The organism is Rhodococcus sp. ARC_M6, from assembly GCF_022810305.1.
Classification (GTDB): domain Bacteria; phylum Actinomycetota; class Actinomycetes; order Mycobacteriales; family Mycobacteriaceae; genus Rhodococcus_F.
In genome coordinates this window covers 1-57,671 of sequence record NZ_JALGQH010000001.1, presented here as the reverse complement: position 1 = coordinate 57,671, position 57,671 = coordinate 1, and the positions used below count along the sequence as shown (strand labels likewise).

Genomic DNA, 57,671 nt, shown 5'->3' with positions numbered 1-57,671 from the left:
GCTGGCACTGGTCATTGTCGGAACCGTCATCTCGGAGCGCGCGAACATCGCGGACTACCTTCTCGACATCGGCATCGTTGCAGCTTTGTTCTGCGTACTGAGCCTCTCCATCGGATACGTCGTACCCAAGATCTTCGGCCTCGAGGATCGTCAAGCCATCGCCAGTTCCATGGAAATCGGTATCCACAACAGCACTTTGGCGATCACCATCGCAGTGAGCCTGATGGACAACGTTCAACTGGCAGTTCCGGCAGCGGTCTACGGCGTCGTAATGTTCCCTCTTGCAGCAGCATTCGGTGCGATTATCACCAACAAGTCGCGAAAGTTTGCTGAAGTCGACTAATTCCCGAGCGCTCCGGCCAACGTGCGCAAGCAGATCACCCGCAGCTCTTCCTGCGGAATTGCCGGGTGATCCAGCCAGTCCAGACAGACCGCCCGAACGAATGCGATCCATCCCCGAACAGCAACGGCAGCAAGCACTCGACGCTCACCCTCGAATCCCCACGCGTCGAGAATGCGCGTCTGCTGCTCCGCCAATTCGTGTTCGACGATCTCGCGGATCGCGGCTTCCGCTGACAACGTGCCGATGTTGATCGCACGGACACCATGACTGTGGGTTTTGACGTACTCGAAGTAGGCGTCCAATCCAGCGGCGATTTGCTCGTGGACCGGCAGCGACGCGTCGGGCGCGGTCACGTCGAGGAGATGCTTCGATTCGCGCTCGACGATCGCCGCAAAGAAATCCCGTTTGGTCGGGAAGTAGTGGTACATGAGTCCCCGAGACACCCCGGCGATCTCGGCGACCTCTTCGATCCAGACGTCCTCGTACGATCGGTCGGCAAAAAGTTGTATACCGATATCGAGCAACTGCGTGCGGCGCTGCTCGCGATCCAGACGTTTTCGTGGAGTGGCCATAGCAAAATCAGAGTACTACTTGACACCGATTCAGTAAGGCGTACTTTGCGTACTAGACACTAATTCAGTAAGCGAACTCTTCTCGGGGGACAACGATGAGCGTCGACGCAACGCCGATTAGCGGCGAAGCCACCATTCCGCACCCAGCGCGGCGACTCCCCATCGTCGGCGACGTCCTCGGCATCAACATCAGGACACCACTGCAGAACTCCGTGAGTATCGGCCGCGAACTGGGTCCGATCTTCGAAAGATATGTGCTCGGCAATCGATTCGTGTTCGTGTCCGGAGCAGACATGGTCGCGGAACTCTCCGACGAGTCACGATTTGTAAAACACCTGGCCCCGGGTGTGAAAGCTCTGCGCGGCATCGGCGGCGACGGCCTCTTCACCGCCTACAATCACGAGCCCAACTGGGGCAAAGCCCACAACCTCCTGGCCCCGGCGTTCAGCCAGGCCGCGATGCGCTCGTATCACCGCACGATGCTCGATGTGGCGAGCGAACTCGTCGGATACTGGGACAACCACGGCAGCAACTCCCCCGTCGACGTCTCCGCCGACATGACCAAATTGACGCTCGAAACTATCGGCCGAACCGGGTTCAGCTACTCCTTCGACTCGTTCGATCGTGAAGAACCGCATCCGTTTGTCAAAGCGATGATCGGTGCGCTCTCACATTCGCAGCAGACCACCTTCATCAAATCGACTGCGGTCGGCCGCCTTCTCGCGCGCCGAGCCGACCGACGCGACGAAGTCCGCAAGGCCTACATGGCCGAAGTGGTGGACGAGGTGATTCGCGTTCGCCGCGAGAATCCTGGCGGGGTGCACGAAGACCTTCTGGAACTCATGTTGCGCGCGGCCCGGGAGAACGATCCGAACCGAATCGACGAACTGAACATTCGCCACCAGGTAGTCACATTCCTGGTTGCCGGACATGAAACAACTTCCGGCGCTTTGTCATTCGCCTTGTATTACCTCGCAAAAAATCCGGATGTTCTCGCCAAAGCTCAGGCCGAGGTCGATCAGATTTGGGGCGAGGAAGAACCGCCGTTCGAGAAGATCGCCAAATTACGGCATGTACGACGCGTCCTCGACGAGTCTTTGCGACTGTGGCCGACAGCCCCGGCCTACGCCCGCGCAGCACGGCAGGACACCACCTTGGTTGGCAAGTATCCAATGAAGAAGGGCGATTGGATGCTGGTACTCATCCCGTCCCTGCATCGAGATCCCGTGTGGGGCAACGATCCTGAAGCCTTCGACCCGGACCGATTCTTGCCGGCCAACATCAAGGCCAGACCGGCGCACGCGTACAAGCCTTTCGGAACCGGTGAACGTGCTTGCATCGGTAGACAATTCGCGATTCACGAGGCAGTTCTTGTTCTCGGCACAATTTTGCAGAAGTACACCATCGAACCGGATCCCGAATATCAACTGAAGGTGGCCGAGCGACTGACACTGATGCCCGAAGGGTTCCAGCTGACGGTACGACGCCGCTGACCTCGAAGAACTCCAGAAAAAAATGGCGTGCCCGATGAGTCCGAAAAGGTGAATCTGGGTCTAATACCAGCGAGGACCTTCGGTCCGAGGCCTGCCCCGAAGGTCTCGACGCCGAGGTAGATGCAACCGTCACCTGCACACTGACGGATCAGGGCACCAAATACGACGTCACCGGAACCATGACCAGCGTCGACGGTGACAACGTGAAGTTCGACGTCCAGGTAGCGGATACTCCGCAGAGCTAACCCACTGTGCGCCTTTATTAACCGCGGGCGGTTAATAAAGGCGCACAGCAATTAGGTCAGAGACGCTCGATAATCGTCACGTTTGCGGTTCCGCCACCCTCACAGATGGTGAGCAATCCGTAGCGTCCGCCGGTGCGCTCGAGCTCGTTGAGGAGCGTTGCCATCAGCTTGGTGCCGGTAGCACCGAGCGGGTGGCCGAGTGCGATTGCGCCGCCGTTGACGTTGACCTTGGCCGGGTCTGCGCCGATTTCCTTGATCCAGGCGAGGACGACGGGGGCGAAAGCCTCGTTGATCTCGACCAGGTCGATGTCTTCGATGGTCAGGCCGGCCTTCTTCAAGGCGTGCTGCGTTGCCGGAATCGGCGCGCTGAGCATGAAGATGGGGTCGTCGCCGCGTGCACTGAGGTGATGGATGCGCGCGCGCGGCTTGAGGCCGTGCTTCTTGACTGCTTCTTCCGACGCCAGCAGCAGTGCACTGGCACCGTCCGAGATCTGGCTTGCGACAGCAGCGGTCATGCGGCCGTCTTCGACGAGGACCTTGAGGGTCGCCATCTTTTCGAGGCTGGTCTCACGCGGGCCTTCGTCGACTGTCGCGTCGCCCATGGTGACGATTTCGTTGTCGAAGCGTCCTGCTGCGATAGCGGCCTTGGCGCGCTCATGGCTCTGCAGAGCCCACTTCTCGAGCTCTTCGCGGCTGACGTCCCACTTCTCGGCGATCATTTCGGCGCCCTTGAACTGCGAGACTTCCTGGTTGCCGTAACGCTCGGTCCAACCCACGGAACCTGAAGTCGGGGTCTCGAATCCGTACTGCTGGCCGACGATCATGGCTGCCGAGATCGGGATCTGGCTCATGTTCTGAACGCCGCCGGCAACGATCAGATCTGCGGTGCCGGATAGGATGGCCTGCGCGCCGAAGTGCACAGCCTGCTGGCTGGAACCACACTGACGGTCAACCGTCACGCCGGGGACGTGCTGCGGGTATCCCGCTGCGAGCCAAGCCATACGGGCGATGTTGCCGGCCTGGCCGCCGATGGCGTCGACGCAACCGAAGATGACGTCGTCGACGTCTGCGGGATCAATGCCGGTGCGCTCGACAACGGCCTTGACTACGTGAGCACCCAAGTCAATGGGGTGCACAGCCGACAGTGCGCCGCCGCGCTTGCCGATCGGGGTGCGGATTGCATCGACGATGTATACCTCGGACATTATCTTCACTCCTAGTTTTGTTGTGCAGCAATAGTTTTAGATGACGCAACTGGATCCGAGAGCCCGTCGAGCACGATCGCCAGGTACTGAGCTGCCACGGTGTGCGCGGTCAACGAGCCACCCGGGCGGTACCAGCGCACGGCAACCCAGACGGTGTCGCGCATGAAACGGAAAACAAGTTCCACGTCGATGTCGGAGCGGAAGCTACCGTCGGCAACGCCCGCCTCGAGCACTCCCACCCACAGGTCCCGGAACTCTGTATTACGTTCCACCAGATACGAGAATCGCTCGTTCGCGACCAGATGCTTGACTTCGTCCTGGTAGATCGCGACGGCCGAGTGAGAGGCGTCGATCGCCTCGTACGAAGTGACGATCAACGCTTCGATCGTTGCGCGGCTGTCAAGGCCGGCGGCGACGATTTCGCGGTACTTGCCGAACAACTCGTCGAGGAACTGGTGCAGGATCTCGTCAACCATCGACTCCTTGGAATCAAAATGGTGGTAGAGACTGCCGGACAGAATTCCGGCAGCATCGGCGATATCTCGTACCGTCGTTGCACGTACTCCGCGGTCGGCGAACAGGCCGGCTGCGATCGCGAGCAGTTCGTCGCGGCGGCCGGATTTCCCTGTCGTTTCGTCGGGATTGCGGGGTGGCGTCATGAATTTCATCCTATCCAGGGCCTCGCTGTGCGCCTTTATTAACCCCGGGCGGGTAATAAAGGCGCACAGCAGGAGAACTACGCCCGCTGCGAAGAAACGGAAACGATCTCGCCGGTCATGTACGTCGTGTAATCGCTCGCGAGCATCGCGATCACCGAAGCGATTTCCCAGACCTCGGCTGCGCGGCCGTAAGCCTCACCGGAAGCCAGCTGATCCAGCAGTTCTTCGCTGGTGACCTTGGCCAGGAAGGCATGGCGCGCAATGGAAGGCGAGACGGCGTTGATGCGGACGCCGTATTCGGCGGCCTCGATTGCGCTGCAACGAGTCAAAGCCATGACGCCGGCCTTGGCGGCGGCGTAGTGAGCCTGCGAATGCTGCGCACGCCAGCCGAGAACCGACGCGTTGTTCACCAGAACGCCGCCGTGTTCGACACCCTTGAAGTAACGCAGAGCAGCACGCGTCGCACGGAACGTGCTGTTGAGAGTGATGTCGAGGACGCGATCCCACTGATCATCGGTCATATCGACGACGGGGGTTTCGCCGCCCAGGCCGGCGTTGTTGACCACGATGTCGATGCGGCCCATCTTCTCGACTGCGCCGTCGAACAGTGCGTCGACCTGCGCGGTGCTGGAAACGTCGCAGATGATCGATTCGACCTGCTGGCCGGGGAATTCAGCCTTCAGCTTCTCGACCGTCTCGCCGAGACGACGCTCGTGGAAGTCGGAGACCAGGACGTCGCCGCCTTCCAGGAGAACGCGTCGCGCGGTGGAGAAGCCGATGCCGGTGCCGGCTGCGGCGGTGATGATTGCCTTCTTGCCCTTGAGCAATCCGTGGCCCGGGGTTTCTTCCGGAACGACGGACAGGGGCGAAACTACTGTGGAGTCAGACATTTAACGAGCCTCTCGGGGAAGACCGAGCACACGCTCGGAAATGATGTTGCGTTGAATTTCGTTGGAGCCGCCGTAGATCGTGTCGGCGCGCGTGAAGAGGAAGAGTCGCTGCCACTCGTCCAGCTCGAGGTGCTCGGGATCGGTGATGTCCGACGGATTTCCCTCGGAATCGGCCCACGGAGCAACCAATGACGACGCACCCTGCACGTCCATCGACAGCTGGCCGAGGTCGCGATGCCAGTTGGCCCACAACAGTTTTGCGACCGATGCTTCGCCGCCGCCGGTTCCGGCATCGACTGCGTCGAGAGTTCGCATTGCGTGGGCGCGCATGACACGTAGGCCGACCCAGGCACGAGCGATCTTTTCGCGGATGTGCGGATCTTGGTCACTGCCATTGGCTTTCGCGAGATCAACGACGCCCTTGAGTTCGCGGGCGAAGCCGATCTGCTGGCCGAGGGTGGACACACCGCGCTCGAAGGTGAGCAGGCCCATGGCGATCTTCCAGCCTTCGCCCGGTTGGCCGACAACCAGTTCGGCTTCAGTGACGGCGTCGTCGAAGAAGACCTCGTTGAATTCGGAGGTGCCGGTGAGCTGCTGGATGGGACGCACGGTCACGCCGGGCTGGTCCAGCGGAACGAGCAGGAAGCTCAGACCCTGGTGACGCTTGGAGCCCACCTCGGTGCGGCAGACGACGAAGCACCACTGGGCAACGTGAGCCAGCGACGTCCAGACCTTCTGGCCGTTGATGATCCACTTGCCGTCTTCGAGACGAGCCGTCGTCGAGACGTTGGCGAGGTCGGAACCGGCTCCGGGTTCGGAGTATCCCTGCGACCAGAGTTCGCTGACGGTGTTGATGCCCGGCAGGAAGCGGCGCTTCTGTTCATCGGTTCCGTAGGCGATCAGCGTCGGGCCGAGTAGCTCTTCACCGATGTGGCTGACGCGTGCGGGCGCACCCGACTTGGCGTACTCCTGATGGAAGATGACCTGCTGGGCGATGGTGGCTCCGCGGCCGCCGAACTCCTTCGGCCACCCCAGGCACGTCCATCCGGCGGCAGCAAGGTGCTTGTCCCATTCGAGTCGCTGCTCAAAGAACTCGTGCTCGCTACCCGGGCCGCCCTTGCCCTTGAGCTGGGCAAATTTGCCCGTCAGGTTCTCTGCCAGCCACTGCGAAACTTCCGCTGCAAACTCGTCGTCCGTCATCTGCCCGTCCGGGCTCTCGCTCTGGTCCACATATGTAAGATAACCTACCAAGCACTTGCTAGGTAGCGTGTCAGGTAGGAGTCCAGTGACCGAACAACCGAGAACCATCCCATCAGCCCTCATCCGGGCCGCCGAGGAGTTCGGTGATCGCGCGGCAATCGCCGATGGCGACACCCGACTGACCTTTGCAGAGCTGCACCAGCGTGTCCGCGATTTCGCGGGCGCACTGATCACTCGTGGCGTGAAGGCCGGCGACCGCGTCGTGATCTGGGCACCCAACACCCACCATTGGGTGATCGCTCTGCTCGGCGCGCAGTACGTCGGAGCAGCGATTATCCCGATCAACACCCGGTACACCGGAACCGAGGCACTCGACATCATCGAGCGCGTCGACGCCGCTGCCCTGGTCATCGTCGGCAAGTTCCTCAAGGCCGATCGCTACCAGCAGCTACTCGACGCGAATCCTGAGCTGTCCATTCCCACCGTCATCCGGATCACCGTCGACGGGGACGACGCACGCGACGGCGTCATCGAGTTCGAGGACTTCGTTGCCCTCGCCACCGACGACGCTCGCACCGAAGCAGATGCTCGGGCAGTAGCAGTGCAGCCTGACGACATCAGCGACATCCTCTTCACCTCCGGCACGACGGGACGCAGCAAGGGCGCGATCAGCGCACATCGCCAGTCCATCGGCGTAGCGCAAGCCTGGGGAGAAAATGCCGAGGTGACGGAAAGAGACAACTTCCTCATCATCAGCCCGTTCTTCCACACCTTCGGCTACAAGGCCGGAATTCTGGTGTGCCTGCTCAACGGTGCGACCATCGTTCCGGTGTCCGTCTTCAACATCGACGAGACTCTTGCACTGATCAACAGTGAGCAGGTCAGCATCCTGCCGGGCGCTCCGACGATCTACCAGACCATCCTCGATCACCCCCGCCGCGGCGAATACGACTTGTCGTCACTGCGCATCGCGATCACGGGTGCCGCTCCGGTTCCGGTCGCGCTGGTCGAGCGTATGCAGAGCGAACTGTTCGACGCAGTTCTCACCGCCTACGGTCTGACCGAGGCAGTCGTCGCCACCATGTGCCGCACCGACGACGACCCGGTCACCGTCTCCACCTCTTCGGGCCGTGCGACAGCCGATTTCGAGGTCAAGCTGGGCGATCAGAACGAGATCCTGCTTCGTGGACCGAACGTGATGCTCGGATACCTCGACGATCCCGAATCAACCGCCAAGGCCATCGACGCCGACGGCTGGTTGCACACCGGTGACATCGGAACCCTGGACGAGCGTGGATATCTCGATATCACCGACCGTCTCAAGGACATGTACGTCAGCGGTGGATTCAACGTCTACCCCGCCGAAATCGAAGGAATGCTGGCTCGTCTGCCCGGCGTCCACGAATCGGCTGCCATCGGCATCCCCGATCATCGGATGGGCGAGGTGGGACGCGTCTACATCGCTCAACTCGACGGCGCCGGTCTCACCGAAGAGTCGGTCATCGCCTTCCTCAAGGAGAAGATCGCGGGCTTCAAGGTTCCCCGTGAGGTTCGCTTCGTCGATCATCTCCCGCGCAACCCTTCGGGCAAGATTCTCAAAACAGTTCTGCGCGAGGAACAGTCATGACCGTTCCTATCGAAGTTGATGTCGTAACCTACGAGGTTCGCGGACCCGTCGCGCTTGTGTCCTTGAACCGGCCCGACTACCGCAATGCCCAGAACTCGGTAGTGACCTACGCTCTCGACGCAGCATTCCAGCGCGCCGTCGAAGACGACGACGTCAAGGTCATCGTCTTGGCGGGCAACGGACCTCACTTCAGTGCCGGACACGACCTGGGAACTCCGGGCCGCGACCATCACGTCGAGTACGAAAACAAGGCCACCATGTGGTGGGACCATGTCGACAAGCCCGGTGGTGACCAACGTTTCGCTCGCGAGATGGAGGTGTACCTGGGAATGTGCCGCCGCTGGCGGGAGATCCCCAAGCCCACCATCGCCATGGTCCACGGCGCCTGCATCGCCGGCGGACTCATGCTCGCCTGGGTCTGCGACATGATCGTCGCCTCCGACGACGCATTCTTCTCCGATCCTGTTGTCCGCATGGGCATTCCCGGCGTGGAGTACTTTGCACACCCGTGGATGGTCGGATCGCGGTTCGCCAAGGAGATGCTGTTCACCGGTGACCGATTCACGGCGCAGCGCGCCTACGAAATCGGCATGGTCAACCGCGTCGTCGCTCGCGACGAACTCGAAACGGAGACGTTCGCACTCGCCGAACGTATCTCGGAGATGCCACGCTTCGGCTTGGCGCTCACCAAGAAAGCAGTCAACCAGTGTGAGGATCAGATGGGGATGCGCAACGGCATCGACTCCGTCTTCGGTCTCCATCATTTTGCTCACGCCCACAATGCCGAAGTAGGCAAAGATTCACTTGGCGGTCTCGATGCCAAGGCAATGGCTGCCAGCGCTCGCAAGCCGCAGGAAGGAACAAACTAGTGGATCTCGTATTCGACGACGCCACAACCGCATTCCGTGACGAGGTCCGCTCGTTCCTGGAGGCGAATGTGCCCGCCACACCTCTGAAATCGATGGATACCGCCGAGGGCTTCGAAGAGCACCGTCAGTGGGAGCACACTCTCGCCGACGCCGGCTACGCCGTCGTCTCGTGGCCCAAGGAACTCGGCGGACGCGACGCGTCGCTGCTCGAGTGGGTCATCTTCGAAGAGGAGTACTACCGCTCCGGCGCACCGGGACGTGTGAGCCAGAACGGCATCTTCCTCTTGGCGCCCACACTTTTCGAGCATGCCAATGCCGAGCAGCTCGCTCGCATCATGCCGCGCATGGCCCGTGCCGACGACATCTGGGCCCAAGCCTGGTCCGAGCCCGAGTCCGGCTCCGACCTCGCAAGCCTGCGTTCGAGCGCCACGAAGGTCGACGGCGGCTGGCTGCTCAACGGCCAGAAGACGTGGAGCTCGCGTGCCAGCTTCGCGGACTGGGGCTTCGGCCTGTTCCGCTCCGATCCGGATGCGCAGCGCCACAAGGGCATCACGTACTTCATGTTCGACATCCGGTCGAAGGGCGTCACCGTTCGCCCCATCGATCAGCTCGACGGAGAGCCTGGCTTTGCCGAGATCTTCCTCGAAGACGTCTTCGTTCCGGACGACCCGGCCAACCCCGGCGAGTCCGGTGTGATCGGTAGCGTCAACGAGGGCTGGCGCGTCGCAATGAGCACCGCCAGCAACGAGCGCGGACTGTCTCTGCGTAGCCCCGGCCGCTTCCTCGCCACCGTCGACCGCCTGCTTGAGCTGTACAAGGCCAGCGGCCGTACGGACGACAGCGCACTGCGCAACAAGGTCGCCGACGCCTGGATCGGCGCTCGGGCCTACCAGCTCAACACTTTCGGCACCGTGACACGTCTCGCCGACGGCGGACAGCTCGGCGCCGAGTCCTCGATCAACAAGGTCTTCTGGTCCGAGTGGGATATCGCTACCCACGAGACCGCTCTCGACCTGCAGGGTCCCGAAGCCGAGCTGGCCGACAACTGGATGGACGGATATCTGTTCTCCCTGTCGGGCCCGATCTACGCCGGCACCAACGAGATTCAGAAAAATGTCATCGCTGAGCGTCTGCTCGGCCTACCTAAGGCGGACCGATGAGATTCGCGCTCGACTCCTCCCACCAGGACTTCGCTGCGAGCATCGATGCGTTGCTCACCAAGTCCGACATGCCCGCCGTCATCCGCGCCTGGAACGACGGTGACACCGCACCCGGCAAGAAGGTGTGGCAGCGCCTCGCCGAGACCGGCGTCAACGGCCTCGTCATCGCCGAAGAGCACGACGGTCTGGGCGCCGACGCCATCGACCTCGTTGTCGCGATCGAACAGCTCGGCCGCCATGCCGTTCCCGGCCCGGTTGTCGAAACCATCGCAGTAGTACCGACGCTTCTGGCTTCGGTTGCACCGGAACGCCTCTCCGCCCTCGCCGAGGGTTCCCTCGCGACTGTTGCCGCTCCCCCGAACACGCCGTTCGCACTCGACGCCAACTCCGTGGACCTGGTTCTGCTCGCACAGGGTGGCGCAGTCAACCTGGGTGTCATCGGCGAAGCCAAGGCGTCGGTAGACCTCTCCCGCAAGCTCTTCGAGGTCACCGCCGGTGATTCGCTCGGCAACGCCGACTTCGCGGCAGCCTTCGACCTGGGCGCGCTGGCTACGGCAGCTCAGCTCCTGGGCCTCGGACAGACCCTGCTCGAGATCAGCACCGAATATGCGAAGCAGCGCAAGCAGTTCGGCAAGGTCATCGGACAGTTCCAGGCAATCAAGCATCACCTCGCCGAGGTTGCCGTTTCCCTCGAAATGGCTCGCCCGCTGCTTCACGGTGCCGCACTGTCGGTTCGTGACGGCTCCGCAGATGCTTCGCGTGACATCTCCGCCGCCAAGGTCGCCTGCGGCGATGCCGCCTACAAGGCTGCTCGCGTCGGTCTCCAGGTTCACGGTGCCATCGGTTACACGATGGAACATGATCTCTCGCTGTGGCTCACCAAGGTACGAGCACTGCTCACCGCCTGGGGTACTCCGGCAATGCACCGCGCACGCGTCGTCGAATCGCTAGTCTCGGCGTCATGAGCATCGACACCGAAGATCAGGCGGCGCTGCGCGCGTCGGTACGCGACCTCCTGAGCAAGCACTCCGACTCCGCTGCCGTCCGCGCAGCCATCACCACCGACATCGGCTACGACGCCGCTCTGTGGAACAAGCTGTGCGAACAGATCGGCATCGCCGCACTGGCGATCCCCGAGGAGTTCGACGGCGTCGGAGCAAGCTTGGCTGAAGTTCATGTGGTCCAGGAAGAACTGGGCCGCACACTGACGCCGTCGCCGATGCTGGGTTCCGCGATTCTCGCGGCGCAGGCACTGCTGCTCTCCGGTGACGCCGACGCGTGCTCGCGTCTGCTCCCCGGTGTCGCCGCCGGCGAAAGCATCCTCGCACTGTGCTGGGCCGGTGCTGCCGGCTGGAACACCTTCGGCGTCGAAGCCACCGAAGATGCACTGAACGGCACAGCGGCGTATGTCCTCGACGGGCATGTCGCCGACACTCTGCTGGTACTGACGGCCGACGGTTTCTACGAAGTGGATCCCGCCGCCGAAGGTGTCTCCCGGCGACGGGTTCCCACGATGGATCCGACGCGAACCCTGTCGGAGGTCACGTTCTCCGGTGTTCGCGGACGCCCGTTGCAGTGGTCTGAGGATCTGGTCGATCGCATCCGAACGGTTGTCTTGATCGCACTGTCCGCCGAACAGGTGGGCGCGGCTGCAGCAATCGTCGAACAGACTGTGGAATACACGAAGTCCCGCAAGCAGTTCGGTCGCGCGATCGGTTCCTTCCAGGCCCTCAAGCACCGGATGGCCGACATGTACACGCTGGTCGAGACCGCCCGGTCCATGACCTACGCGGCTGTGGCAACACAGTCTGCCGGTGATGCCGCCATCGCCAAGGTGTACTGCTCGGAAGCACTGCAGGAGATCACGTCCGAGGCCGTCCAGCTTCACGGCGGAATCGCCATCACGTGGGAGCACGACGCTCAGCTGTACTTCAAACGTGCACACAGCAGTGCACAGTTGTTCGGTCAGCCAAGTGACTATCTCCCCGAGTTGGCAACTGCCGCAGGGCTCTAGTACTTAAGTTGGATCTCTGAGCAAAACCGCCCGAATGCCCCCTCAGCCGAAATATGCTGAGGGGGCATTGGCGTCAAACTCACCCAGACCGTCTGACATTGCGGGAAGGGAATGCATGGCCGGCTAGCTGAGGAGGCCTTTCTTCTCGCCGTAACCCGACCAGCGCCACGCGAGATTCAAGCTGTCTTCGTTCACTGAATGGAACGCCCCCTGGTTCGGTGTGCTTCAGCGCGCAGAATGGGAAACGGCACAATCCACTTCGACAGACCGGAGAGTCTTCATGAATCGCTTCGACAACAAACGTGTCCTCATCAGTGGTGCAGGGTCCGGCATCGGACAGGCCACAGTTGCTCGGATCCTGTCCGAAGGCGGCACCGTTGTCGCAGCCGATATTTCGGAAGACGGACTGGAACTCACTCGGGCCGCAGCCGTAGCAGCCGGTGACAGCGACCGGCTGACCATCGTCACCGTCGACATCTCCAACGAAACTTCCGTGCACGAGCAGATCGGTTCTGCCATCACCGCACTCGGCGGACTTGACGTGCTGGTCAATGCGGCCGGAATTCTGCGTTCCGCACACACCCACGAGATGTCACTCGACTTCTGGAACACCGTCATCGGCGTCAACCTCACCGGCACATTCCTCATGACGCGTGAGGCTCTCCCGGCGCTGCTCGAAACCGGCAACGGCGTAGTGGTCAACTTCAGCTCCACGTCCGCAACATTCGCCCACCCGTACATGGCTGCGTACGCCGCATCCAAGGGCGCAATCCAGTCCTTCACGCACGCAATCGCTCTCGAATACAGCAAGCAGGGCCTGCGCGCTGTTGCCGTCGCGCCGGGCAGCATCGCGTCGGGAATGACCTCCAACCCCGGGTTCCCCGAAGAGATCGACTACTCCCTCATCAGTAAGTTGCTACCGGCCATCGGCAACGGCTTCGCTCCCCCGTCCGCAGTGGCCGGCGTCATCGCGATGCTCGCATCCGAAGACGGATCCTTCGTCACCGGAACAGAAATCCGCATTGACGGCGGCACACATATGTGACCGAACTGCTGTGCGCCTTTATTAACCGCGGGCGGGTAATAAAGGCGCACAGCAAGAGGCTGCATACTTATGGTGTCGCCCGGAACGCGCCCGGCGGCACAAACTTCGGCGGGAGCCAGCGATGAGCGAACTGATAGGCAACACGCAACTCGAGCCTGTGTTGATCAGTCCCGTCGTCAGCGGCATGATCCGCACCTGGTCCGAGGACGAGACCCACTTGTGGAGCGTCGACAATCCCGAAGCCCTCGGCAAACTTCTCGGACGCGGAATAATCTCCCGCACGATGATGCCGGACAACAGATTTCGTGAAGTCGCCATGCTGGATATGCAAGCCGGAACACTCACTGTTCAGCCGCGTTTCGCATCCCCCGACAGCGCCGCCCTCGCCGAACCTTTCCAACTCGGTGATGCAATTCCCGTCGTCGGAGATCCGTGGGACGATCTCGAACTTGCACTCGCATCGGTCGCACTCTCGGCGGCCGGGCGTGGCGAATTCTGGCTCGCCGAACTCGGCGGATGGGACGCTCCGCCGCAACCACATTGCCTGTTTGCCGTGATCAGCGAAGACGGCACGGCCAATGCCGTCATGGAAGCAGCGCCGGTGCCCGCCGATACCGGCGTCTGGCCTGAAGTTCCGAACGATCAACCAGGAGTGTCGGTGGCCGCCCCGGCATCACAGGACACCATCGAGGCCGCCGGCATCTTCGCCACAGCAGCGATCCAAACGTGGAACGTCCATCCGTGGGATGTCGCCCTGACGTTCGGGAAACTCGAGGATTTTGCCTGACGCTCAATCGGCAATTCCCCAGTCGCAGAATGCGAATCCCCGCACGGTCACAGGACTGCTCGATCAGCAGGCGCTTTTGTGCAGGGACTGATCGAACGACTCCAGTACGAGGGCTTCACGGGTACACGGGCTGAATACAGAACCAACGCAACCTACCGATAAGTCCACACTCGAGAACCCTCGGCGGCAGCGAGAATAACCGGAATATCATTCAACTCGTGCAAGTTCAAGATTCGAACAAGGTTCGAATCTCTTCAAACCTGTTTTCAACAACCATCGATGGTAGTGGCGCAACCTATGTCAGAGTTGCAAAGAGTTGGGTAACGCACAGATGCTCAAGACCCCTGTGTTGCTCTCTTAGAACTGGATCGAACTGTACGAGCTTCAATCGACGACCATCCAACAATGCCCGCCACTCATCGTTGGATGGCCAGAGTGTACTGCGAACTTGTTCTGAACCACGCCAAATAGAAGGACAGCCCATCTAAGCCTCTTCATCTGTGTTCACGTAGATTCGTCATGTCCAGTGAGAAGTCGGATCCAGGTCAGCCTCAATATTGAAGGGCTACAAGCCCTGGGACAGATCGACGAGTCAGCAAGTCGAGGTAGTCGTAAGTGCTCGTGCAGTAGTACGAGCGCCGAGATGGGAGAAAGCATGGAGCGAAAGCGTCGGTTCGACAGGTTAGTGAATCAAGCAAGCACGTACCGAGTCGGATTGGTGACAAAAGTTGCAGAGTTCGCGAAACAGTTCAACGAACCGTCACCCAGTCAACGCTGCGCCGAACCGTCACCCAGTCAACGCTGCGCCGAACCGTCACCCAGTCAGCGCTGCGCCGATCCGGCGTACGTCAGAGAACTTCGACGCCATATTTACGCTCCTAACGTCAAGCCAATCAACGAACTTGTCGACAGGCTTCACGCTGAGCATCCTGATCGTTTCATACCCCACGTTGCCCCCACCTACGGCGGCAGGAACGCACGCATACTCGCCCTTTTTCAGTCGCCAGGTTGGAGTTCGACCCCTCATCACGACGGACCGGGGATGATATGTCACGAAAACGTCGATTCGTCTTCGATTCGTCACAAGAATTTTCTCGATGAATACAAAATAGACATCGAGGACGTTGTTTCCTGGAATGCATTTCCTTGGAGCGGCTACGACAAGAACAGATCACTCAAAGAGGAACGTCAGGCAACACTCGCACTTGAAGAACTACTTGAACTGCTTCCAAACCTGACGGCGGTCATGCTTCATGGCCGGGTGGCGCAGGATGCATGGGAACGGCTTCTGCGGCACAATCCGAGAGCTGCCAACCGCCCGTACGTTATCGAGACTTACCACACCAGTGCACGATTGGTTGATCCAAGTTCAAATTCGGCAACCTTGATCGAGCGCTATGAAAACAATCTCCACGAGGCGTTCCACAAGGCAGCGATGCATTTGCGGCCGGTGCGATATCCAGAGCAGTCCGATTATGTGCAGGTTGACGATGCTCAAGCCGGCGAACCGCCATTTTAAGGCGTCTCCATTGGTCAAGCTTGCTGAACCTGATCACACTGTTTCGTACTCGATTACTTCAAATGGAGGTACAGCGCAGTTCCGCCGAAACCGAAAATTTCGGCAATATCAGTCCGGAGCATTCCGTTCCTGCAAATCCGTTGCGTATGTGCGACTCTTGCATGCACTTGTTACGAAATGCGCTCGTCTTGGCTACAACTGCGTGTTCGGCCATTGTCAGTCCCATCTGCGCGACCTACGTGCCAGGTCAGAGTTTCGTCTAATCTTCATATCGATGAGTCCTACGTCTCCTCGTGCCGCATCATTCACCTTTGATCACAACGCACTCCGATCCCCACGACAGAATGCCTTGAGGTCTGCATACTAAGGACACTGGGTACTCCCGGTTACAAATACAGCGAGGCCGCGTCGGGGCGGAACTGCGGCCCTCACAACACGCGAGTGACTTGGAACGACTGGCCACTCTGGAAGGTTCAATCATGGCAACCGACCAACTGCAGACCGTTGTACTGCACGGTGACCAGCTGAAATACGTTGATCAGGGCGACGGGCCCGTCGTGGTGTTGATCCACGGTCTTCTCGGAGCGCACTCCAACTGGGAGCCGCAGATCGAGACGCTTTCCCGGCGCTACCGCGTCATCGCGCCCGATCTGTTCGGCCATGGCGCCTCCGACAAGCCTGCCGGCGATTACTCACTGAGCGCGCATGCAGCAACCGTGCGCGATCTACTCGAAGCCCTCGATATCCCGTCGGCCACGCTGGTGGGCCATTCACTCGGCGGCGGGGTCGCCATGCAAACGCTGTACTTGTTCCCCGACCGCGTCGAGCGCCTGTGCTTGGTCGCCAGTGGCGGCTTGGGACCAGAGGTCAGCCCACTCCTCCGCGCGGCAACGTTGCCGGGCAGTGAGTTGGTGCTTCCCCTCCTCGCTTCGAAGGCACTGACCGATGCCACGAACAAGGTCCTCGAGCAGTTCAACAAGATCGGCCTGTTCAAATTAGGTGCGAGCGCCACCGAGGCGCGCAAGAGCTTCGCCTCCGTCGCCGACGCGTCCACTCGACAAGCATTTCTGGCGACAGCCCGATCCGTAATCAACTACCAAGGCCAGACTGTCACGGCTACAACACATTTCGGGAAGTTCAAGAACCTGCAGGCGCTACTGGTCTGGGGTGCGGAAGACAGCATCATCCCCAACGCCCACACCCAGAATGCGGTTGCAGAGCTCCCTCTCGGACGCGTCGAAATCTTCCCTCGCGCCGGGCATTTCCCGCATCTTGACTATCCGGATCGCTTCGATCGAGTATTCGCGGAGTTCATGACGGACTGCGGCGTGGGTTTCGGACCAACAGCCGTCAACAGCTGAAACTACTGACCTGCCACCAACTCCTCGAGATAGCTCGCCACCCCGTCGTCGTTGTGGCTGGGCAATACCCGATCGGCTAGTTCGAGGATCTCGGACAGAGCGTTCGACGGTGCCAGAGCGGTGCCCGCCCACATCAGCATCGCCATGTCGTTGAAGGCGTCACCCGCGGCTGCAACCTGCGAAGGTTCGATGCCTTCTGCCGCGCACAACTGTGCCAGCGCACTGGCTTTGGATACACCGGCCGCCGCCATTTCCAGGTACGGGGCACCCGAATGAGTCAGTTCGACGCCGGCAATCCCGGCAGCCACCGCAGTCCGGTACAAATCAGCACTCGGAACGTGCGGGTGCCGGGCAACAATCTTCACCATAGGTTCGATATCCAGCGGCAAGGCGTCCGCGAGAACCATCTCGTGGAGGTGTCGGTGATGATCCGAGAAGTCACACAGCGCAGCGTATTCCGGTTCTGCAAAGAACTGGGTAGGACCGACGTTCGCAAAGACAACGCCCGGAATCAACGCTCGAATTTGTTCCATTGCCATTGCTGCCAAAGATGTTTCGATCGAGATAGTATCGACGATCCTCGGGGTACCGTCGGCAAGATCGAGAATGACGGCACCATTGGCGCACACCGCTTTCCCTCGGAATCCGCAGGAGCGTGCGAGCGTGTGCACGGAATGGCGCGCTCGCGCTGTAGCCCACACAACTTCGATCCCGGCGAGCCGCGCATTCTCCATCGCCAGCGCCGTACGCTCGGAAATTGTTCGATCGGAGCGCAGCAGAGTGCCGTCGAGGTCGGTGGCAAACATTCGGATTCCAGTCACGTAGGTCAATGATGCCAGGAAAACCTCAGCCACCCTCGCTAGCCTGGTTGCATGAGTATCCCCGACATCACGCTGAATTCCGGAACAACCATCCCGCAACTCGGCCTCGGCGTCTGGCAGGCCACCAACGACGAAACCGAACATGCCGTGCGATTTGCGCTCGACGAGGCCGGTTACCGCCACATCGACACGGCCTCGGCGTATGGCAACGAGGAAGGCGTCGGACGCGGCCTTGCACGTTCATCAGTTGCCCGCGAAGACGTCTTCCTGACCACCAAGCTGTGGAACTCGGATCAGGGTTACGAACCTGCATTGAAGGCGTTTGATACGAGCATCGACAAGCTGGGCGTCGATTACGTCGATCTCTACCTCGTTCACTGGCCTCTTCAGGACAAGGAACGTCTGCTCCGCACCTGGGACGCGATGGAGAAGATCGCAGAATCCGGCCGCGCGAAAGCCGTCGGTGTTTGCAATTTCGAACCCCACCACCTGCAGCTTCTCGTCGACCGTGGTGGGCTGCTCCCGGCGGTGGATCAGGTGGAACTGCATCCGCACCTCCCCCAGTCCACTATTCGCGAGAAGGCTGCCGAGCATGGAATTGCCGTCGAGTCATGGAGCCCGCTCGGCGGTACCAGCAACGCAGGATGGGGTCCGGCATCCAAGCCGAACACGCTCCTGACGGATCCGATCATTACCCGCATCGGTGACCGCCACAGCAAGTCAGCGGCGCAGGTATTGATTCGTTGGCATCTGCAGAACGGTTTGATCGTCATTCCCAAGTCCGTTCACGATGCCCGCATAGCCGCAAATATCGATGTCTTCGACTTCGAACTCACCGAACTCGACCTCAGCGAAATTGCGACGCTCGACGACGGCACCCGCGTCGGCGCACATCCGGACGAACTTAATATTGGTGCGCCACAGTAATTTTCGACAGTTCCTGCAAGGTCGTCATTACCCGTTCGAGGGGTTCGATGCTGCGCGTCGTCTGACACAGCGCAACGGCCCCCTCGATCGAGGCGATCGTCAGGTTTGCCATCGACTGAGCCTGCGCTGCCGGTGAACCTGCGGCTTCCAGCGCAGTCTCGACGAGTTTCTGCCAGCCGAGCAGTACCTCGGCAGCAGCCTCCGCAACTTCGGGCTCACTGGCTCTGGCCAGCCCGCCGGCGATGACTGGGCAGCCGATCGCATAGTCGGATTGCGCGAGGTTACGACGCCAGATATCGCCGACCGCATCGATGACGTCGGCGGGCGAACCCGTGACGGCTGCCGCGCTGATCCTGCGGGTGATTATCGCGCCGGCCGCCTGCACCGCCTCGACCATCAACTGCGTCTTTCCACCGGGAAAGTGGTGGTAGATGGAACCACGCGGCGCCCCGCTGTGCTTGATCACGTCGTTGAACGAGGTCGCGTCGACGCCGTTGCGGCTGATCAACTCGACTGCGCTGCGGATCATCCGGTCACGTGAGCTCACCTCTACCATCGCCGCAGCTCCTTCACGCATCTCGTGGACTGGATTCACCACCACGCTACTTCATGGGAGCAGTGATTCAGGCCGGGAGTGAGCACCTTCTGTGCGTAGTGAGCACCCGTTCTTGCCTGCTGAAAGCGGCACTAGCTCGAGACAAACGGTGCTCACTAGGATTGTGGCCCGTTCACCGAGCCGACACACACCGGTTCCGAACCCGCGATGTACCATCGCGTCGTGACCTTGCTTCCCACACACACCTGGTGGCTTGACCGCTGACGGTCAGCCGCAACTGCGTGCTGCCCCGAATCAGATCGGGTGGTCCGCACGCTCCTGCATTGGATCACCCGATACTCGTATCAGGTACTCGAATCCATGAAGGAGAGTTAGTTGACCACCACACCACTCAACCGTTCGCTCGAGCCTTTGGGCGTATCCATCCCGTCGAAGGTTCCGACGCACTGGTACAACCTGGCGGCTGACCTCCCCGAACCCGTCCCGCCGCACTTGCACCCCGGTACCCGTGAGCCGCTGGGCCCCGAGGATCTTGCGCCGCTGTTCCCGATGAGCCTCATCATGCAGGAAGTGGCAACGGAGCGGTACATCGAGATCCCGGAGACCGTCCGCGAGATCTACGGCATGTGGAGACCCTCTCCGCTGGTCCGGGCACACCGACTCGAGCGCGCCCTGGGAACGCCGGCCCGCATCTACTACAAGTACGAGGGCGTGAGCCCCGTCGGCTCGCACAAGCCGAATACCGCTGTGGCTCAGGCGTACTACAACGCTCTTGAAGGAACCACCAAGCTCACCACCGAAACGGGCGCGGGCCAGTGGGGTGCATCGTTGTCCTTCGCCGGTGCTCTTCTCGGACTCGAGGTCGAGGTCTGGCAGGTCCGCTCGTCCTTCGACTCGAAGCCGTACCGTCGTATCCAGATGGAGGCCTACGGTGGAATCTGCCATCCGTCGCCGTCGGATCTGACGGAAGCTGGTCGCGCGCTTCTGAAATCACATCCCGGCACCTCGGGTTCACTGGGTATGGCGATCAGTGAGGCAGTCGAGGTTGCTGCTCAGGATCCCAATACCCACTACTCCCTCGGTTCCGTCCTGAACCACGTCATGCTGCACCAGACCGTCATCGGCCAGGAAGCAATGGTTCAGCTCGAAGAGGCCGGCGACGCCGTACCGGACATCGTGTTCGGTTGTGCTGGTGGAGGTTCCAACCTGGCTGGTCTGACGTTCCCGTTCCTCGGACGCAATTTGCGTGAGGGCACCAAGACTCGTCTCGTCGCTTGCGAGCCGTCAGCGTGCCCGTCCCTGACCGAGGGTGAGTACCGCTACGACTTCGGTGACGTTGCGGGCCTGACGCCGCTGCTCAAGATGCACACGCTGGGCAAGGATTTTGTTCCCCCGGCCATCCACGCCGGCGGCCTGCGCTACCACGGCATGTCGCCGATGGTCTCGCACGCTGTCAACCTCGGTTTGATGGACGCCATTGCAGTTGGCCAGGACGAGGCACTGCAGGCCGGGCTGGTATTTGCCCGCGCCGAAGGCATCATCCCCGCACCGGAATCGACTCACGCCGTCGCCGGAGCAATTGCCCACGCACGCAACGCGACCGAGCCGGAGGTGATCGTGATCGGTTTGTCCGGCAACGGTCAGCTGGATCTGCCCGCGTACTCGCAGTACGTCTGACGAACTGGTGTCGGTACCTCCCGTTTCCGGGAGGTACCGACACCACCGGTCACGCCGCAGTACGCACTCTGCGAGCCTGATCGAGAAGTAACGCGTGCAACGGATGAAATGAACTGGCCGGACTGATTTCGACGATCGCGCCGTCCGACAGCGACCTTCTGAGTGCGCCGACCTTGACACCGTTCCTCGTGAGCGCCCGGATCTCCTGAAGACCACTGCGGGTGGGGGCAACCTCATACTCGTACCTGCTGGGATCGAAAAGATCTCTGCGCCAGACGGTCTCCTCTCCGAGGACTGTGACGCCGACCGTTTCATCGCGAGCAACCGTATCCACGGTGAAGACAATTTTTCCCCGAGAATCCCTGTGCGACTGCGGAAATCCCACTACCAGGACGCGACCTCCCCCGGCAACGATCAAGTCTCCCGGGACCAAGGTTGCTGGATCGAGCAGCTCTTCGGGACTCAACTCAGCGTGATCAAACACATTTTCACTCATTACGAACTCCTGCGGCTTGGCCCGCCGCGGACGGGGGCGCTCTTGCCCATACCGGTCGGTGCGGACCGCTTCGTCATCCGAACCACCCCGGAACGCCAGTGGGGTTGGTGTGCGGCCAGTCGGAGCTTGGCACCGCATCTCGTGAAGCTGACCCAAGAGTACATGAACCCTTCGACATGTCACATCTTTTGAGTACCGACCACGTTCCCGCGGGCGCGGGCCGGCCGCGCAATCAGCTCGAGAGCAAGTAGGGCCAGTACGGTAATGAGCACTGTCACCGCCACCACGACCCCGGACGGATATCGCCAGAAAATCAATACGGCTACAGCAATGGCAACAAACAAAACTCGAAGCGCCACAGTGTATTTAGCGCAAATCACCTCGAACGCATTGGGCTCGCGATCCGAATCCGATCTTACCGAGCCGACAGCCCTGCTGAACCCGCGGCGCACGGCACTGGCCGACGCCGAGTGACCGGTGAGGTAGCCGACCACCGCGATGACAATAGCGAGAATGAATACAGCGCGCAGGCTGGTCTTGAGCGGCAAGAGAAGCGTGTCGATGAGCACCGCCGCCGCTTGAGGTGAGAGGACATCCGACGGAATATCGTCCAGATACACCGCCCGCCCAATGCTCAGCGCTATCGCCAGGAGCGCCATCGCCACTGCAATACTGACGCCGACCAGGGCGAGAGCGCGTCGACGCGACCCGGCCGGTGCACACCAGATTGCCCCCGCGGCAGCAATCAGAATCAACCACGGCAACACAGCCGACGCTTTGTCCAGAGCTGACACCAGCCGCTGCGCCTTGACCAGGTTCGGTGATTCGAAAATCACGAACGTCTTGTTCACGTCCGGGATCTTGTCGGCAAATGCAAACCCACGATCGGTGAGTACCGTGCTGGCCCTTTCGATGATCGGTGCAAGCGAGATGCTGACCGCGCCCTGATCATTGATCTGAATTCCAGCTCGTGTATCGCCGGTCAACACGGCCGTCAACGATTGATGGGCCTGTTTGTTCGCCTCGATCCACAGCGTTTCGAACTGATCCGAGGCCACCAACGATCCCACCGTCTGATGGATGAATGATTTCGCTTGACTCGCAATCACAGGCGCAAGCCCCACAACAACCGGGGGCACACGCTCCGCGTTCTCGGTCAGAGACGTCAACGCGTCTGCGGTCACCTTTTCGATATCCAATTGGGAATCGATCTCATCGGTGATTCGGTCGGTGATTTCGCCTTGCAGGACCGAATTGGACCCCAGTGGGGCGATGGTCTGCACATAGCGGTCGGTATCGAGCACTTCGCTGCGCGCATACCGAGCCAGAACACCGCAAAACGACAGCACCAGAATCAAGACGAGGAGAATCCCGACGCCGGTCCACCGCACACCCGAGTGGCCACCATGCTTCCCGTCGTCATGGTTCTCTCCGCTGGTCGCCGCCAGTTGGGCGCGTAACTTCTCCAGTTCAGCGCGCTCCGAAATGCTGAGTGGTTGGGCATCTGCGGATTCCATATGGGGTCTCGGTATCGCTCGATCAAGCGTCGACAGCGGAGGCAATGCCCTCAATAAGTACCCGGCATCCGCACTCTTAACCCGAGTAGGGCCGAATTTCGCGACGCAATCCACTGGCCCGGAGCACTTGACGCTCGACGCCCGCCCGCACGGATTCCTCCGTTCCGATCACCCGTACATGGGTTCGTGCGCGAGTGATGGCGGTGTACAACAACTCTCGGGTCAGTAGCGACGACGCCTCCGCCGGCAGCATCACCGAGACCGTGTCGTACTGGCTGCCTTGGCTTCGGTGAATGGTCATCGCGTACACCGTCTGCACAGCCGACAACGAGCTCGGATGCAACTCGAAGGTCTCGTTCCCTCGTTGGAAGGCAGCCATGAGTACGCCGTCGCCGCTATCGACGATCACCCCGGTATCACCGTTGTAGATGCCCACCTCGTAGTCATTGGCTGTCACCAGCAACGGCTGACCGGGATACCACTGCGCGGGGTTCAAGAACTGCCCGGATGCGCTGCCAACCCAGTCCATGGCCTGCTGCGCCCAGCGGCTGACTCCGTACGGACCGTCACGGTGAGCGCACAGCAGCCGGTGCGTTTCCATGCTTTTCACGGCGCCTGACGCGTCGCCCCGTTCTGCGAACCTGGTCACGGCCTCGGAACTGCCGACTAGGTCTGCACGCAAGGAGTCCAGATCGTCGGGTGAGTGGAACGACACGGCAGGATCGTCGCTGCGGAGGATTGCCATGACCTCGGCACCTTTGCCCTCCCGAACCGCGTGCGCCAATTGCGCAATGGTTCCGTCGAATCTTCTGCCGCGGGAAAGCTGCACTATGCCGGCGCGAAGCCGATCTCGATCATGATCGGAGAGCGATTCTTCCGCATCGCGATCTGCAAGGTCTTCGGCGACCACATCGTCGAGCACCGGGTTGCCCGGGGCTTGTGACGGCCTCGCAACAAGGTCGGCGAGAACAGCGCCGGCATCGACGGAGGTCAGCTGATCCGGGTCACCGACCAGCAGCAACCTCGCATCAGGACGCACAGCCTCGAGCAAACGTGCCATCAACGTCAACGACACCATCGAGGTCTCGTCTACCACCACCACGTCGTACGGCAGCCGATTGGACGCGTTGTACTTGAACCTACTGGCACTGCCGCGCTGCCAACCCAACAACCGGTGCAGGGTCATCGCGGTCAGTTCCGATGGAAGTTCCAACAGCTCGGCTTGCTCACGTACCGATTCCTGCAGTCGCGCAGCGGCTTTACCGGTGGGCGCGGCGAGTCCGATCCTGACCGTGGAACCATGCTCGGTTACGAGGAGCGCAAGAATGCGTGCCACCGTGTGAGTCTTGCCGGTTCCCGGACCGCCGGCAACGACGGTGGTCCAGTGTGTGAGCGCGAGCGCCGCCGCCACACGCTGGCGGTCCGGACTGGGTGTGGGCACCGTATTGTCAACGAAGAATCTATCCAACCCGGCACGAACCGCATCCGAGTCGATGGCCGGATGTGTGGCGGCTCGTTCGTCGAGCACCCGACGAATAGTCTGCTCCTGCAAGAAGTACCGATCGAGGTACAACAATTCGCCGTCATCGGTATCCACCAGACGCAGTGGCCGCAGCGGGCCGGCAGTTCCACCGATCACCAATGGACTGAGCCGCAGCGCGCTGACAATCGCGTCGGGTTCCGGCCACGGCAACGCCGCGAGGTCTGCTTCGGTGGCGCCGTCGACGATGACCAGATGCATGCGTCGCAGATCCAGGCATACCGATCCCGAGCGCACCGCGCGCACAGCCAGGGCCGCAACCAGCATGACGTCGTGCGACGGTTCCCCGCCCAACGCGCACAGCCTGGCGGCCACATGGACGTCGGCGGCCACAAGAACTCCAGCCTCATTGAACGTGCGCACTATCCCCCGCGCTCGCTGAGCCAGTTGCGAGTCGGTCATCGGGACTCCTGCACTGCATCGACGGACGGGACATGGCCTGCAAGGAGATCCGAAAGCTCAACTACAAGTGCGGCCGGCGGCTTCCACTCGAACACGCCGCAGCCTGCTGGGCTTCCGGGGCCGAGCATGCCGCGGACGAACTGGTACTGAGCACCGCCGAGATGCCGATGTGGATCGTAATCCGCGAGCCGCCAACGCAGATACCGGTGCAGCGCAACCGAATACAACAAGGCTTGAAGTGGGTAGTGCGAACGGATCATTTCGGCCGCCATCAAGTCCCGAGTGTAGTGGGCCGCAGTGAGATCGCCTCGACCCAATCGGTTGGTCTTGTAGTCGACGATCACAAACGACGGCCCGGGGATCCGCAGTACCGCATCGATGCTTCCCGTCAGAAATCCCCGCATCGGCATGGTCTCGACACGATCGAGATGGTCGGCGTAACCCACAAGAATGTCGTCGTGCGGCAAGTGCTTTCGGAGGAGGTCCGCCACCCGGTGGAGCGTGACACTCAAGGACACCGGATCGTCACCACCGGCCAACGGCAGCTCGAAATCCAACTCCGGCAGTCGATTCGACGGTGCAATACTTGCCAAGGTTCCGAAACCCAAGGGCGTCTGCATCACCAGCAACAAGGCATCGGCCAGTGCATCCGGGTCGATGTCCGCAGCGCGGGCGGATACTGCCTCACTGCACCGATCGCCGAGTTCGCTGCGCAAATCCTGCGCCGACGTGTCTACTACTTCAAAGATTTCGTGAACGAGCGTGCCGAACGCTGCGCCGGCCGGTAAACCGTTCATCGGCGACGGTAGCGCTTCCAGCGGCGACGCTACTACCGGACCGGCCTCGACGGATTCTTCCGGTTCGTCATCCTTCCCCGGATTCTCTGCCTCACTGTCAGCAGTGGGTGCGTGGTGAGCGCCCGCCGTCAACGCCGAATACGATGTCCGACGCCACAACGAGTCCAGATCACGATCGAATCGTGCGGCTTCCAATGTGTAAGCCTCGGTGCCGGATTCAGACCATCGCTCGACGGACGGCGGGTGCGGACCCACGGATTCAACAGAAATCACGTCCGACCTCTCGGCCGGCCACGATTCCAAACGTGCCGCAATGACGCCGTCGTCAAGCACCTTCACTACGCGCGTCGGCTCGGAAATTCCGGGACTGCGCCCGAGTAGTAGCCGGTGCAACGCAGACCGGGACGTGCCGAATGCCGGTGCCCACCACAAGACCACCTGACATTGAGCCCGGGTGAGTGCCACGTACAGCAGACGCAATTCCTCGCCCGCACTTTCAGTTTCAGCCGTCAGCTTCCTGGCGCCGTATCCCGGACCGTATTCCCCTCCGACATCGAGCAGTCTGCGTCCGTCTCCGTCGTGAAGCATCTGAGTGGCCGCCGCGAATCCGCCGACGCTGTCCCAACCGAAGGGCACGTACACAATCGGGAACTCGAGCCCCTTGCTGGCGTGAACCGTCGCGATCTGCACCGCCGCCGCGTCACTGTCCAAACGTCGGCTGCGATCAGTCACGCTTCCCGAAGCCGGATCCTTGATTCGATCACTGAGCCAACGCACCAGCGCACTCAACCCGAAGGACTCTTCGGCCGCTACTCGGCCCAGCATCTGCGCGATATGTCGCAGGTCGGTGAACTGCCGCTCACCCGCAGGTGCCGACAATATCCTTCTCTCCAAGCCTGTTTCAGAAGAGATACGTTCGAACACCGCGGCAAAACCGATACGCCCGAACAGCTCGGCAAACACCCGCAACTGACCCGATACGGCAGCCACTACGGTGTTGCCATCGGAATCCACCATCTCCGGCGTATACCCCAGGATCGGGGACAGTGCGGCCAACCGCACTCTGTCGCTGCGATGCGGCTGCTCGACGGCCTGCAACAGCCACAACCAGTGCTGGGCACTCGGTGTCGCGAATACGCTCGAGCCTCCCGCCAACACCGAGGGAACACCCACTCTCTCGAGGGTGCCGCGAATCATCTCGGCCTGCTTGTGATTACGCACCAAGACTGCGATATCACCGGGCACTACCGGGCGTGTGGAACCACCGAGAGTCAAACTCGAACCACTGTGCAACAGACGCACGACGTCGGCGGCAAGATCCTCGGCGATTCGACTACGCAATCGACCGACCGCCGGGAACTGCGACCGGTTGAGCGGACCCGCACCTGTTCGAGGCAGATAACGCAACCGCAAGGGAGGCTGATCAGAGAGCCGGGAAACCTTGTGCGACGGCGCAACCGGATGCGCCACGATGTCTTCGTTACCGAGCGCCGCGCCACCGTACAGATGTTGAAGCGCAGTCAGAACTCCCGGATCGCTGCGCCAATTGGTGGTGAGTTCCTGATGTGAATCGGCCTGACGGACTGCGTCCAGATAACTCAGCACCTCGGCACCACGGAACGCGTAGATGGCCTGCTTGGGGTCACCAACCAGGACGAGCGTCGTCTGTCCGTGAAACGCGAGCCTTAGGATTTCCCACTGCAGTGGGTCGGTGTCCTGAAACTCGTCGATAAGAACTACCCGGAACTTCTCGCGCACTCGACGGCATGCTTCGGACCCGCAGTCCGGATCCGCGAGCACACCGTGCAGGAGGGTCAAGAGATCGTTGAAGTCGCGAATCCCTTTGGCCCGCTTACGTCGTTCGACCTCGATTCTTGCCGCAGCCGCGAACAATACTCGCTGGCCGGGGACGGTTTCTTCATCGGCATCCGGTTCGAGGACCGCCTGTCCATCCGCCACCGCACTGCGCGCAATTGCCAACGCATCGTTCATCGAGAACGGCGGCGACGTATCCAGAGCGCTGTACCGAATGAGATAGAGGTCGGTGACGACCTCGGCAATCAGGTCGTCCACCGATTCGACAAACGTCGCGTCAGGTTCCCGTTCGCCCGCGATACCCAGGCTGTCGAGCATCCGCTGACAGAAGCTGTGCGTCGTGGTCATAGTTCCGGAATCGAACTCGGCAAGTGCCCGGAGGAGTCGACGACGACGGAGCGCTACCTCGTCATCAGCGGTGGAGGCCAGATAGCTTATGAGCTCGTCCTGGGATGACCGAGCGTTGTCGACATCGGCCAACGCTGCCGAAACGCCCGCAAACCGCTCACGCGTACGTTCCCGAAGTTCTTGTGTGGCAGCCCTACTGAATGTCACCAGCAGTACCTGCGAAATGTCGGCAACGCCCTCGGCTACGCACCGAGTTGCCAGTCCGACAATGGCGTACGTCTTGCCGGTACCGGCACTCGCCTCCAGCACCGTTGTTCCGGTGGGAAGCTTCCCCAACAGATCGAAGTCCATGTCTACTCCGCACTTTCATTGGCCAACAACGGTAGCCAGAGTCGATTCGCCAGAACCCCGAACCGGGTAGGTTCTTCGGCCCACACACATTCGTCCTCGAGAGGTGCGCTTGCCGCGAGATCGGCAAAGGCGCTCGATTCTCCGAATACGTAAACATTGCTCGGATCAACTCTGTCGCCGAACGCGCGTCCCCAGGTTGCCTCGGCACTACTCATCGCGTTGTCGATCGACAGACCACCAAAACGCCGGTTCGCATATTCGGCAGTGGCATTGGTCCACAGCGGAATCGGCGTATGCAAACCTCGATCACGAAGATCGACTAGCTGACGCAGTACGTCCAGCGCGTTGGTCGGTGCAGCCAGAATCGACCGAGTGGCTGGGCGCCTGTTCCCGCCACGGCCCACCGTCACCGCATTGACCTGTTCGTCAGTACCCGCCGCTGCCAGCGCCAAGAGATTAACCCACTCCGTCAACCTATGTTTTGCCGCCAGCGACGAATACTGCGCCCGGACAATCGAATTGCCATAGACGCCCGTCACGGTTCCGTTGAGTCGTCGACCGTCACCGATCTCGACCGATACGTCGACAGCGGTCGCGTCACCGCTCATATGCGGCAACGTGAGGCCCGCCAGCTGGTCCACTACCCACTCGACGTTGCCCAACACCGTGTTACCGAGCGAGTATGGCGGTAAGGTTCCACGGCGCCATTCGGCTGCCCGAAAGTCTGCGGAACTGCGACCGGCCAAGCGGGAGGCGAGCATTCGATCTCCCAACTCCCAGGTTGCCAGCCCGTCGAGTTCCGCATCGAGTGAATCTGCGATGTCGTCGCCCGTCTCCGGAATCTTTACACCGAGCCGTTGACGGAGGAACCCCCGCGCGGGATGAATCAGGAAAGACACCAGATCTGCCAGATCCACGTCATCGTTCGGCATCAGGGGCAATGACGCCGAGCGGACCGTCTGCAGTTCGATCGGCGTTTCCCCGATTGCCCGTGCGCCTGCCAGCGCGGCGGCGTCGAAGCTGAACGGACTACCGAGTTGGAAGTTCCGCCGGTCGAAGGACTGCAACGGATGCCGCGTGAGTACCTGCGCCATACCGTCCTGTTCGACAGTCGATTTCAGTACATCGAGCAAGCCACTCAGAGGAATTGCCGGTGGACGGATTGCTCCCGTGACCGGATCTGCTCCGGTGTACAGAAGAAGGAGATGCTCGCCGGCCGACATGACTGCGTCGAGGAGAAGCTGCCTGTCTTCGCTTCGCAGATCCCTTTCCCCGACAATAGGATCGCGGGCCAGGATGTCATCCCCGTCGACGCCCCCGGATCGCGGGAATACCTCGTCGTCGAGACCGAGGAGAACAACGACGCGGTGCGGTACCGAGCGCATCGGCACCATGGTGCACACAGTCAATTCACCGGTACGGAAGTTGGCGCGAGTCGGCTTGCCGGCCAGGCCTTTCGAGAGAAGCGTGCGGATATCGGAGAGCGCAAGTGTGGTGTCGGAACCGTACTGGAGCGCACTCGCGAGTTCGCTGTGCGCCGACGCGCTCTGCCATGCGTCGGCCGGGGCCGCATCGGTGAGCAGATCGAGAGCTCGGACGAGTACTCGAAGCCACTCCGACGGCGAATGAGGGCCGGCCAGATCGCGCAGCGATACCGCCATTCGGTCGATGTACTCGGCGAACCGTCCACTGAGGTCGATGTCGGTGCTCTCGACGTCGTCGAGCGGCAACGCCAGATCCAGCCAGGCATTCTCCGATTCGTCTGCACTTGCGCCCAACAAGATTCGGTCGACAGCCGTATTGAAGGTGTTCTGTTTGAAACCTGCCAGACCGAAGTTTGCGCGTTGCCGACTGTCGATTCCCCACCGTGCGCCGGCCGCTGTGGCCCATTCACGGAGCCGCTCCAACTCGTCGTCGGAGAACGAGAAACGTGTGCGTATCGGTTCGCTCGCGGCAAGGTCGAGAACCTGGCTGGCGGTTGCACGACCGTCGGCAAGTTCGAGCAGGGTGGCCAGCACAGCCAGCATCGGATTGGTTTGGCGTAGACCGCGATCAGCCAGGCGGACACGAAGCCGGTGTCCGGGGTGGCCGTGAATTCCCTGGCCGAATGCCGCGCGTACCAAGGGTGAAAATGTTTCGACGTCCGGGCACATGACAAGAACGTCTCGAGGCTCGAGAGTGGGATCATCCTCGAACAATCGCAGCAGAGATTCCCGCAGAACTTCGACTTGACGAGCAGGACCGTGACAGGCATGAACCTGCACTGTCCCATCAGGTTTTACACCGGATACTGGTGCACGGTCCGCAATGATGTCCGCTTGCACGGCCGCAAGCAGGGTCTGAGTTCTGGGCTCAGCGGGCAGCTGTACCGATGTGAAATCGATGGTTGCAAAACTCGACTGCATCTCTCGAACGTCTCGGGCCAGGCTGGACAACAATGGATTCGGCGAGATCAGGGCAGAAGTATCCCCCGAACGACGGGCAGCCGTCGGCAACTCCTTGCCGAGCTGCTCCCACAGTGCCGGGCTGGGATGTGGCAACCACACATGCACATCGCGGTGAACGGCCAATGCATCGAGAACTAGACGCTGATCGACCGGAAGTCGGGTAGGTCCGAACACCGAAAATCGTTCGGGCAGATCAACCAACGACGCATCCTCGCGCAATGCCCGGCACACCGATACAAGACGTTCAGCTGGGCCAGGCGCATCAATTCGGTCTGCAACAATGGTCCACAATCTGGCCTGCCACTCGAAATCCTCGGCCAGCGGCGAACCCTGACCATCGGTGAACCGTCCCGCTGCCCAGTCGATCAGCATCTGCGGACGCTGCGCGCTGTAGCTGCGGAACAAGTCGGTGACGTGCGACGCCGACGCGAACCGTCGGCCCACCCCGAGCCCCCGAAGGTGCTTCGCCAAGACTCCGCACCACGGTTCAGTAATGGAATCGTCGATCGCATCAAGAACCGTCCACACCAGACGCGTCGACGACCAGGGATCGTTGTCTGCGCTGATGCCACTGACAGTGGCGAGGGACTGGTCGACCAGACGAGCGGGAGACGGGAAGCTGATGTTCGCAGAAATTCCGTCGTGCGACGACACCGTCGTGGTGCCCAATCGTGCCGAAAGCTGCTGGTTGAGCCAACGTTCCACACCTTTCGCGGGAACGGCGATAATTTCCCGGGCAAAGGGGTCCGATAGCGGCGTACGAAGGAGAGTGGCCAGAGCTGCGACCAGTGTGTCGGAGCGCTCCGCGCGATACAACGTCAACACTCGAACGCCCCTTTTCACCCGATGAGGTTCTATCTCACCACGGCGCACCGACACGTCTCGCTTGCTGGACCCCTGCGAAGTACTACTGACCAAATGTGAATCGTAGATTGGCGTTAATCAGTACGTTCAGCCGACGGCGCATCAGGACACCTCCGAGTCTGACGGTATCGGGTCATCCACGAACAGCGTCCAACACAGCATCGTGCTGTTTCCGATTGATTCGATGTCGAATCGAATAATCGCGTCGGGTCGATCCCGCCAGATCGACGACCAGACCACCAACTCAGGATCGACTGTCCTGACAATCTCGGGTTCGGTCTCGCCCTCCATCAGATCAAGCCAATGCCGGACGGGCTCCCAGTGTGGTTCGACCAACGCCTCGAACACGAACCGCGCCGGAGGCGGTTGGCTTCGGCGTCGACTAGCGACCTGATACATGCCAGGAGCCTAGCTGCTGCGCCGGGACAGACCGTTCAGTCGAACGCGTGGGGAGTCACCAGTAAGTGATGCGCACGCAGCCGCCGGGACGCATGCGGTGATCGATGATGGTGATGATGCGTCGGACCGCGAGCATGACGAACGAGGTCGTGAATACTTCGAATGACGTTTGACATGACAGCCCTTCCGAACGGGGGGTGTTACTGCCGTGAAATCGCTACCCGTGCTACTTCTTCCGGATCAATGAGGTGGGAATGGTCATCGTCTCCGACATCCAACTGCACGACGTCTATGCGTCCGTTGAATTTGGTGATATCGCCGTAATCGGTACTGACCGGCATTCCGTAATCGTCTCCGACATCGGTTGTTTCGTCCGCCGAGAAAACCATCGGCTGGGTCAGCTCGACGCGGCCGGTTCCCACCGGCTTTCCGTCGTAGAACAAGGTGACATCTCCGCCTTTGGCGAGACCACCACCGTCGTAAGCAAATTCGGCTCGAATCTGATGCTTGCCCGACGGGAGATCCTCACCGGCCTCGGTAATGAACTCGGCCATACCGAGGAGGTTGTACACGAACTTGACGCGGCCTTCTTTGACGTAGAGACCCCACCCGCCAAATCGGCCGCCCTGCGCGATCACTACACCCTGCGAGGCAACTCCCTCAGGAATATCTACTACCGCAGTGACACTGAACGATCGATTCTTGATGCTGAGCACACTGTGCTCACTCAGGCGTTTCATGCCCGGAAACAGGACCTGACGTTTACCTGAAATCAATTGTGGCCGTCCGGCAATGGCAGGATTGAACCGCTCGAATCTTCGATCGTCGATCGGCAGTACGTTGTACTTCACGGCCTCGATCAGCCACAGTCGCTGCAGTGACGCCAGCCGCTCGGGCATCTCAGCAGCGAGGTCGTTCGCTTGCGTCCAATCCTTTGTTCCGTCGTACAACTCCCACACGTCGTCGTCGAGTGCCGGCAACTCCTGACTGAACAGCCACGGGATACTGTGCCGAGTGACGGCACTCCAACCCTTGTAATAGATTCCGCGATTTCCGGCCATCTCGAAGTACTGCAGATCATGACGTTCCGGCGCCGATGCGTCTGCGAAGGAGTACGTCATACTCGTGCCCTCGATGGGCGACTGCTGCACACCGTTCACGAAGGTAGGCTCTGGCAGTCGTGCAGCCTCGAGAATCGTTGGTGCGACATCGATGACGTGGGTGAACTGTGAACGCGTCTCGCCCTTGCTCTCGATTCCCGCCGGCCAATGCACGATGGTGCCGTTACGCGTGCCACCCCAGTGCGAGGCAACCTGTTTGGTCCATTGGAACGGAGTGCACATCGCCCATGCCCACCCGACCGAGTAGTGGTTGTACGCGTCCTTGGTACCAAATAGGTCCTTGACTTCCACCATGAACTCCGGCGTCTCGATTGCCGCGAGCCCGTTGAAATTGGCCATCTCGTTGAAGGCACCGTTGACGGTTCCTTCTGCCGAGGCGCCGTTGTCTCCGATGATGTAGTACACCAACGTATTTTCGAGTGCACCGAGTTCCTCGATGGCATCGACCACGCGTCCCACGTGATAGTCGGTGTGTTCGAGAAAGCCTGCGTAAACCTCCATTTGACGCTCGAGTACCGGTTTGAGTTCGTCACTCATCTCGTCCCACGCCGGAATCTCATCGGGTCGAGAAGTCAGTACCGCATCCGCGGGTACGACGCCTCGCTGCTTCTGCTGCTCCAGAATGGTTTCCCGCTGAGCATCCCAACCGCCCGAGAATCGGCCGGCATATCTATCCGTCCATTCTTGCGGAACATGGTGCGGCGCATGCGTAGCGCCGGGCGCAAAGTACATGAAGAACGGCTTTTCCGGCGCCAAGGCCTTCTGCGTCCGAACCCAGTCGATCGCGTGGTCCGCGAGGTCCTCGGTGAGGTGATAACCCTCCTCCGGCGTCTTCTCCGGTTCCACCGGAGCGATTCCCTCGTACAGCGCGGGATAGTACTGATTGTTCTCTCCGCCGATGAAACCGTAGAAGTGCTCGAACCCTCCCTCTCCGGTAGGCCAAGCCGTGAACGGACCGACCGGCGATGTCTGCCAGGGCGGCACCTCATGACACTTGCCGAATTGAGCCGTCGAATATCCGTTCAGTTTCAACGTCATCGGCAGTGCTGCTTTGGTATTCGACTTCAAACCGGACAGGCCGGGAGCCGACGTTGCAGTCTCCGTGACCGAACCCATCCCGACCGAGTGATGGTTGCGCCCGCTCAGAAGAGCAGCTCTCGTCGGCGCACAGAGTGCTGTGGTGTGAAAACGGTTGTAGGTGAGCCCGTTCTGCTGCAATCGCTCCGCGGTGGGATTATTCGACGGCCCACCGAAAGCACTACTGGCACCGAACCCCACATCGTCGAGCAGAATCACCAGCACGTTCGGTGCCCCTACCGGAGGCAACTGCGGTGTGATCGGCGGGAACGTCGTATCCGGATCCTTCGCGTCGTAGGTCACCAACCCCAGATATTGGCGATCCGGGACCGGCAGTACCTCGCGTCGCTGACTCATCGGATCCGTCATGGCAATTTGCACCCCGTCCGTTTGCATTGACTCCTTTCCAGGGTCGCAGGGACGCTGACGGAACAACATCATCCGTTTCGGGTGATGCCCCGGTTCGCGACATAACCCATGTTCGAAGAGGTGGATCAGCGCTATTCGACCCCGATCGGAAAAGCCTTCCTCCTCCGCCGTCGGCGGTGGCGGGCTGGGTTCGCTCAACTTGTCATGATGCTGGCGGGTTTGGCGGCCGGACTTGCGATTCCGTTGGTTCAGCGTGGACCCGTGTTGCCTGCTCGCCAAGTGTCCGACATGCTGGTGGCCATCGGGCTGGGAGTACTAGGCGTGATCGCCGTGATCTTCTCACTCCTTTTCCTGGTCGTGCAGTGGGCGTCCACCACGTTCACCCCACGGTTGACGCTTTTTCGCGACGATCCGATTGTTTGGCGAACTTTCGCCTTCGCCATCGGCCAGTCGGTCTTCGACCTCACCACTGCCCTTGCGATCAGCGGTCACAACGACGTGTCGGTAATCATTCCGACCGTCGCAGTTCTGTTGTTGCTGGCGATGTTGTCGCTCCTACGGGTGCTCCAGTTGAGAGCTTTTGCATCAATACAGTTGGCACCGGCACTGGCGTCCATCGCAGATCGCGGACGCCTCGTTCTTGACTCCGTCTATCCACCGACTGATGAAAATCGATCGGCCCCAACACTATCGGGATCGACGATGCATTCGACAATCATCTGGCCCCACCCACCTGCGGTGCTCCAACAAATTCTGGTCAATCAACTCCGGGGCGCAGCGCAAGCGGCCGACGCGCTGGTTGTCCTGCTCCAGATTCCGGGCACTACCTTGCAATACGGAACTCCCATCGCTGAAGTGCACAATGGCTATCTCCCCGACGCAACCGTCGTGGACTGCCTCGTCGGTGGACGAGAAAGAACCTTCACCCAGGATCCGCTGCTAGCACTGCGATTGCTCGCCGACATCGGGTTGCGCGCGCTGTCGCCGGCGGTCAACGATCCAGCGACCGCCGTCCAAACTCTCGACGAAATCGAGGATCTGCTGGTTCGAGCGTCATCTCTGAATACCGTTCCGCTGAGCATTGCCGACGATGCCGGCGCACTGCGCGTCGTCATCCCACTGCCCGGCCTGGACTCCTTCGTCCGTGCCGGACTCGACGACCTGATCGCCGCATCCGTGAAATCACCGTTGGCACTCAATCGAATTCGAGCGGTTCTTGTAGGCACCCGATCCCGATCCCAGCCTCACCACCACCGAGTGTTCACGGCGCGATTGGACTGGATCGACGGACTCATCGAGCGTTTTCACTATCTCTATCCTCCATCGGATCGAGACGAACATCCGGTGTAGTCGAAACAATCTTTCAAACCCGGGTAATTCGGACGTAAATGGAGGAAACTGTCGATTACATCCCTCCGAGAGGCCGCACATGCGTAAACGACATCAGGTTCTGCTCGCCCTGTCCGCCGCAGTCGGCCTGTCTCTGACGCCACTGACCGCATCGGCGACCCCTGGCACCGGCGTGCACGGTGAAATCCTCGGCAAGGTGACATTCGGCGACAAGGACTACGTCCTGCGCAAGATCACCGTCGACCCGGGCGGATCCACCGGCTGGCACTTCCACGACGGGACGCTGTACGGATTTGTAGCTGCCGGCACGTTGAGCCACTACCGCTCCGACTGCACCGTCGACGGTATCTATCAGACCGGCAACACCCTCGTCGAGCCGAGTGGATCCGGAAATATTCACATCGGCAACAATTCGCAGACCACACCGCTGGTCCTCATGATCGTCTACGTGAACCCCACCGGCAGCCCCCTGTCCGAGGACGCGCCGCAGCCCAGCTGCCAATTGCCCAACTGACGGCCTACTCCCCCTTGCCTCTCTAAGTAGAACCTGTTCCTATAGAGCACAAGACTGCGCGAGCGCACCTAGGAGCAGGAGATATCGATGACCGGAAGATCATGTGCGATCAGCGGGGTGGCGTCGTGAGTTACAGCATCCTGGGCAAGATCGTCGAAATGCCCGTCGAGGTCCGGACCGCATCTGCCTTCATGGCGATGTATTCCGTGCCCAGCGTGACCGCTCAGTCGATCATCGACTACACCGGTTTGACGGTGCTTCAGTACCGACCCGGACGCGCCCTGTGCGGGCTGGTATTTGTCGACTACGTGGACGGAGATCTGGGTCCTTACAACGAATTCGGTGTGACGTACATGGTACGAAGCCATACCGCCCCGCCAGGGACCTCGGTACTGAGCGATCTACGGTCGCTGGCTTCCGGCACCGCAGGCGCACTCATTCACGAACTTCCCGTCGACGGCGAATTCACCAAAGCCGCGGGCCGCGGGATCTGGGGATTCCCGAAAGTGTTGGCAGAGTTCGATACCGAGCACACGGGGTCCGTCAAGCGCGGTTCAGTGTCCCGGGACGGAAAGCTCATCACCCAGTTGAGCGTGAAGTCCGGACTGAGTGTTCCCGGGTCGGGAGCGAACATGTCACTGGCCGCCTACTCGCACCTCGACGGCGTCACCCGCTGCACGTCGTGGGACATGGCACCGACGGGCGTGAAGTCACGCCCCGGCGGCGCAGAACTTCAACTCGGCAGCCATCCGATGGCGGCCGAACTACGACGCCTCGGGTTGCCTCGCCGCGCCCTGATGACCACCACGATTTCGAACCTCTCCATGACGTTCGGAGAGGCGACAGAAATCTAAGAGCGACTACCCTTTCCACACATATGTGACACGGGCTACACTGCTGGACGGTTGACCAACTGGCGTCGGCCGCCGGAAAGGACACCCGTGAACATCACTCGACGCACCGTCTTGGCAGGTGCCGCCGTTGCTCCAGCGCTCGCAGTACTGGGCTCGACGCATGCTTTTGCCGAAGCCTCGGCACCCTCAGGTTCCATGCAGGTAGGCGTCGGAATCTCCGACGTCACCGGCCCGGTCGCCGAGGTCGGCATGATGGGTTACTCGAGCTTCGAGCAGCGCGCCGAAGGTCTACATCAGCGAATGCGTGCCCGCGCCTTCGCTTTCGGCGACGGCAATGCGCGCGTGATGTACGTCTGCGTCGACAACTGCATGATCTTCCAGTCCGTTCACGACGAGGTACTGCGTCGACTCGGCCAGAAGTTCGGTGACCTGTACACCGAACGCAACGTCATGCTGACAGCCATCCACTCCCATGCGGCCTGTGGCGGCGCCTCCCACAACTACGCCTACAACCTCGCGGTTCTCGGCTTCGAACTTCAGGTGTTCGAAGCCGAGGTGAACGGCATTGTCGAAGCAATCAGCGCCGCGCACGCCGATCTTGCGCCGGGCACCGTGCGGTTCGGACGCTCCGATCTGACCGACGCCAGCGTCAACCGCTCCCGAGTTGCCTTCGACCTCAACCCGGCAGAGGACAAGTCCTACTACCCCGGTGGCAACGACCATCACATGCGCGTCATGCGAATCAGCCAGAGTGGCACGGACATCGGCTCGATCAACTGGTTCGCCACCCACTGCGCGTCCCTCACCAACGAGAACCACCTGATCTCCGGCGACAACAAGGGCGCAGCCGCCTACTTCTGGGAGCACGACGACAAGGGCGTCCGCTACCTCGACGGCACTCCCAACTTTGTGGCCGCATTCCCCCAGACCAACAGTGGCGACATGTCCCCGAACCTGTTCCTCGAACCGGGACGTGGCCCCACCGAAGACGAGTTCGAGAACGCCCGCATCATCGGGCAACGCCAGGTCGCCGCCGCCCAGGCCGCCTTCGACTCCGCGTCGGAAACTCTCACCGGTGGCGTCGACAGCCGAATCATGTACCTGGACATGGCAAACCAGATCGTCAGCGGAAAGTTCACCCCGGACGGACGCGAACATCGCACTGCTCCCGCGGCAATCGGTGCCGCCATGAGCGCGGGCAGCATCGAAGACGGTCCGGCAATCCCGATCTTCCCCGAGGGCACTCGCAATCCCATGATCGACGCCCTCGGCGGCATGGATGCACCTGTCCCCCAGTGGCTTCAAGATGCACAAGCCCCCAAGCTCGTCGTAGTGCCTGTCGGCCTGCTCCCACCCGGCGGCTGGGTCCCCAACGTCTTGAAGATTCAGATCCTGCGCATCGGCCAGTTCTACATCGTCGGCGGCCCAGCAGAATTCACCATCGTCTCCGGCCTACGGGTGCGTCGAACAGTTGCCGCAGAGTTGGGCGTACCGCTCGAAAACGTCATCTTCCAGGGCTACGCCAACTCGTACTCGAGTTACTGCACCACTCCCCAGGAATACGATTCCCAGCAGTACGAGGGTGGTTCGACGATGTTCGGCCGCTACACCCTCCCCGCCTACCAGCAGGGATACGCCGCGCTCGCAGCCTCCATGCGGGACGGCGTCGAACCGCCGCGTGGCCCCGCACCCGCTGACCTGTCCGGCTTCCAGCCCAGCTTCGGCCCCGGCGTCGACTTCGACGAGCCGTTGCCCGGAACACAATTCGGCACGGCGACAATCCAACCCACTGACAGCACCGCTGGTCAGCAGGTTGCCGTCGAATTTGTCACCGGCCACCCCAAAAACGACACCCAGCGCAACGGGACGTTCTACGAAGTCCAGCGCAACGCCGGTGGACAGTGGACTCGCGTCGCCGACGACGCCGACTGGTCCACCAAACTCCATTGGCGTCGCGTCGGCAGCAACAGTTCCGTCGCCCGCGTCACCTGGGATGTACCCGCCGGAACCAAGGCCGGCACCTACCGGATCCAGCATTTCGGTGCGTCGAAGGCTCGCGGTACCGGGCAAATCACGCCTTTCAGCGGCATGACGACGGAATTCCAGGTTTCCTGAATCACGTGAACGTATCGCTCCCCTTGTTAGACGAGGGAAGCGATACGTTCACGCGGTGATTGGGGCGGCACCTTCGGCGAACGATCCACCGACGACGCGACCAGCAGCACCAGCAAGCCGACTACCGTGACTACTGCTCCCATCCAGATCGGTGACGTGAACCCGAATCCTGCGGCGATGGTGATACCACCCAGCCACGCGCCCAATGCATTGCCGACGTTGAAGGCCGCGATATTTGCCCCCGACGCCATAGTCGGTGCCGCCGACGCGTAATTCATGATCCTCATCTGCAAGCTGGGTACCGTCGCAAAGCCGAAGGCGCCCATCAGGAACAGCGAGATGACGGTCATGATCTTGCTCTCCGCAGTAGCTGCGAACACGATCAGTACGACGGTCAGAATTGCCAGAGTCCACACGAGTGACTTCGTCAGCGCACGATCAGCTGCCTTGGCGCCCAAGAAGTTTCCGACGAACAAGCCCGTGCCGAAGAGGATGAGAAGCCACGGAACGCTGGACGTCGCAAAGCCACTTACCTCGGTGAGGCTGAAGGCAATGTAGGTGAATGCGCCGAACATTCCGCCGTAGCCGAGGATTGTGATGGCGATCGAGAACCAGACCTGCTTGTTGCGGAAGGCGCCCAATTCATTGCGCAGTCCACCGTTGGACGCATTTGCGGGCGTCGTCGGAACCAGTGCGGCAATTCCGATCATTGCGATGATGCCGATGACGGTGATGGCCCAGAACGTCGAGCGCCATCCGAGTTGCTGGCCGAGCAGAGTTCCGAACGGCACACCAAGAACATTGGCGATGGTGAGACCGGCAAACATCATCGCGATGGCTCCGGCGCGCTTGTTGGGCGCAACCATGTCTGCTGCCACGACGGATCCGATTCCGAAGAACGCTCCGTGGCACAGGGCTGCGATGACGCGGCCGCCCATCATCACCTCGTAGGAGGGCGCGAGTGCCGACATCAGGTTTCCGATGATGAACAGCACCATCAGCGAGAGCAGCACTTTCTTGCGCTCGAAGCGGATGACGGCCGCGGTCAGCAGGATCGCACCGATCGCAACGGACAGTGCATAGCCCGAGATGAGGTAGCCGGCGACGGATTCGGACACCTCGAAGTCAGCCGAGACCTCGGGAAGGAGGCCCATGATGACAAATTCGGTGAGGCCGATCCCGAACCCGCCCATGGCGAGGGCAATGAGACCCAATGGCATCTCGATGTTCCTTTCACAGATTTACGCGTCAGCCTGTAGCAGGCGTATGCAGTAGTTGCAGGCGCGTCATAAATAGTTGCATGCGCGTGCTACATGCGCAAGCTGGTAACCTGAGGCCGTAGGAAACCGACAAGGAGAATCACATGGGGATCGCCGACGACGCTGTCGAAATCCGCTCGCAGGGGTGGCGCACTCTCGCCGCTCTCCACGGCGCTCTCGATACCGAACTCGAACGCGCCCTCCAGCGTGAGCACAAACTGTCCGTCGTCGAATACACCGTTCTCGACGCCTTGAGCCGCCAGGACGGCTGGCACATGCGGATGGCTCAGCTGGCTCGCGCGGCCGCGTTGAGCAGCAGCGCCACCACCCGCTTGGTCAATCGCCTCGAAGACCGCGACCTCCTCACCCGCATTCTGTGCGCCGACGACCGCCGCGGCATCTACACCGAACTCACCCCGGCCGGCCGGGAACTGCTCGACAGCGCCCGACCGACACACGACGCGACCCTCGAAGCCGCGCTCGAAGAAGCCTGCAAGACACCGGAACTCGCACCTTTGGTTCGCGCTCTCCATGAGCTCCCGGCAGGCGGCTAGTACGCACTCGAGGTAAGCGATCGGCGCGAGATATCCGAAACAACTTGATCCACAAAGACTCCCGCATCAACTACTGACTTCTGATCGTGCGCTGGAACCAGAACATTGACTGCGTCGTCACGTATTTCACTGTCCCCGATCACCGCGATGTAGGGATCCCGATGGGTTCGCGCTTCACGAATGCGTCGCCCCAACGATCCGCCCGACGCAACAACAACCCGGACGCCACGATCCGCGAGACGGCATCGAAGTTCTTCAGCAGCGACTACATGCTCGTCGCCGATCGGTAGGACCGACACCTGATTGGGCGCCAACCACGGCGGCATTCGGCCCTCGAATCGTTCGATCAACAGCGCGGTCAACCGCTCCATGGAACCCAGCAGCCCACGGTGAATCATGATCGGGCGCGCTTTGGATCCGTCCTCGTCGGTGTACTCCAACTCGAATCGCTCAGGTTGGTTGAAGTCGAGTTGAACGGTCGAGAGAGTTTCTTCCCGGCCCTGTGCGTCGCGTACCTGGACGTCGATCTTGGGTCCGTAGAAGGCAGCTTCGCCTTTCGCTTCCACATAGCTTATCGACCGCTCCGCCAAGGCACGACGCAATTGGTCCTCGGCGTCCGCCCATTGGTTGTCACTACCGAGATACTGACCTTCTGCCCCGCGAATCGAAAGTCGATACTCGCGGTCCGAAATCCCCAGGATCGAGTAGCACCGCTCGATTGCGTCGAGCGCCACCATCACCTCCGCCTGTACCTGCGCGGGACTGCAGAAGACATGTGCGTCGTCAAGATTGATCTGCCTGACCCGACTCAGCCCACCGAGAACCCCGGACAGTTCGCTTCGGAACATCGAACCGAGTTCGCGGACTCGAAAAGGCAACTCTCGATAACTGCGTCCTCGCGCGGCAAATATCTGCGCGTGATGCGGACAGTTGGCCGGCCGCAACAGGAACGACTCACCGCCGATCTTCATTTCCGGAAACATATCGTCGGAAAATTTGGACCAATGGCCGGAACGCTCGTACAACTCCTTCTTGGCAAGGACTGGTGTGTAGACGCCCCGGCAACCGGACCTGGCCGCCTCCTCGGCAGCCAGCTTTTCGAGTTCAGCTCTGATGACTGCGCCGTCGGGCAGCCACAACGGCAGGCCTGCGCCGACGGCGGGATTAGTGGCAAACAGTTCCAATTCGCGTCCGAGTACGCGGTGGTCGATGCTCATGACGAGTGCTCCGTTTCGGATGAACCGGGAGCCGCACGCCCAAGAAATAACAATGCCCCGGGCGATAACTCCCGGGGCGGGTAATGGGTTCGGTCAGCAGTAGCTAATCGATGCGCCGGAAGAAAACCGGCGTCGTCGTGTACTGCATAAAGCTGACCATGGACGTCAGGTTACATTAACTTCGGAACCGATCCCAGACCCAGTTTGTCGGCACTCTATGCTGACGCAACCGGGATGGCAGTTCTCGGGCCAGTGACACACAACTTCGGCGATCATGTCCGAACGTGAGATTCTCGGATATGAGGAGGATTGGCAACGGTGCCGGACCACTTGCTCGAACAGTTGATCACCATCCCGTTGTTCACCGGAATCATCGGGTACATCACCAATTGGTCTGGTGTGCTGATGTTGTTTGCGCCGATCAATTTCCACGGAATCAAAGTTCCGGGACTCAAGTTCTTGTTCCCGCTGTTGCCGCGCCGAGTTCAGGTGATCCCGGCAATCACCAGTGACGGCCGTTTCGGTTGGCAAGGCATCGTGCCCTCTCGCGCCGAGAAAATGGCGTCGATCGCGGTGGACAAGTCACTGGCAAAAGTCGGCAGTATCGCCGACTTCTATCGTGAACTCGATCCCGACAGCATCGCGGAGCATCTGGTCACCATCTCGCGGAGCGAAGTCCGCGGTGTAGTCACCCGAATCATGACCGCCGAGAATCCTCAGCTCTGGCACAACCTCCCGAACCCTGTGAAGGAAGCCGTCTTCCGCAAGGTCGAAGATGACCTACCGGCCAGCGTTCGCACCATCACGGCCCGTATCGAAGAGAACATCGACGAGTTCATCGACGCCAAACTCATGGTGATCCGATACCTGTCTTCGCACCCGAAACTCCTCAACGACATCTTCCGAACCATGGGAAACAAAGAACTGCGCTTCATGCAGAACTTCGGTTTCTACTTCGGTTTCCCGATGGGCTTCGTACTGGTAGCCGTGCTCCATTTCCTGCCGTTCTGGTGGGTGCTGCCCATCGGCGGCGTCATCATCGGCTACGTCGTGAACTACCTCGGCATCAAGATGATCTTCGAACCCATCACGCCCAACCGCTGGGTTCCGTGGAGGCAAGGACTCTTCCTCAAGCGCCGTACGGAAATCATTGCCGGCTATGCAAAGACACTGGCCGATCACGTTGTCACCCTCGAGAACATCGGCACCGAACTACTCGAAGGCCCGCGTTCGGACCGCACTCGACGAATGCTCGATCAGGTACTACGAGAATCCGTCGACGACGCCGTCGGCTGGGCACGATCCGTCGTCAAAATGACTGTGGGTTCACAGAGCTACAACCGTCTTCCGAGCCTGGCGACTACCGAAGTCCTCGACCTTGTCCCCCGCGTTTTCGAGGACGCGGCATTCGCCGAAAGCCAGTCCGAGAAAATCCGGGTCTTTGTCACGGTTCAGATGAACAAACTGTCGCCCGAAGATTTCAGCGAACTACTGCGATCAGCCGTCAAACAAGATGAATGGCTGCTGTTCGTGCACGGAGCCGTACTCGGCTCATTGGCCGGTTTCCTGCACCTCGCGATATTCGGAGTATGACCATGACTGAACAACACGATCATCGATTCATACTCGACGAACCCGCCGACGAATGGGATACCGACATGGCATCAGAAGAGTCCGTCGAGAAGCGACTCATCCGCAGCCTTGTCGGCTTGACCGCCACCACCACGCTCACGTCGCTGAAGCTGACAGGATGGGCCTTCGGCACAGCGCGAGAGGCCACCCGGCAGATCGTTCAAGCTGCGACGGAAGCGGCCGCAGAGGCTGCCCAATCCGCCAATATCCAGCCGCGTCCCACCGGCGAAACACCTTCCCGATCCGAGAACCTACGGTCAGCGATGATGGCACGGCCCTCTCGCAAGCAAAGCGCCGAATCAGCCCTCGCTGCCCTGCGCCTGCGCGGCGACAACCTGCTCGACCGCTCCGCCGACGTCACCGAGAGCGACGATCTCCACCCGGCCTACGACCGGATCCTCGACGAAACAGCTCCCGACGAAGCGCGAATCCTGAGGCTGCTCGCCATCTCCGGTGCACAACCGAGCGTCGATGTGCGTACTGCTCGGCCCTTTGGCGTGGGATCGGAAATGATCGAAGAGGGATTGTCGATGATCGGCGAACTGGCCGGCTGCCGGCACCTGGATCGCACCAATGCCTATCTCAACAACCTGCATCGACTGGGGCTGGTGTCATTCTCCCGCGAACCTGTCGAAGCCAACCGATACCAGGTGGTCGAGGTGCAACCTTCAGTGCTCGACGCCGTCCGCCGCGCTGGGCGTTCCAACAAGATCGTGCGTCGCAGCATCGTGCTGACGGCATTCGGCGAGGACTTCTGCCACACCTGCTTCTCGTTGCCGAACGCTCAACCGAGCGTATAAACAGCACTGCGCGCCTCATGGAACCACGAGGCGCGCAGTGAGCAAAGGCTTCTACAGCCAGGTATCTTCCGTGATGGTGGTCAGGAACGCTTCCAGATCGTCCCGCCACTGAGCCGGTACGGTCTTGTCCGGCTCGATACCCGTGTACTGCCCGCGGTAGAACAGCAGCGGGCGTTCGGTTTTGATCTCACTCATCGACGAGACGCGACCGAAGACGACGTAGTGATCGCCGCCGTCGTGGACGGTCTCGACGGTGCAGTCGATGTGTGCCAGCGAGTTGTCGATGATCGGTGAACCCAATGGTGAAGGAGTCCAGTCGATACCGGCAAACTTGTCCGGCTCACGCGAGCCGAAACGTGCACACACGGACTGCTGCTCTTCTGCCAACACGTTGACAGCGAACTTGCCGGTCTTCTCGATTGCCGCCCAGGATCGAGAACCCTTGGTGGGGCAGAACAACACCAGTGGCGGATCGAGGGAGAGCGCGGCAAAAGACTGGCAGGCAAAGCCCACGGGCTCACCATCGTCAACTGTCGTGATGATGGTGACGCCGGTGCAGAACTGACCCAGAACTGTGCGGAACTGCCGTGGGTCGAGCGCGGGGGTACTCACGGCTTCAGTCCGACGGTGAAGTCGTGACCCCACAGACTTACTGCCGTACTTTCGCGCGCGATCCAGCTTTCGTCTTCGACTTCGAGTCCCTCACAGCCGAATTCGATGTCGAATCCGCCCGGAGTCTTCATGTAGAAGGACAACATTTCGTCGTTGACGTGGCGCCCGAGCGTCGCGGACATCTTGACGTTCTTGCGCAGCGCACGGTCCAGGCACAGCCCGACGTCGTCGGAGTTCTCCACCTCGAGCATCAGGTGCACGATGCCGGTCGGGTTGGGGAACGGCAGGAACGCGAGGCTGTGATGGCGTGGGTTGCAGCCGAGGAACCGGAGCCAGGCCGGATCTCCGTCTGCGGGCCGGCCGACCATCTGCGGTGGCAGACGCATCGAGTCCCGCAACGTGAATCCGAGGACGTCGCGGTAGAACCGCAGCGAAGCGTCGTCGTCGTCGGTGGTGAGTACGACGTGGCCGAGGCCCTGCTCACCCGTCACAAACTTGTGTCCGTACGGGCTGACGATGCGCCGATGTTCAAGCGCGACACCGTGGAACACTTCGAGGGAGTTACCCGAGGTGTCCTCGAATGCGATCAGTTCGACGACGCGCCGGTCCTTCAACTGCTCCGCTGTGCCCTCTTTGAAGGGAACGCCGGCAGCGGACAGACGATCACGAATGTCTTGCAGTTCCGCTGCATTCGCGGTCTCCCAGCCCGAGACGAGAAGTCGATCCGTCTCGTTCGGAACGATGACCAGACGCGCCGGGAAATCGTCCATCCGCAGGTACAGCGAATTCGCGTCGACGCCCTTGCCCTCGTTCATACCGAGGACCTTGAGGCCGTAGTCACGCCATGCGGCCATGTCGGTGGCCCCGATGCGCATGTATGCCAGTGAACGAATACCCATCACTTACCTCCGTCGAGCAAGAAATCGGTTGCGAGCCGGTTGAATTCGTCAAACTTTTCAAGCTGAGCCCAGTGTCCGCAGCCGCCGAAGACGTGAAGCTGCGCACGCGGAATCATCTTGAGTGCGACCAGCGCACCGTCGAGCGGGTTGACGCGATCTTCGCGACCCCAGATCAGGAGCACCCGCTGGCGAAGCTTGTACGCCTCACGCCAGAGCATGCCGAGTTCGAAGTCGCCGCTGGAGAAGGACTTACCCATCGCCTTGGTTGCGGCAAGTGACTCCGGCGTACTGGCAGCGGCAAACCGCTCGTCGACAAGTTCCGACGTGATGAGCTTCTGATCGAAAACCATGATGCGCAGGAACGCTTCGAGGTTTTCGCGCGTCGGCTGGTAGCTGAACTTTCCGAGGTTCTTGACGCCCTCGGTGGGATCCGGCGAAAAGAGGTTGACGCTGAGTCCGCCGGGGCCCATGAGGACAAGCCGTCCGGCGCGATCCGGGTAGTCGAGCGCAAAGCGGACCGCAGCGCCACCACCGAGCGAATTACCCAGTAGGTCTACGCGTCCCGTGATCTCGAGAGTGTCCAGGAGATCGTTGAGCGCCGACGCGCTGTGCGCGAAGTACTGCGGATGCTCGGTCGGCTTGTCGGACTGACCGTAGCCGGGCTGATCAACCGCGATGACGTGAAAGTTCTTCGCCAACACCGGAATGTTGCGTGCGAAGTTCGACCACGACGATGCACCGGGTCCGCCGCCGTGCAGCAGCACGATGGTTTGGTCGTTACCGACGCCGGCTTCGTGGAAGTGCAGTTTCAGATCGGGGCGTACCTGCGCGAAACGCGAGGTGGACTCGTAGGTGAGTGATTCTTCGGTGGTGGTCACTGCGTCTCCCTTTAGACCATCGTGTCGGTGATCGGAAGGCCGAACTCGCCCGTGCCGAACATGACGTAAGCGCGCTCGGGGTCGTTGGCTGCGTGAACACGGCCCGCGTGTGCGTCACGCCAGAAGCGCTGGATCGGCGTGCCGTTCTGCAGCGCCGTGGCACCGGAGTTCTCGAAGAGCTTGTCGATCGACGCGATGGCACGACCCGTGGCGCGCACCTGGTCGCGGCGGGCGCGCAGACGCAGTTCCATCGGAACCTCTTCGCCGGCAAGGATCAACGCGTACTCGTCGGCGACGTTGCCGACAAGCTGACGCCAGGCTGCATCGATGTCGCTGGAAGCCTCGGCGATACGAACCTTCGCGAACGGGTCGTCCTTGGACTTCTCGCCGGCAAAGGCTGCACGAACGCGCTTGCCCTGATGCTCGACGTGGGCTTCGTACGCGCCGTATGCCATTCCGACGATGGGCGCGGAAATCGTGGTGGGGTGAACGGTTCCCCACGGCATCTTGTATACGGGAGCCGTGTTGTTCTCGAGGCCCGGAGCGGTCAGTTCACTCATGGCACGGAAGCTGAGAACGCGGTGCGACGGGACAAAAGCATCCTTGACCACAACGGTATTGGAGCCGGTTCCGCGCAGGCCGACTACGTTCCAGACGTCGTCGATCTGGTAGTCCTCGCGAGGAATCAGGTAGCTCACGAAGTCGACGGGTCGACCGTCTTTGATGACCGGTCCGCCGAGTACGACCCAACTTGCGTGGTCGCAGCCCGAAGACCAGGCCCACGCGCCGTTGACCTTGTAGCCGCCCTCGACAACTTCGCCCATTCCCATCGGTGCATAGGAGGACGAGATGCGGACGTCAGAGTCGTTGCCCCACACGTCTTCCTGCGCTTGCTGAGGGAAGAGAGCAAGGTGCCAGTTGTGCACACCGATAATCGAGGAGACCCAACCTGTCGATCCGCAGGCACTGGCAATCTTCTTCACTGCCGAGTAGAACAGCGTGGGATCGGCTTCGTATCCGCCCCACTGCTTCGGCTGCAGGAGTCGGAAGAAGCCCGTCTCCTGCAGAGCCTTGATGGACTCGTCGGGAATTCGACGAAGGTCCTCTGCTTCCTGTGCCCGCTCACGCAGTGCCGGCAGCAGTGCGTCGAGCCTCTGCATCACCTCGTGGCTGTCATGGTTATCCACTTCGACGCTCCTGTCTTTCCCGATCGGATGGTTCACTTACACTTGAGACTAGAACACGTTCTCTTTTCTGTCGAGACGTCGACAAAGGTCTCGTTTGTAGCCGCAATGCTGTAACAAGTACCTCCGATATCTAGCGAAACTGAAGTTCGTTCTATAACGTGTTCTATTAACAGCATGAAGGGATGTGACGTCACAATGGCGCAAATTCGCGAGATCGACGTGGGAACGGTACAGACCCGTTTCGCCCGCGGGTGGCATTGCCTGGGTCTTCTGAAGACCTTCAAAGACGGCAAACCGCACGCGATCGAGGCTTTCGGTACCAAGCTCGTAGTGTTCGCAGACACCAAGGGCGATATCAAGGTCCTTGACGGCTACTGCCGCCACATGGGCGGTGACCTCACACAAGGCGAGGTCAAGGGCGATTCCATCGCTTGCCCGTTCCACGACTGGCGCTGGGGCGGCAACGGAAAATGCACCGCGATTCCCTACGCACGTCGTGTCCCCCCGCTCGCTCGCACGCGCGCTTGGCACACCCTCGAGCAGAACGCTCAGCTCTTCGTCTGGAACGACCCCGAGGGCAATCCTCCGCCCGAGGACATCGTCATCCCGCGCATCGAAGGCGCCTACAGCGACGAGTGGACCGACTGGACCTGGAACTCCATGGTCATCGAAGGCTCCAACTGCCGCGAGATCATCGACAACGTCGTGGACATGGCGCATTTCTACTACATCCACTACGCCTTCCCGACCTACTTCAAGAACGTCTTCGAAGGTGAAGTCGCAACCCAGTACCTCAACACCACGGGACGCCCCGACATCGGAATGGCGTCGCAGTACGGCGGAGACTCCCTGCTTCGGTCCGAGGCCGCGTATTACGGACCGTCGTACATGGTCAACCCCCTGTGGAACAGCTACAGCGGGTTCGAGGTCGAGAGCGTTCTCATCAATTGCCACTACCCGATCAGCCCGGATTCCTTCGTGCTGCAGTGGGGTGTCACGGTCAAGAAGCCCACGGGCCTCACAGACGAGGTTTCCGACAAGCTTGCTGCCAAGTTCACCGAGGGCATCAGCGAAGGTTTCCTCCAGGACGTCGTGATCTGGAAGAACAAGACCAAGATCGAAAACCCGTTGCTCTGCGAAGAAGACGGCCCGGTCTACCAGCTTCGACGCTGGTACGAGCAGTTCTACGTCGACAAGGCTGACGTCACCGAGAAGATGACGCAACGCTTCGAGTTCGAGGTAGACACCACCAAAGCCAACGAAGCCTGGCACCTCGAGGTCGAAGAAAACCTCGCGCGCCAGAAAGCCGAGAAGGAAGCCGCCGAAGCTGCGGCAAAGAACGAAGCAGAGGTTTAATCGTGAGCGCCTCGATTCGTGACTACCGCTGGGCCAAGGCTCCGGACTTTGCCGGGCAGCCGGCACGGCGAGGCGCAATCGCCGCTCAGACCGTCGAAGACAAACACGAATACCTGGATTCGGGTTTGCAGGAAGTCGACTGCAAAGCTTGTGGCGCTTGCGTATTGGTTCGAAAGAACACGTACAAGCACACCAGCATTCAGTGGACCTCCGATCCGGCGCTTCGGTGCCACACCTTCAAGGACGCCATCGCGTCGGGGCAGACTTCGGCTCTGAAAGATGGGTGCCCGCAGCTCCACGACAGCATCGCCGACGCCGTTGTGGACGGCACAATTTCGGTCCGGGATCCGGAAACCAGCTGACCACAATTACGTCAGAGTGAGGGCCGACCCGATTGGGTCGGCCCTTTTCTCGTTGTCAGTCGCCGGATAGCGTTCGCCAGGCTGTCCGAGTCCGAGAAATTCACCATGTGCGAGCGAACGCACCTCGTATTAGCTGTTCCGGACCTGCGGGCCGTGATGTTGGATCAGTTGGCAGCAGCGGTGCACCTGGCTGTGAAAGTACAACCTTTGAAAACCGGAAATTCACTCCGTTGGTCGCGCATACTGAGTTTCAGTGAAAGTCCCCTACCTCAGTAGGTCCTTATGGATATCGATGTACTCGTCGCAGGCGCAGGCCCGATCGGATTGACCACCGCCATCGAATTGCGCCGACGCGGGGTCGACCTTCGGATCGTCGATCCCCTCGCGAAACCACTCCCGTACGCCAAAGCTGTTGGCATTCAACCCCGGACTCTCGAAGTCTTCGAGAATATGGGTGTCCTCGGGCAGATCCTCGACGCGTCAGCCATCCTTCGCGGACAGATCATGTACACCAATGGCACGGAAGTGGGACGGATAGATCTCACGCTGCCCGAGGACGTCCCGTACACCTTCATGGGCCTGCCTCAATACGAGACCGAAAATATCCTGACCGCCAGACTGAGCGAACTGGGCACGGCGATCCAGCGCGGTATCGCCCTCACCGGTTTCGAGCAGACCGACGACGGCGTCACGTGCGTCCTCAGCGACGGAACCGAGGTGCAGGCTCGCTACCTGGTGGGTTGCGACGGCGCGCACAGCGTTGTCCGTAAAGGTTTGGGATTGACGTTCGAGGGCGCTGCATTCGCCGAAAGTTACATGCTCGGCGACGTCGAAGTAGATTGGTCGGTCCCCTGTGGATATGCGATCCGGGCGAGCCATGTCGACAATGTGGGAGCGGTCGACGATCTGTTGGTCTGTATCCCGTTGCCCGGCCACAAGAGATATCGGATGTCTATGCTCGTCCCCGATGAACTGATGCCCGATCCGGCGAGCGCTGACGCTGTCGCCCATGGATTTTCGTCGGACAAGGCTCCGCAGCTTCATCACATTCAAGCAGTTCTGGACCGACTGTCTCCCGAACCCACAACGGCGTCGTCGTTGCGCTGGTCATCTGTCTTCCGTATCAGCCACCGAATCGTCGACGCCTACAGCCGGGGAAAGGTTTTCATTGCCGGCGATGCCGCCCATATTCATCCACCGACCGGCGCACAGGGCATGAACACCGGAATTCAAGATGCCCACAACCTTGCCTGGAAACTTGCGCTGGCCGTCGACCGTATCGCCACACCTGAGCTTCTCGACACTTACGACGCCGAAAGGCGTCCCGTCGGTGAGGAAGTCGTCGGAATGACGGTACGCAATGCGCGTGAAGGTATCGGTGCCGGCGAGCCCTCCCTCGATACCGCGATGCGTCGTCAGGCGCAATTACTGATCGACTATCCGGCCAGCCCGCTCAACACCGGACGGGTGGCTACAAGCCATGCTGTTCAGCCTGGCGAGCGTGCCCCCGATGCGCGGGGCCTCCAGCGCGACGGCGTTCAATTCTCGTTCAGGTTGTTCGAATTGTTCACCGGTGTGAACCACACACTACTTCTGTGTACCGACGGATCATCAACGAGCATCAGCCGATTGGAGGAATGCGCTGCCGCAGCACGTCGAAGCACGCACGGCCGTGTGGATGTCTACGTGATTGCAGCGGCGGTCGCCGACTCCACCCTCCCGGTCATTTGTGACGGCCACTCCGAGTTCTGCGCCGCCTACGGAGTAGAACAGCACTCCGCCTTCATCATTCGCCCCGACGGGTATCTGGGTTTTCGTGGAACTCCCGCCGAGACGAACGCTTACTGGTCGAAAGTTTTCAATCGTCGACAAGAGAGTCGAACATCAAGCGAATCTCCGGAGTGAGTTTCATCAGTTCCACGTATCCACCCAAGGCCCCGCCATCGAGGTACGCAAATTCCATACCGGCACCCTCGACACGGCCCTGTTGCAGGATCGGCATCCCACGACGGCCGGCTTCGGCGAGAGTTTCCTCGTAATCGTCGGGTACCCAGGCCACATGGTGGACACCCACTCCACGTTTCTCGAGGAACTCCGTGTAGAGGTTTTGCCCCGAAACCGGCTGGATCAGCTCGATCTGCTGGGTTCCGACATAGCCCAGTGACACATCGATGGTGTACTCGGCCGGCTTGCCGCGGTACGTGGTGGTCTCGGGGCCGAATGCAATGTCGGGCAACCGTAGCCAGCGCCGAACTCCCCATTTCTCGGTGAACTCTCGCTCGGCAGCGGCAATATCCTCCACCACCCAGCAGATCTGGAAGATCGGTCCCGAGACCAGCGGTGTCATGCCATTTTCCCGTTGTCTACCGAGTACACGGCACCGTGGATCGCGGACGCGTCGTCCGAGGCGATGAACGCCACCATCTTCGCGACGTCTTCTGCTTCCATGAGCCCACGAGGCGAGGCAACCTTCATCACGAGGTCGAAATCGACGCCGTCCGGAAAGGTGAATCCGGTGACCTGAGGAGTCATCATGCCGCCGGGGCAGATGGCGTTGACGCGCAAGGTCTTCCCGGTAAACTCCATCGCCATGGCTCGGGTGAGCCCGATCAGTCCATGCTTGGCGGAGCAGTATCCGGCGGAGTAGGCCTGCCCTTCGAGCCCGGCAATCGAGGACACGTTGACAATGTTGCCACCGCGCTCGAGCAGATGCGGAAGTGCTGCGCGAGAAAGGAAGAACGGTCCGTTGAGGTTCACGGCGAGGTCATGTGCCCACTCGTCATCGGCAATCTCGGCCGTGTGGCGGAGCGTGTGCGAACCGGCCACGTTGACCAGGATATCGATACCGCCGATAGTGTCGACGCACTTCTGAACCGCCGCAGCACATTGCGCGGAATCAGAAACATCGGAAGCCGAATACCTCTGCTCACCAACGGCACCGACCACATCGATCATCGATTGTCGAAGCTGCTCTTCGCCGCGGGCAACGCCGAAAACCTGCGCACCCCTTCGGGTCAGAATTTCGGCTACGGCGCGCCCCAAACCTGAGGACGCGCCGGTCACCAATGCAATTTTTCCGTCCAATACGTCAGTCACACACCGAGCTTACGACGCTGCCGCAGCTTCGCGTGGCTTTCAGACTTTCCGAGCGTCGGAGAAAGTGGCCGCGTGCAGTCCGGCGCGGCGGCCCGAGAACACACAGTCAGCGAGCGACAGACCGCTTACGTACGAGTTCGAACAAATTCCGACAGCACTGCGACCGGCTGCATAAAGGCCGGGAATTCCCTGTCCGTCTTCGTTTTTCACAGCACCGGTGTTCTCGTCGACAACCAATCCGCCAAGTGTCAACATCGGGCACGGATTCATCATGCTGGGCTTGACCGAGACGTCGTACATCGTGAACGGCGCCGTCAGCGCAGGCCGCACGAAGTCGGCTGGTTTGCCCATCGGATCGGGTTGTCCGCTTGCAGCCGCAGCATTGTGGGCGTCGACGGTTGCCTGGAGTCCGGCCTCGTCGATACCAGCCTTCTTCGCCACCTCGGCAATGGTGTTGCCGTGTACTGCGGTCCGCATCATTCCCGTGGTCTGGATCCGCTGAAACCACATCGATTGATCGGGGATCTGAGCCTTCGCTTCACGAACCAGATCGGAATCGGCAAGAAGCCAGCCGATTCCACTGCTCTTCTCGACCATCGCATGGCCGAGGGCCGCGCCGTAGCGCGACTCGTCGACCATTCGTTCGCCCGTCGGATTCACCAGAAGGGAACCGAGGAAAGCGCTGGGCGGCACGATGAATCGCCAGGCGGAAACGTTGCCGAGCTTGTCGGTGGCGCCGCCGGCATCAATACCGAGTTGAATTCCCTTGCCGTCGTCACCGGAAGTGCCGAGCGGGATTCCGCCCTTGTACGCGGGGGCGTGGGTCCGCATCATGTCGCGGTTGGACACGAACCCGCCGGCAGAGAGAATCACGCCGCCGCGAGCCTGGATGCGAATCCTTTTGGCGTACTTCTTCTCGATCTTGCGGATACGGGCATCGAGAATCGTGCGCAACTGTGGAGCGTAGACACCAGGCTTGGATGAAATCGAGCCGAGCATGGCGTGACGACGCCGAACACTTGCCGGTGCATCACGGAGCGTGAATGCCTCGACGCCGATGACTCGTCCGTCTTCGATGATCAACTGGTCCGCACGGGTTTGGCCGAGCAGCTGCACGCCTTTGGCTGCAGCCGATTTTGCCATGGGACCGTAGAGCATCTTCCCGGACGTACCGGGACCTTTGGCGCGATGTCCGCGAGGTGCAGGTTTGGCCGCGTCCCGGAATCCGCCGGCGGACTCACTGCCCGAGTAGTACAGGTAGTACTTGTTGCTCGGGTAGGAGGTCTTGTACGGGCAGAGTGACGCTTCGAACGGCACGCCGTGACTAGCCAGCCAGTCGATCATCGCGGGGCTTTCGTCGACAAAACGCCGCAAGGTCTCGGGAGCTACCGCGTCGCCGACCTCGCGTTCGAGATACGCGAGCATGGCCTCCGGGCTGTCGTCGATTCCGGCTTCCTGCTGAACCGACGTTCCGCCGCCCGCGTAGACGACGCCACCCGAAATGGTGCTGGCGCCGCCTCCCAATGCCCGGTCGATCGCCATCACCGACGAACCTGCCGCTACGGCTTCGAGTGCCGCGCTGGCGCCCGCCACCCCGAACCCGACCACGAGGACATCAACCGAAGTATCCCAGGTCACACCGCACCATCCTCAATTTCACTGCAACGTGTTTCGTTATCACTGACGGCGTTCGGAAATACTTCCTGGCAGAAAGCATGGACTGACACCCCCATCATTCTATAACGTGTTCTACATGAGCAAGCAGGAATACGACATCGTCGTCGTCGGTAGTGGTGCAGCAGGTATGACAGCGGCCTTGACCGCGGCCCATCAGGGTTTGAGTGTGGTCATCGTGGAGAAGGCCGCCCATTACGGCGGATCCACCGCCCGTTCAGGCGGCGGCGTCTGGATCCCCAACAACGAAGCACTTCAGGCTGCAGGGGTGAGCGATACACCAGAGGCTGCGCGTTCCTACCTGCACAGCATCATCGGCGACGTCGTCGCCCCTGAGCGGATCGACACCTATCTCGACCGCGGACCGGAAATGCTGTCCTTCGTCCTGAAGAACAGCCCCCTCGAACTGCAGTGGGTTCCCGGATACTCCGACTACTATCCCGAAGCCCCCGGCGGACGCGTCGGCGGACGCAGCGTCGAACCCACCCCGTTCGACGGCAACAAATTGGGCGCCGACCGCAAGAACCTCGAACCCGACTACGTCAAAGCACCCAAGAACTTCGTCATCACCCAGGCCGACTACAAGTGGCTCAACTTGCTGATGCGCAACCCGCGCGGACCGCTGCGCGCAATGAAGGTCGGCATGCGATTCCTCGCAGCCAAGGCAACCCGCAAGGACCTCCTCGTTCGCGGACAGGCGCTTGTTGCCGGCATGCGACTCGGCCTCCAGTCGGCCGGTGTCCCCATCCTGCTGAGCACACCGCTTACCTCGCTGCACACCGAAGACGGCGCAGTTCGCGGCGTCAACGTCCTGATCGACGGCGAGGAGCAGGTCATCCATGCTCGCCACGGAGTCGTCCTCGGCTCGGGCGGGTTCGAGCACAACAAAGAAATGCGCGAGAAGTACCAGCGCGGCCCCATCGGCACCGAATGGACAGTCGGCGCCAAAGCAAACACCGGCGACGGCATCGTGGCGGGCCAGAAACTGGGCGCTGCAGTCGATTTCATGGACGACGCTTGGTGGGGTCCGTCAATCCCGCTGACTGGCGGACCGTGGTTCGCTTTGTCGGAGCGCACACTCCCCGGCTCGATGATGGTCAACACGTCCGGCAAGCGTTTCGGCAACGAAGCGGCACCGTACGTGGAGGCAACGCATGCGATGTACGGCGGAGAATTTGGCCAGGGTGAAGGTCCGGGCGAGAACATCCCGACATGGATGATCCTCGATCAGCGTTACCGCAACCGCTACACGTTCGCCGGCATCACGCCGCGCTCACCCTTCCCCGGCCGCTGGCTCAAGGCCGGCGTCGTCGTGAAGGCTGGAACAATCGCCGAATTGGCCGAGAAGACAGGGCTTCCCGTGTCCGCTCTGACCGAGACGGTGGAGCGGTTCAACGGTTTCGCACGCAGCGGCAAGGACGAAGACTTCGGTCGCGGCGACAGCGGCTACGACGCATACTACGGCGACCCGCGACTGAAGAACCCCAGCCTCGGCGAGATCACCAAGGCGCCGTTCTACGCCATCAAGATGGTTCCGGGAGACCTCGGAACCAAGGGCGGAATCTGCACCGACGTCAACGGTCGCGCACTTCGCGAAGACGGCAGTGTCATCGACGGCCTCTACGCCGCGGGCAATGCCAGCGCGCCCGTCATGGGCCATACCTACGCCGGTCCGGGCGCAACCATCGGTCCCGCAATGACTTTCGGCTACCTTGCCGTTCTCGACATTGCCGATCGTGTGAAGAAGGCCAAGGCCAGCACCGCAGACGCCGGAGTCGACAATGCCAATTGATCCCAGCATCGCTCTGGGCGCAGAGCTTGCGCCACAAGAATTTTCGTGGACCCCGTCGGACGTGCAGCACTACCATCTCGCGCTCGGCGCCGGAGCACGCCCGCTCGACACGAACGAATTGCGCTACCTCGACGACACCAAGCCGCAGGTGCTGCCAACCTTCGCGACAGTCGCAGCCAATTTCCACGCCACCGAAGCTCCCAAGGTTTCGTTCCCCGGCATCGAAATAGATCTGGCCAAGGTCGTTCACGGAAGCCAGGAAGTTACAGTCCACCAACCGATCCCGGCTAGTGGGAGCGGACGCACCACAACCCGAATTTCCGAGATATGGGATAAGGGCAAGGCTGCAGTCATCGTCCAGGAATCGGTGACCGTCGACGCCGAAGGCAATCCGCTGTGGACTGCGCGCTCCTCTATCTTCGCGCGCGGAGAAGGCGGATTCGGCGGTGAACGTGGCCCCTCGGAGTCGGTTTCGTTGCCTGATCGCGAGCCGGACGCCGAGATTCTGCTGCCGGTTCTCCCCCAGCAGGCTCTGCTGTACCGGATGTGCGGTGATCGCAATCCGCTGCACTCGGATCCTCAATTCGCCTCCGCAGCAGGATTTCCGGCACCAATCCTGCACGGATTGTGCACGTACGGAATGGTCTGCAAGGCCGCCGTAGATACGATGCTTGACGGCGACAGTTCGCAGGTAGCCGGATTTCGCGCCCGATTTGCCGGTGTAGTATTTCCGGGCGAGAACTTGAGTATCCGGATCTGGAAAGACCAAGGGCAACTCTTGATCTCTGCATTGGTGCAGGAGCGTGAAACTCCCGCCCTGGCCGATGTAGTTCTCACCCTTGCTTGATATCCACCTGTCGAATTCATTGCAGTTCTCAACCCCCGATGGAGTAGCCCCACCATGACGGCCCACAACGAAACAACCCGACTGACCCGCCGCGGATTCATCGCCGCAGCCGCCGGAGCCAGCGCAGTCGCCGCCACCACCCTCACCGGCACCTGGACCC

At 60.9% G+C, this 57,671-nt stretch carries 48 protein-coding genes, 1 pseudogene and 1 riboswitch (1 of these 50 running past the window's edge); of the genes and pseudogenes, 26 read left to right on the top strand and 23 right to left on the bottom strand.

Annotation, left to right across the window (positions count from 1 at the left end):
* Positions 1 to 343 carry the 3' portion of a bile acid:sodium symporter family protein gene (locus MTX36_RS00240; protein ID WP_243617776.1) on the top strand. The gene continues 536 nt to the left of window position 1, outside the view, so only the last 343 of its 879 coding nucleotides appear in the window; its start codon lies off the left edge, out of view; it ends in the stop codon at positions 341 to 343.
* Here the strand turns inward: MTX36_RS00240 and MTX36_RS00235 are convergent.
* Positions 340 to 915: a TetR/AcrR family transcriptional regulator gene (locus tag MTX36_RS00235; protein WP_243617775.1), complete on the bottom strand. Its 576-nt coding sequence runs from the start codon at positions 913 to 915 to the stop codon at positions 340 to 342. The two genes, MTX36_RS00240 and MTX36_RS00235, sit on opposite strands and share 4 nt — an antisense overlap.
* Before the next feature lie 95 nt (positions 916 to 1,010).
* Between MTX36_RS00235 and MTX36_RS00230 the strand changes: the two genes are divergently transcribed.
* A complete protein-coding gene (locus MTX36_RS00230) occupies positions 1,011 to 2,408 on the top strand; it encodes a cytochrome P450 (protein WP_243617774.1) in 1,398 nt (465 codons plus the stop codon).
* Positions 2,409 to 2,494: 86 nt separating this feature from the next.
* Positions 2,495 to 2,653, top strand: a pseudogene (locus MTX36_RS29690) (DUF4333 domain-containing protein); the annotation flags it as partial.
* A gap of 56 nt (positions 2,654 to 2,709) precedes the next feature.
* On the opposite strand, the gene MTX36_RS00225 reads toward MTX36_RS29690, so the two are convergent.
* From MTX36_RS00225 to MTX36_RS00210, 4 genes are all read right to left on the bottom strand, one after another.
* A complete protein-coding gene (locus tag MTX36_RS00225) occupies positions 2,710 to 3,858 on the bottom strand; it encodes an acetyl-CoA C-acetyltransferase (RefSeq protein ID WP_243617773.1) in 1,149 nt (382 codons plus the stop codon).
* 11 nt (positions 3,859 to 3,869) lie between these two features.
* On the bottom strand, positions 3,870 to 4,517 hold the full coding sequence (locus MTX36_RS00220) for a TetR/AcrR family transcriptional regulator (RefSeq protein ID WP_169634665.1): 648 nt from the start codon (positions 4,515 to 4,517) through the stop codon (positions 3,870 to 3,872).
* Positions 4,518 to 4,594: 77 nt separating this feature from the next.
* The gene (locus MTX36_RS00215) at positions 4,595 to 5,407 is read right to left on the bottom strand and encodes an SDR family oxidoreductase (RefSeq protein WP_243617772.1); all 813 of its coding nucleotides are present in this window, start codon (positions 5,405 to 5,407) and stop codon (positions 4,595 to 4,597) included.
* Positions 5,408 to 6,637 carry an acyl-CoA dehydrogenase family protein gene (locus tag MTX36_RS00210; RefSeq protein WP_243617771.1) on the bottom strand — a complete coding sequence of 410 codons (1,230 nt, stop codon included), beginning with the start codon at positions 6,635 to 6,637 and terminating at the stop codon, positions 5,408 to 5,410. It lies immediately after the preceding gene.
* Between the two features lie 55 nt (positions 6,638 to 6,692).
* On the opposite strand from MTX36_RS00210, the gene MTX36_RS00205 reads away from it, so the two are divergent.
* The 9 genes from MTX36_RS00205 to MTX36_RS00165 all read left to right on the top strand — a co-directional run bounded on the left by MTX36_RS00205 (position 6,693) and on the right by MTX36_RS00165 (position 16,989).
* Positions 6,693 to 8,234: a FadD3 family acyl-CoA ligase gene (locus MTX36_RS00205; protein ID WP_243617770.1), complete on the top strand. Its 1,542-nt coding sequence runs from the start codon at positions 6,693 to 6,695 to the stop codon at positions 8,232 to 8,234.
* Positions 8,231 to 9,103, top strand: a complete 873-nt coding sequence (locus MTX36_RS00200; protein ID WP_243617769.1) for an enoyl-CoA hydratase — start codon at positions 8,231 to 8,233, stop codon at positions 9,101 to 9,103. The genes MTX36_RS00205 and MTX36_RS00200 overlap by 4 nt, the downstream gene beginning before the upstream one ends.
* Entirely contained in the window at positions 9,103 to 10,263 is a 1,161-nt protein-coding gene (locus MTX36_RS00195) for an acyl-CoA dehydrogenase family protein (protein WP_094270071.1), read from the top strand. The genes MTX36_RS00200 and MTX36_RS00195 overlap by 1 nt, the downstream gene beginning before the upstream one ends.
* Positions 10,260 to 11,228 carry an acyl-CoA dehydrogenase family protein gene (locus MTX36_RS00190; RefSeq protein ID WP_243617768.1) on the top strand — a complete coding sequence of 323 codons (969 nt, stop codon included), beginning with the start codon at positions 10,260 to 10,262 and terminating at the stop codon, positions 11,226 to 11,228. The genes MTX36_RS00195 and MTX36_RS00190 overlap by 4 nt, the downstream gene beginning before the upstream one ends.
* The gene (locus MTX36_RS00185) at positions 11,225 to 12,277 is read left to right on the top strand and encodes an acyl-CoA dehydrogenase family protein (protein ID WP_243617767.1); all 1,053 of its coding nucleotides are present in this window, start codon (positions 11,225 to 11,227) and stop codon (positions 12,275 to 12,277) included. The genes MTX36_RS00190 and MTX36_RS00185 overlap by 4 nt, the downstream gene beginning before the upstream one ends.
* A 280-nt stretch (positions 12,278 to 12,557) precedes the next feature.
* A complete protein-coding gene (locus MTX36_RS00180; protein WP_243617766.1) occupies positions 12,558 to 13,322 on the top strand; it encodes an SDR family NAD(P)-dependent oxidoreductase in 765 nt (254 codons plus the stop codon).
* Between the two features lie 121 nt (positions 13,323 to 13,443).
* Positions 13,444 to 14,109 carry a hypothetical protein gene (locus tag MTX36_RS00175; protein ID WP_243617765.1) on the top strand — a complete coding sequence of 222 codons (666 nt, stop codon included), beginning with the start codon at positions 13,444 to 13,446 and terminating at the stop codon, positions 14,107 to 14,109.
* 718 nt (positions 14,110 to 14,827) lie between these two features.
* Positions 14,828 to 15,628, top strand: a complete 801-nt coding sequence (locus tag MTX36_RS00170; protein WP_243617764.1) for a uracil-DNA glycosylase — start codon at positions 14,828 to 14,830, stop codon at positions 15,626 to 15,628.
* A gap of 479 nt (positions 15,629 to 16,107) precedes the next feature.
* The gene (locus MTX36_RS00165) at positions 16,108 to 16,989 is read left to right on the top strand and encodes an alpha/beta fold hydrolase (protein WP_243617763.1); all 882 of its coding nucleotides are present in this window, start codon (positions 16,108 to 16,110) and stop codon (positions 16,987 to 16,989) included.
* Positions 16,990 to 16,991: 2 nt separating this feature from the next.
* Here the strand turns inward: MTX36_RS00165 and MTX36_RS00160 are convergent, their stop codons facing one another.
* A complete protein-coding gene (locus MTX36_RS00160; RefSeq protein WP_243618214.1) occupies positions 16,992 to 17,810 on the bottom strand; it encodes an HAD family hydrolase in 819 nt (272 codons plus the stop codon).
* A gap of 51 nt (positions 17,811 to 17,861) precedes the next feature.
* Between MTX36_RS00160 and MTX36_RS00155 the strand changes: the two genes are divergently transcribed.
* Entirely contained in the window at positions 17,862 to 18,737 is an 876-nt protein-coding gene (locus tag MTX36_RS00155) for an aldo/keto reductase (RefSeq protein WP_243617762.1), read from the top strand.
* Here the strand turns inward: MTX36_RS00155 and MTX36_RS00150 are convergent.
* Positions 18,715 to 19,293 (bottom strand): TetR/AcrR family transcriptional regulator, encoded by a 579-nt coding sequence (locus MTX36_RS00150; protein WP_243617761.1) that lies wholly within the window; start codon positions 19,291 to 19,293, stop codon positions 18,715 to 18,717. The two genes, MTX36_RS00155 and MTX36_RS00150, sit on opposite strands and share 23 nt — an antisense overlap.
* A gap of 375 nt (positions 19,294 to 19,668) precedes the next feature.
* Here MTX36_RS00150 and MTX36_RS00145 point away from each other — a divergent pair, with 375 nt between their 5' ends.
* Positions 19,669 to 20,970: a TrpB-like pyridoxal phosphate-dependent enzyme gene (locus MTX36_RS00145; RefSeq protein ID WP_094270082.1), complete on the top strand. Its 1,302-nt coding sequence runs from the start codon at positions 19,669 to 19,671 to the stop codon at positions 20,968 to 20,970.
* Positions 20,971 to 21,019: 49 nt separating this feature from the next.
* On the opposite strand, the gene MTX36_RS00140 is transcribed toward MTX36_RS00145, so the two are convergent.
* From MTX36_RS00140 to MTX36_RS00110, 7 genes are all read right to left on the bottom strand, one after another.
* Positions 21,020 to 21,466: a hypothetical protein gene (locus MTX36_RS00140; protein WP_243617760.1), complete on the bottom strand. Its 447-nt coding sequence runs from the start codon at positions 21,464 to 21,466 to the stop codon at positions 21,020 to 21,022.
* 33 nt (positions 21,467 to 21,499) lie between these two features.
* Positions 21,500 to 21,613: riboswitch (SAM riboswitch) on the bottom strand.
* 32 nt (positions 21,614 to 21,645) lie between these two features.
* Positions 21,646 to 22,983, bottom strand: coding sequence for a hypothetical protein (locus tag MTX36_RS00135; RefSeq protein ID WP_243617759.1), 1,338 nt, complete (start codon positions 22,981 to 22,983; stop codon positions 21,646 to 21,648).
* A gap of 76 nt (positions 22,984 to 23,059) precedes the next feature.
* Positions 23,060 to 24,925, bottom strand: a complete 1,866-nt coding sequence (gene recD, locus MTX36_RS00130) for an exodeoxyribonuclease V subunit alpha (RefSeq protein ID WP_243617758.1) — start codon at positions 24,923 to 24,925, stop codon at positions 23,060 to 23,062.
* The gene (locus tag MTX36_RS00125) at positions 24,922 to 28,236 is read right to left on the bottom strand and encodes a UvrD-helicase domain-containing protein (RefSeq protein ID WP_243617757.1); all 3,315 of its coding nucleotides are present in this window, start codon (positions 28,234 to 28,236) and stop codon (positions 24,922 to 24,924) included. Before MTX36_RS00125 ends, recD begins: the two co-directional genes overlap by 4 nt.
* A 2-nt stretch (positions 28,237 to 28,238) precedes the next feature.
* A complete protein-coding gene (gene recC / locus MTX36_RS00120) occupies positions 28,239 to 31,508 on the bottom strand; it encodes an exodeoxyribonuclease V subunit gamma (RefSeq protein WP_243618213.1) in 3,270 nt (1,089 codons plus the stop codon).
* Positions 31,509 to 31,649: 141 nt separating this feature from the next.
* Positions 31,650 to 31,946 (bottom strand): hypothetical protein, encoded by a 297-nt coding sequence (locus MTX36_RS00115; protein ID WP_243617756.1) that lies wholly within the window; start codon positions 31,944 to 31,946, stop codon positions 31,650 to 31,652.
* Positions 31,947 to 32,146: 200 nt separating this feature from the next.
* The gene (locus MTX36_RS00110) at positions 32,147 to 34,501 is read right to left on the bottom strand and encodes an arylsulfatase (protein WP_243618212.1); all 2,355 of its coding nucleotides are present in this window, start codon (positions 34,499 to 34,501) and stop codon (positions 32,147 to 32,149) included.
* Between the two features lie 120 nt (positions 34,502 to 34,621).
* Here MTX36_RS00110 and MTX36_RS00105 point away from each other — a divergent pair, with 120 nt between their 5' ends.
* The 4 genes from MTX36_RS00105 to MTX36_RS00090 all read left to right on the top strand — a co-directional run bounded on the left by MTX36_RS00105 (position 34,622) and on the right by MTX36_RS00090 (position 39,346).
* On the top strand, positions 34,622 to 35,863 hold the full coding sequence (locus MTX36_RS00105; RefSeq protein ID WP_243617755.1) for a DUF2254 family protein: 1,242 nt from the start codon (positions 34,622 to 34,624) through the stop codon (positions 35,861 to 35,863).
* Positions 35,864 to 35,942: 79 nt separating this feature from the next.
* Positions 35,943 to 36,377 carry a cupin domain-containing protein gene (locus tag MTX36_RS00100; protein ID WP_243617754.1) on the top strand — a complete coding sequence of 145 codons (435 nt, stop codon included), beginning with the start codon at positions 35,943 to 35,945 and terminating at the stop codon, positions 36,375 to 36,377.
* 101 nt (positions 36,378 to 36,478) lie between these two features.
* On the top strand, positions 36,479 to 37,231 hold the full coding sequence (locus MTX36_RS00095) for an acetoacetate decarboxylase family protein (protein WP_243617753.1): 753 nt from the start codon (positions 36,479 to 36,481) through the stop codon (positions 37,229 to 37,231).
* An 87-nt stretch (positions 37,232 to 37,318) separates the two neighbouring features.
* The gene (locus MTX36_RS00090) at positions 37,319 to 39,346 is read left to right on the top strand and encodes a neutral/alkaline ceramidase (RefSeq protein WP_243617752.1); all 2,028 of its coding nucleotides are present in this window, start codon (positions 37,319 to 37,321) and stop codon (positions 39,344 to 39,346) included.
* 26 nt (positions 39,347 to 39,372) lie between these two features.
* Here the strand turns inward: MTX36_RS00090 and MTX36_RS00085 are convergent, their stop codons facing one another.
* A complete protein-coding gene (locus tag MTX36_RS00085; protein ID WP_243617751.1) occupies positions 39,373 to 40,566 on the bottom strand; it encodes an MFS transporter in 1,194 nt (397 codons plus the stop codon).
* Positions 40,567 to 40,709: 143 nt separating this feature from the next.
* Between MTX36_RS00085 and MTX36_RS00080 the strand changes: the two genes are divergently transcribed.
* Positions 40,710 to 41,159 (top strand): MarR family winged helix-turn-helix transcriptional regulator, encoded by a 450-nt coding sequence (locus tag MTX36_RS00080; RefSeq protein ID WP_243617750.1) that lies wholly within the window; start codon positions 40,710 to 40,712, stop codon positions 41,157 to 41,159.
* Here MTX36_RS00080 and thrS read toward each other — a convergent pair.
* Entirely contained in the window at positions 41,156 to 42,376 is a 1,221-nt protein-coding gene (gene thrS, locus MTX36_RS00075) for a threonine--tRNA ligase (protein WP_243617749.1), read from the bottom strand. The genes MTX36_RS00080 and thrS overlap by 4 nt on opposite strands.
* A 318-nt stretch (positions 42,377 to 42,694) precedes the next feature.
* Between thrS and MTX36_RS00070 the strand changes: the two genes are divergently transcribed.
* Both MTX36_RS00070 and MTX36_RS00065 read left to right on the top strand, forming a co-directional pair.
* A complete protein-coding gene (locus MTX36_RS00070) occupies positions 42,695 to 43,969 on the top strand; it encodes a hypothetical protein (RefSeq protein WP_243617748.1) in 1,275 nt (424 codons plus the stop codon).
* A gap of 2 nt (positions 43,970 to 43,971) precedes the next feature.
* Positions 43,972 to 44,808, top strand: coding sequence for an Abi-alpha family protein (locus MTX36_RS00065; protein WP_243617747.1), 837 nt, complete (start codon positions 43,972 to 43,974; stop codon positions 44,806 to 44,808).
* Positions 44,809 to 44,859: 51 nt separating this feature from the next.
* Here MTX36_RS00065 and hsaB read toward each other — a convergent pair whose 3' ends face one another.
* The 4 genes from hsaB to hsaA are packed head-to-tail and all read right to left on the bottom strand — an operon-like array spanning position 44,860 to position 48,384.
* Entirely contained in the window at positions 44,860 to 45,420 is a 561-nt protein-coding gene (gene hsaB, locus MTX36_RS00060; protein ID WP_094271082.1) for a 3-hydroxy-9,10-secoandrosta-1,3,5(10)-triene-9,17-dione monooxygenase reductase subunit, read from the bottom strand.
* Positions 45,417 to 46,319 (bottom strand): iron-dependent extradiol dioxygenase HsaC, encoded by a 903-nt coding sequence (gene hsaC, locus MTX36_RS00055; RefSeq protein WP_243617746.1) that lies wholly within the window; start codon positions 46,317 to 46,319, stop codon positions 45,417 to 45,419. The genes hsaB and hsaC overlap by 4 nt, the downstream gene beginning before the upstream one ends.
* Entirely contained in the window at positions 46,319 to 47,197 is an 879-nt protein-coding gene (gene hsaD / locus MTX36_RS00050; protein WP_243617745.1) for a 4,5:9,10-diseco-3-hydroxy-5,9,17-trioxoandrosta-1(10),2-diene-4-oate hydrolase, read from the bottom strand. Before hsaD ends, hsaC begins: the two co-directional genes overlap by 1 nt.
* 11 nt (positions 47,198 to 47,208) lie before the next feature.
* Entirely contained in the window at positions 47,209 to 48,384 is a 1,176-nt protein-coding gene (hsaA, locus tag MTX36_RS00045) for a 3-hydroxy-9,10-secoandrosta-1,3,5(10)-triene-9,17-dione monooxygenase oxygenase subunit (RefSeq protein ID WP_308198171.1), read from the bottom strand.
* A 195-nt stretch (positions 48,385 to 48,579) separates the two neighbouring features.
* On the opposite strand from hsaA, the gene MTX36_RS00040 reads away from it, so the two are divergent.
* The 3 genes from MTX36_RS00040 (at position 48,580) to MTX36_RS00030 (ending at position 52,007) form a co-directional block, all read left to right on the top strand.
* Positions 48,580 to 49,740, top strand: coding sequence for a Rieske 2Fe-2S domain-containing protein (locus MTX36_RS00040; protein ID WP_243617744.1), 1,161 nt, complete (start codon positions 48,580 to 48,582; stop codon positions 49,738 to 49,740).
* Between the two features lie 2 nt (positions 49,741 to 49,742).
* Positions 49,743 to 50,102, top strand: coding sequence for a hypothetical protein (locus MTX36_RS00035; protein ID WP_243617743.1), 360 nt, complete (start codon positions 49,743 to 49,745; stop codon positions 50,100 to 50,102).
* A 282-nt stretch (positions 50,103 to 50,384) separates the two neighbouring features.
* Entirely contained in the window at positions 50,385 to 52,007 is a 1,623-nt protein-coding gene (locus MTX36_RS00030) for an FAD-dependent monooxygenase (RefSeq protein ID WP_243617742.1), read from the top strand.
* On the opposite strand, the gene MTX36_RS00025 is transcribed toward MTX36_RS00030, so the two are convergent.
* The 3 genes from MTX36_RS00025 to MTX36_RS00015 are packed head-to-tail and all read right to left on the bottom strand — an operon-like array spanning position 51,961 to position 54,836.
* Positions 51,961 to 52,449, bottom strand: a complete 489-nt coding sequence (locus MTX36_RS00025) for a VOC family protein (RefSeq protein ID WP_243617741.1) — start codon at positions 52,447 to 52,449, stop codon at positions 51,961 to 51,963. The genes MTX36_RS00030 and MTX36_RS00025 overlap by 47 nt on opposite strands.
* Positions 52,446 to 53,198 carry an SDR family NAD(P)-dependent oxidoreductase gene (locus tag MTX36_RS00020; protein WP_243617740.1) on the bottom strand — a complete coding sequence of 251 codons (753 nt, stop codon included), beginning with the start codon at positions 53,196 to 53,198 and terminating at the stop codon, positions 52,446 to 52,448. The genes MTX36_RS00025 and MTX36_RS00020 overlap by 4 nt, the downstream gene beginning before the upstream one ends.
* A gap of 39 nt (positions 53,199 to 53,237) precedes the next feature.
* The gene (locus MTX36_RS00015) at positions 53,238 to 54,836 is read right to left on the bottom strand and encodes an FAD-binding protein (protein ID WP_243617739.1); all 1,599 of its coding nucleotides are present in this window, start codon (positions 54,834 to 54,836) and stop codon (positions 53,238 to 53,240) included.
* A gap of 115 nt (positions 54,837 to 54,951) precedes the next feature.
* Here MTX36_RS00015 and kstD point away from each other — a divergent pair, with 115 nt between their 5' ends.
* Together kstD and MTX36_RS00005 are read left to right on the top strand one after the other, a co-directional pair.
* Positions 54,952 to 56,664, top strand: coding sequence for a 3-oxosteroid 1-dehydrogenase (gene kstD / locus MTX36_RS00010; RefSeq protein ID WP_243617738.1), 1,713 nt, complete (start codon positions 54,952 to 54,954; stop codon positions 56,662 to 56,664).
* Positions 56,654 to 57,511 carry a MaoC/PaaZ C-terminal domain-containing protein gene (locus tag MTX36_RS00005; RefSeq protein ID WP_243617737.1) on the top strand — a complete coding sequence of 286 codons (858 nt, stop codon included), beginning with the start codon at positions 56,654 to 56,656 and terminating at the stop codon, positions 57,509 to 57,511. Before kstD ends, MTX36_RS00005 begins: the two co-directional genes overlap by 11 nt.
* Positions 57,512 to 57,671 lie beyond the last annotated feature (160 nt).

Coding starts and splice junctions, on each gene's coding strand:
- MTX36_RS00235 (WP_243617775.1), bottom strand. CDS start 915: ATGGCCACTCCACGAAAACGTCTGGATCGCGAGCAGCGCCGCACGCAG.
- MTX36_RS00230 (WP_243617774.1), top strand. CDS start 1,011: ATGAGCGTCGACGCAACGCCGATTAGCGGCGAAGCCACCATTCCGCAC.
- MTX36_RS00225 (WP_243617773.1), bottom strand. CDS start 3,858: ATGTCCGAGGTATACATCGTCGATGCAATCCGCACCCCGATCGGCAAG.
- MTX36_RS00220 (WP_169634665.1), bottom strand. CDS start 4,517: ATGACGCCACCCCGCAATCCCGACGAAACGACAGGGAAATCCGGCCGC.
- MTX36_RS00215 (WP_243617772.1), bottom strand. CDS start 5,407: ATGTCTGACTCCACAGTAGTTTCGCCCCTGTCCGTCGTTCCGGAAGAA.
- MTX36_RS00200 (WP_243617769.1), top strand. CDS start 8,231: ATGACCGTTCCTATCGAAGTTGATGTCGTAACCTACGAGGTTCGCGGA.
- MTX36_RS00190 (WP_243617768.1), top strand. CDS start 10,260: ATGAGATTCGCGCTCGACTCCTCCCACCAGGACTTCGCTGCGAGCATC.
- MTX36_RS00185 (WP_243617767.1), top strand. CDS start 11,225: ATGAGCATCGACACCGAAGATCAGGCGGCGCTGCGCGCGTCGGTACGC.
- MTX36_RS00180 (WP_243617766.1), top strand. CDS start 12,558: ATGAATCGCTTCGACAACAAACGTGTCCTCATCAGTGGTGCAGGGTCC.
- MTX36_RS00175 (WP_243617765.1), top strand. CDS start 13,444: ATGAGCGAACTGATAGGCAACACGCAACTCGAGCCTGTGTTGATCAGT.
- MTX36_RS00165 (WP_243617763.1), top strand. CDS start 16,108: ATGGCAACCGACCAACTGCAGACCGTTGTACTGCACGGTGACCAGCTG.
- MTX36_RS00155 (WP_243617762.1), top strand. CDS start 17,862: ATGAGTATCCCCGACATCACGCTGAATTCCGGAACAACCATCCCGCAA.
- MTX36_RS00150 (WP_243617761.1), bottom strand. CDS start 19,293: ATGGTAGAGGTGAGCTCACGTGACCGGATGATCCGCAGCGCAGTCGAG.
- MTX36_RS00140 (WP_243617760.1), bottom strand. CDS start 21,466: ATGAGTGAAAATGTGTTTGATCACGCTGAGTTGAGTCCCGAAGAGCTG.
- MTX36_RS00135 (WP_243617759.1), bottom strand. CDS start 22,983: ATGGAATCCGCAGATGCCCAACCACTCAGCATTTCGGAGCGCGCTGAA.
- recD (WP_243617758.1), bottom strand. CDS start 24,925: ATGACCGACTCGCAACTGGCTCAGCGAGCGCGGGGGATAGTGCGCACG.
- MTX36_RS00125 (WP_243617757.1), bottom strand. CDS start 28,236: ATGGACTTCGATCTGTTGGGGAAGCTTCCCACCGGAACAACGGTGCTG.
- MTX36_RS00115 (WP_243617756.1), bottom strand. CDS start 31,946: ATGTATCAGGTCGCTAGTCGACGCCGAAGCCAACCGCCTCCGGCGCGG.
- MTX36_RS00110 (WP_243618212.1), bottom strand. CDS start 34,501: ATGAGTCAGCGACGCGAGGTACTGCCGGTCCCGGATCGCCAATATCTG.
- MTX36_RS00105 (WP_243617755.1), top strand. CDS start 34,622: ATGTTCGAAGAGGTGGATCAGCGCTATTCGACCCCGATCGGAAAAGCC.
- MTX36_RS00100 (WP_243617754.1), top strand. CDS start 35,943: ATGCGTAAACGACATCAGGTTCTGCTCGCCCTGTCCGCCGCAGTCGGC.
- MTX36_RS00095 (WP_243617753.1), top strand. CDS start 36,479: ATGTGCGATCAGCGGGGTGGCGTCGTGAGTTACAGCATCCTGGGCAAG.
- MTX36_RS00085 (WP_243617751.1), bottom strand. CDS start 40,566: ATGCCATTGGGTCTCATTGCCCTCGCCATGGGCGGGTTCGGGATCGGC.
- MTX36_RS00080 (WP_243617750.1), top strand. CDS start 40,710: ATGGGGATCGCCGACGACGCTGTCGAAATCCGCTCGCAGGGGTGGCGC.
- thrS (WP_243617749.1), bottom strand. CDS start 42,376: ATGAGCATCGACCACCGCGTACTCGGACGCGAATTGGAACTGTTTGCC.
- MTX36_RS00065 (WP_243617747.1), top strand. CDS start 43,972: ATGACTGAACAACACGATCATCGATTCATACTCGACGAACCCGCCGAC.
- hsaC (WP_243617746.1), bottom strand. CDS start 46,319: ATGGGTATTCGTTCACTGGCATACATGCGCATCGGGGCCACCGACATG.
- MTX36_RS00040 (WP_243617744.1), top strand. CDS start 48,580: ATGGCGCAAATTCGCGAGATCGACGTGGGAACGGTACAGACCCGTTTC.
- MTX36_RS00030 (WP_243617742.1), top strand. CDS start 50,385: ATGGATATCGATGTACTCGTCGCAGGCGCAGGCCCGATCGGATTGACC.
- MTX36_RS00025 (WP_243617741.1), bottom strand. CDS start 52,449: ATGACACCGCTGGTCTCGGGACCGATCTTCCAGATCTGCTGGGTGGTG.
- kstD (WP_243617738.1), top strand. CDS start 54,952: ATGAGCAAGCAGGAATACGACATCGTCGTCGTCGGTAGTGGTGCAGCA.
- MTX36_RS00005 (WP_243617737.1), top strand. CDS start 56,654: ATGCCAATTGATCCCAGCATCGCTCTGGGCGCAGAGCTTGCGCCACAA.